This window comes from Pseudovibrio ascidiaceicola, from assembly GCF_900114245.1.
In the GTDB taxonomy this organism is placed as follows: domain Bacteria; phylum Pseudomonadota; class Alphaproteobacteria; order Rhizobiales; family Stappiaceae; genus Pseudovibrio; species Pseudovibrio ascidiaceicola.
Genome location: NZ_FOSK01000007.1, coordinates 288,778 through 346,448 on the forward strand (window position 1 = coordinate 288,778; position 57,671 = coordinate 346,448).

General features: G+C 49.2%; 55 protein-coding genes and 1 pseudogene. 29 read left to right on the forward strand and 27 right to left on the reverse strand.

What is annotated here, in order from left to right; translation table 11 throughout:
* Nucleotides 1–357: 357 nt before the first annotated feature.
* The 18 genes and pseudogenes from BM231_RS15125 to motA all read right to left on the reverse strand — a co-directional run bounded on the left by BM231_RS15125 (nucleotide 358) and on the right by motA (nucleotide 13,672).
* Nucleotides 358–1,527, reverse strand: coding sequence for a flagellin N-terminal helical domain-containing protein (locus tag BM231_RS15125; protein ID WP_093520643.1), 1,170 nt, complete (start codon nucleotides 1,525–1,527; stop codon nucleotides 358–360).
* A gap of 190 nt (nucleotides 1,528–1,717) precedes the next feature.
* Entirely contained in the window at nucleotides 1,718–2,476 is a 759-nt protein-coding gene (gene fliP, locus BM231_RS15130; RefSeq protein ID WP_425287817.1) for a flagellar type III secretion system pore protein FliP, read from the reverse strand.
* Nucleotides 2,473–2,982 carry a flagellar basal body-associated FliL family protein gene (locus BM231_RS15135; RefSeq protein WP_063296415.1) on the reverse strand — a complete coding sequence of 170 codons (510 nt, stop codon included), beginning with the start codon at nucleotides 2,980–2,982 and terminating at the stop codon, nucleotides 2,473–2,475. The genes fliP and BM231_RS15135 overlap by 4 nt, the downstream gene beginning before the upstream one ends.
* 11 nt (nucleotides 2,983–2,993) lie before the next feature.
* Nucleotides 2,994–3,704, reverse strand: a complete 711-nt coding sequence (gene flgH, locus BM231_RS15140; RefSeq protein WP_093520647.1) for a flagellar basal body L-ring protein FlgH — start codon at nucleotides 3,702–3,704, stop codon at nucleotides 2,994–2,996.
* Nucleotides 3,701–4,180 carry a MotE family protein gene (locus BM231_RS15145; protein WP_208860389.1) on the reverse strand — a complete coding sequence of 160 codons (480 nt, stop codon included), beginning with the start codon at nucleotides 4,178–4,180 and terminating at the stop codon, nucleotides 3,701–3,703. Before BM231_RS15145 ends, flgH begins: the two co-directional genes overlap by 4 nt.
* Before the next feature lie 150 nt (nucleotides 4,181–4,330).
* Nucleotides 4,331–5,455 carry a flagellar basal body P-ring protein FlgI gene (gene flgI / locus BM231_RS15150; protein WP_093520651.1) on the reverse strand — a complete coding sequence of 375 codons (1,125 nt, stop codon included), beginning with the start codon at nucleotides 5,453–5,455 and terminating at the stop codon, nucleotides 4,331–4,333.
* Between the two features lie 4 nt (nucleotides 5,456–5,459).
* Nucleotides 5,460–5,942 (reverse strand): flagellar basal body P-ring formation chaperone FlgA, encoded by a 483-nt coding sequence (gene flgA / locus BM231_RS15155; RefSeq protein WP_208860390.1) that lies wholly within the window; start codon nucleotides 5,940–5,942, stop codon nucleotides 5,460–5,462.
* 9 nt (nucleotides 5,943–5,951) lie between these two features.
* Nucleotides 5,952–6,740, reverse strand: coding sequence for a flagellar basal-body rod protein FlgG (flgG, locus tag BM231_RS15160; protein WP_093520653.1), 789 nt, complete (start codon nucleotides 6,738–6,740; stop codon nucleotides 5,952–5,954).
* Nucleotides 6,741–6,763: 23 nt separating this feature from the next.
* Complete coding sequence (gene fliE / locus BM231_RS15165) at nucleotides 6,764–7,120, reverse strand: flagellar hook-basal body complex protein FliE (RefSeq protein ID WP_093520655.1); 357 nt, start codon at nucleotides 7,118–7,120, stop codon at nucleotides 6,764–6,766.
* Entirely contained in the window at nucleotides 7,120–7,536 is a 417-nt protein-coding gene (flgC, locus tag BM231_RS15170; RefSeq protein ID WP_181952095.1) for a flagellar basal body rod protein FlgC, read from the reverse strand. Before flgC ends, fliE begins: the two co-directional genes overlap by 1 nt.
* Nucleotides 7,537–7,544: 8 nt before the next feature.
* The gene (flgB, locus tag BM231_RS15175; RefSeq protein ID WP_275507200.1) at nucleotides 7,545–7,934 is read right to left on the reverse strand and encodes a flagellar basal body rod protein FlgB; all 390 of its coding nucleotides are present in this window, start codon (nucleotides 7,932–7,934) and stop codon (nucleotides 7,545–7,547) included.
* A gap of 155 nt (nucleotides 7,935–8,089) precedes the next feature.
* Entirely contained in the window at nucleotides 8,090–8,539 is a 450-nt protein-coding gene (locus tag BM231_RS15180; protein WP_208860391.1) for a hypothetical protein, read from the reverse strand.
* A gap of 39 nt (nucleotides 8,540–8,578) precedes the next feature.
* Nucleotides 8,579–9,640 carry a flagellar biosynthesis protein FlhB gene (flhB, locus tag BM231_RS15185; protein WP_063310779.1) on the reverse strand — a complete coding sequence of 354 codons (1,062 nt, stop codon included), beginning with the start codon at nucleotides 9,638–9,640 and terminating at the stop codon, nucleotides 8,579–8,581.
* A 55-nt stretch (nucleotides 9,641–9,695) separates the two neighbouring features.
* The gene (locus BM231_RS15190) at nucleotides 9,696–10,727 is read right to left on the reverse strand and encodes a flagellar motor switch protein FliG (RefSeq protein WP_063310778.1); all 1,032 of its coding nucleotides are present in this window, start codon (nucleotides 10,725–10,727) and stop codon (nucleotides 9,696–9,698) included.
* A gap of 51 nt (nucleotides 10,728–10,778) precedes the next feature.
* Nucleotides 10,779–11,033: pseudogene (fliN, locus tag BM231_RS15195) on the reverse strand (flagellar motor switch protein FliN); the annotation flags it as partial.
* 158 nt (nucleotides 11,034–11,191) lie between these two features.
* The gene (locus BM231_RS15200; RefSeq protein ID WP_093520659.1) at nucleotides 11,192–11,842 is read right to left on the reverse strand and encodes a hypothetical protein; all 651 of its coding nucleotides are present in this window, start codon (nucleotides 11,840–11,842) and stop codon (nucleotides 11,192–11,194) included.
* Nucleotides 11,823–12,788, reverse strand: a complete 966-nt coding sequence (locus BM231_RS15205) for a flagellar motor switch protein FliM (RefSeq protein ID WP_063310775.1) — start codon at nucleotides 12,786–12,788, stop codon at nucleotides 11,823–11,825. The genes BM231_RS15200 and BM231_RS15205 overlap by 20 nt, the downstream gene beginning before the upstream one ends.
* Entirely contained in the window at nucleotides 12,788–13,672 is an 885-nt protein-coding gene (gene motA / locus BM231_RS15210) for a flagellar motor stator protein MotA (RefSeq protein WP_093520748.1), read from the reverse strand. Before motA ends, BM231_RS15205 begins: the two co-directional genes overlap by 1 nt.
* A gap of 323 nt (nucleotides 13,673–13,995) precedes the next feature.
* On the opposite strand from motA, the gene flgF reads away from it, so the two are divergent.
* Genes flgF through fliI form a run of 3 tightly spaced genes read left to right on the forward strand, consistent with a single transcriptional unit; the run spans nucleotide 13,996 to nucleotide 16,745 of the window.
* Nucleotides 13,996–14,721: a flagellar basal-body rod protein FlgF gene (gene flgF / locus BM231_RS15215; protein WP_093520661.1), complete on the forward strand. Its 726-nt coding sequence runs from the start codon at nucleotides 13,996–13,998 to the stop codon at nucleotides 14,719–14,721.
* Nucleotides 14,721–15,410, forward strand: coding sequence for a hypothetical protein (locus BM231_RS15220; protein WP_093520663.1), 690 nt, complete (start codon nucleotides 14,721–14,723; stop codon nucleotides 15,408–15,410). The genes flgF and BM231_RS15220 overlap by 1 nt, the downstream gene beginning before the upstream one ends.
* A gap of 18 nt (nucleotides 15,411–15,428) precedes the next feature.
* The gene (gene fliI, locus BM231_RS15225) at nucleotides 15,429–16,745 is read left to right on the forward strand and encodes a flagellar protein export ATPase FliI (protein ID WP_093520665.1); all 1,317 of its coding nucleotides are present in this window, start codon (nucleotides 15,429–15,431) and stop codon (nucleotides 16,743–16,745) included.
* Between the two features lie 63 nt (nucleotides 16,746–16,808).
* Here the strand turns inward: fliI and BM231_RS15230 are convergent, their stop codons facing one another.
* Nucleotides 16,809–17,483, reverse strand: coding sequence for a response regulator transcription factor (locus BM231_RS15230; RefSeq protein WP_057466177.1), 675 nt, complete (start codon nucleotides 17,481–17,483; stop codon nucleotides 16,809–16,811).
* Nucleotides 17,484–18,238: 755 nt separating this feature from the next.
* Between BM231_RS15230 and BM231_RS15235 the strand changes: the two genes are divergently transcribed.
* From BM231_RS15235 to BM231_RS15245, 3 genes are all read left to right on the forward strand, one after another.
* The gene (locus tag BM231_RS15235) at nucleotides 18,239–19,555 is read left to right on the forward strand and encodes a UDP-glucose dehydrogenase family protein (protein WP_093520667.1); all 1,317 of its coding nucleotides are present in this window, start codon (nucleotides 18,239–18,241) and stop codon (nucleotides 19,553–19,555) included.
* 232 nt (nucleotides 19,556–19,787) lie between these two features.
* Complete coding sequence (locus BM231_RS15240) at nucleotides 19,788–21,770, forward strand: autotransporter assembly complex protein TamA (RefSeq protein WP_208860392.1); 1,983 nt, start codon at nucleotides 19,788–19,790, stop codon at nucleotides 21,768–21,770.
* A gap of 51 nt (nucleotides 21,771–21,821) precedes the next feature.
* Complete coding sequence (locus BM231_RS15245) at nucleotides 21,822–26,228, forward strand: translocation/assembly module TamB domain-containing protein (protein ID WP_093520750.1); 4,407 nt, start codon at nucleotides 21,822–21,824, stop codon at nucleotides 26,226–26,228.
* On the opposite strand, the gene BM231_RS15250 is transcribed toward BM231_RS15245, so the two are convergent.
* The gene (locus BM231_RS15250; protein ID WP_093520671.1) at nucleotides 26,225–27,241 is read right to left on the reverse strand and encodes an Ldh family oxidoreductase; all 1,017 of its coding nucleotides are present in this window, start codon (nucleotides 27,239–27,241) and stop codon (nucleotides 26,225–26,227) included. The two genes, BM231_RS15245 and BM231_RS15250, sit on opposite strands and share 4 nt — an antisense overlap.
* A 456-nt stretch (nucleotides 27,242–27,697) precedes the next feature.
* Between BM231_RS15250 and BM231_RS15255 the strand changes: the two genes are divergently transcribed.
* From BM231_RS15255 to BM231_RS15295, 8 genes are all read left to right on the forward strand, one after another.
* Nucleotides 27,698–29,173 carry an NAD-dependent succinate-semialdehyde dehydrogenase gene (locus tag BM231_RS15255; RefSeq protein WP_093520673.1) on the forward strand — a complete coding sequence of 492 codons (1,476 nt, stop codon included), beginning with the start codon at nucleotides 27,698–27,700 and terminating at the stop codon, nucleotides 29,171–29,173.
* A gap of 29 nt (nucleotides 29,174–29,202) precedes the next feature.
* Nucleotides 29,203–29,790: a GNAT family N-acetyltransferase gene (locus tag BM231_RS15260; RefSeq protein ID WP_208860393.1), complete on the forward strand. Its 588-nt coding sequence runs from the start codon at nucleotides 29,203–29,205 to the stop codon at nucleotides 29,788–29,790.
* Between the two features lie 93 nt (nucleotides 29,791–29,883).
* Nucleotides 29,884–30,387: a class I SAM-dependent methyltransferase gene (locus BM231_RS15265; RefSeq protein WP_093520675.1), complete on the forward strand. Its 504-nt coding sequence runs from the start codon at nucleotides 29,884–29,886 to the stop codon at nucleotides 30,385–30,387.
* 317 nt (nucleotides 30,388–30,704) lie between these two features.
* The gene (locus tag BM231_RS15270) at nucleotides 30,705–31,283 is read left to right on the forward strand and encodes a YceI family protein (protein WP_063310766.1); all 579 of its coding nucleotides are present in this window, start codon (nucleotides 30,705–30,707) and stop codon (nucleotides 31,281–31,283) included.
* A gap of 99 nt (nucleotides 31,284–31,382) precedes the next feature.
* Nucleotides 31,383–31,952, forward strand: coding sequence for a cytochrome b (locus tag BM231_RS15275; RefSeq protein ID WP_063310765.1), 570 nt, complete (start codon nucleotides 31,383–31,385; stop codon nucleotides 31,950–31,952).
* A 21-nt stretch (nucleotides 31,953–31,973) separates the two neighbouring features.
* Nucleotides 31,974–32,543 carry a YceI family protein gene (locus tag BM231_RS15280; protein ID WP_093520677.1) on the forward strand — a complete coding sequence of 190 codons (570 nt, stop codon included), beginning with the start codon at nucleotides 31,974–31,976 and terminating at the stop codon, nucleotides 32,541–32,543.
* 183 nt (nucleotides 32,544–32,726) lie between these two features.
* Entirely contained in the window at nucleotides 32,727–34,361 is a 1,635-nt protein-coding gene (locus BM231_RS15285) for a fumarate hydratase (protein ID WP_093520679.1), read from the forward strand.
* A gap of 359 nt (nucleotides 34,362–34,720) precedes the next feature.
* Nucleotides 34,721–35,317, forward strand: coding sequence for a L,D-transpeptidase (locus BM231_RS15295; protein ID WP_057465994.1), 597 nt, complete (start codon nucleotides 34,721–34,723; stop codon nucleotides 35,315–35,317).
* 28 nt (nucleotides 35,318–35,345) lie between these two features.
* Here BM231_RS15295 and BM231_RS15300 read toward each other — a convergent pair whose 3' ends face one another.
* Nucleotides 35,346–35,714 carry a gamma-butyrobetaine hydroxylase family protein gene (locus tag BM231_RS15300; RefSeq protein ID WP_093520683.1) on the reverse strand — a complete coding sequence of 123 codons (369 nt, stop codon included), beginning with the start codon at nucleotides 35,712–35,714 and terminating at the stop codon, nucleotides 35,346–35,348.
* Nucleotides 35,715–35,903: 189 nt separating this feature from the next.
* On the opposite strand from BM231_RS15300, the gene moaA reads away from it, so the two are divergent.
* A complete protein-coding gene (gene moaA / locus BM231_RS15305) occupies nucleotides 35,904–36,938 on the forward strand; it encodes a GTP 3',8-cyclase MoaA (protein ID WP_093520685.1) in 1,035 nt (344 codons plus the stop codon).
* A 258-nt stretch (nucleotides 36,939–37,196) separates the two neighbouring features.
* Here moaA and BM231_RS15310 read toward each other — a convergent pair whose 3' ends face one another.
* Nucleotides 37,197–37,379, reverse strand: a complete 183-nt coding sequence (locus tag BM231_RS15310) for a Flp family type IVb pilin (RefSeq protein ID WP_063310906.1) — start codon at nucleotides 37,377–37,379, stop codon at nucleotides 37,197–37,199.
* A 575-nt stretch (nucleotides 37,380–37,954) separates the two neighbouring features.
* On the opposite strand from BM231_RS15310, the gene gcvA reads away from it, so the two are divergent.
* A complete protein-coding gene (gene gcvA, locus BM231_RS15320) occupies nucleotides 37,955–38,863 on the forward strand; it encodes a transcriptional regulator GcvA (protein WP_093520689.1) in 909 nt (302 codons plus the stop codon).
* Nucleotides 38,864–38,969: 106 nt separating this feature from the next.
* Here gcvA and apbC read toward each other — a convergent pair whose 3' ends face one another.
* The gene (gene apbC / locus BM231_RS15325; protein ID WP_093520752.1) at nucleotides 38,970–40,103 is read right to left on the reverse strand and encodes an iron-sulfur cluster carrier protein ApbC; all 1,134 of its coding nucleotides are present in this window, start codon (nucleotides 40,101–40,103) and stop codon (nucleotides 38,970–38,972) included.
* Between the two features lie 625 nt (nucleotides 40,104–40,728).
* Here apbC and BM231_RS15330 point away from each other — a divergent pair.
* The 10 genes from BM231_RS15330 to BM231_RS15375 all read left to right on the forward strand — a co-directional run bounded on the left by BM231_RS15330 (nucleotide 40,729) and on the right by BM231_RS15375 (nucleotide 51,533).
* Complete coding sequence (locus BM231_RS15330) at nucleotides 40,729–42,690, forward strand: bifunctional 2',3'-cyclic-nucleotide 2'-phosphodiesterase/3'-nucleotidase (RefSeq protein ID WP_483150651.1); 1,962 nt, start codon at nucleotides 40,729–40,731, stop codon at nucleotides 42,688–42,690.
* A gap of 215 nt (nucleotides 42,691–42,905) precedes the next feature.
* Nucleotides 42,906–43,364 (forward strand): BLUF domain-containing protein, encoded by a 459-nt coding sequence (locus tag BM231_RS15335; protein WP_063288313.1) that lies wholly within the window; start codon nucleotides 42,906–42,908, stop codon nucleotides 43,362–43,364.
* Between the two features lie 188 nt (nucleotides 43,365–43,552).
* Nucleotides 43,553–44,194 carry a molybdenum cofactor guanylyltransferase MobA gene (mobA, locus tag BM231_RS15340; RefSeq protein ID WP_093520693.1) on the forward strand — a complete coding sequence of 214 codons (642 nt, stop codon included), beginning with the start codon at nucleotides 43,553–43,555 and terminating at the stop codon, nucleotides 44,192–44,194.
* A gap of 105 nt (nucleotides 44,195–44,299) precedes the next feature.
* Complete coding sequence (locus BM231_RS15345; RefSeq protein WP_093520695.1) at nucleotides 44,300–45,538, forward strand: molybdopterin molybdotransferase MoeA; 1,239 nt, start codon at nucleotides 44,300–44,302, stop codon at nucleotides 45,536–45,538.
* Nucleotides 45,539–45,800: 262 nt separating this feature from the next.
* Nucleotides 45,801–46,577 (forward strand): transporter substrate-binding domain-containing protein, encoded by a 777-nt coding sequence (locus BM231_RS15350; RefSeq protein WP_057465987.1) that lies wholly within the window; start codon nucleotides 45,801–45,803, stop codon nucleotides 46,575–46,577.
* A 418-nt stretch (nucleotides 46,578–46,995) separates the two neighbouring features.
* A complete protein-coding gene (locus BM231_RS15355; RefSeq protein ID WP_093520754.1) occupies nucleotides 46,996–47,772 on the forward strand; it encodes a transporter substrate-binding domain-containing protein in 777 nt (258 codons plus the stop codon).
* Between the two features lie 255 nt (nucleotides 47,773–48,027).
* On the forward strand, nucleotides 48,028–48,804 hold the full coding sequence (locus BM231_RS15360) for a transporter substrate-binding domain-containing protein (RefSeq protein ID WP_093520697.1): 777 nt from the start codon (nucleotides 48,028–48,030) through the stop codon (nucleotides 48,802–48,804).
* 77 nt (nucleotides 48,805–48,881) lie between these two features.
* A complete protein-coding gene (locus BM231_RS15365) occupies nucleotides 48,882–49,592 on the forward strand; it encodes an ABC transporter permease (RefSeq protein WP_063310755.1) in 711 nt (236 codons plus the stop codon).
* Nucleotides 49,589–50,506 (forward strand): ABC transporter permease, encoded by a 918-nt coding sequence (locus BM231_RS15370; RefSeq protein ID WP_208860395.1) that lies wholly within the window; start codon nucleotides 49,589–49,591, stop codon nucleotides 50,504–50,506. Before BM231_RS15365 ends, BM231_RS15370 begins: the two co-directional genes overlap by 4 nt.
* A 145-nt stretch (nucleotides 50,507–50,651) precedes the next feature.
* Complete coding sequence (locus BM231_RS15375) at nucleotides 50,652–51,533, forward strand: NAD(P)-dependent oxidoreductase (RefSeq protein ID WP_093520699.1); 882 nt, start codon at nucleotides 50,652–50,654, stop codon at nucleotides 51,531–51,533.
* A 64-nt stretch (nucleotides 51,534–51,597) separates the two neighbouring features.
* On the opposite strand, the gene BM231_RS15380 is transcribed toward BM231_RS15375, so the two are convergent.
* The 3 genes from BM231_RS15380 to BM231_RS15390 all read right to left on the reverse strand — a co-directional run bounded on the left by BM231_RS15380 (nucleotide 51,598) and on the right by BM231_RS15390 (nucleotide 53,582).
* A complete protein-coding gene (locus tag BM231_RS15380) occupies nucleotides 51,598–52,086 on the reverse strand; it encodes an Lrp/AsnC family transcriptional regulator (protein WP_208860416.1) in 489 nt (162 codons plus the stop codon).
* A 237-nt stretch (nucleotides 52,087–52,323) separates the two neighbouring features.
* Nucleotides 52,324–52,857: a uracil-DNA glycosylase family protein gene (locus BM231_RS15385; protein WP_084403674.1), complete on the reverse strand. Its 534-nt coding sequence runs from the start codon at nucleotides 52,855–52,857 to the stop codon at nucleotides 52,324–52,326.
* Nucleotides 52,858–52,937: 80 nt separating this feature from the next.
* On the reverse strand, nucleotides 52,938–53,582 hold the full coding sequence (locus tag BM231_RS15390; protein ID WP_093520701.1) for a glutathione S-transferase family protein: 645 nt from the start codon (nucleotides 53,580–53,582) through the stop codon (nucleotides 52,938–52,940).
* A 204-nt stretch (nucleotides 53,583–53,786) separates the two neighbouring features.
* Between BM231_RS15390 and BM231_RS15395 the strand changes: the two genes are divergently transcribed.
* The 3 genes from BM231_RS15395 (at nucleotide 53,787) to BM231_RS27195 (ending at nucleotide 56,185) form a co-directional block, all read left to right on the forward strand.
* A complete protein-coding gene (locus tag BM231_RS15395) occupies nucleotides 53,787–55,337 on the forward strand; it encodes a sensor histidine kinase (RefSeq protein ID WP_280142342.1) in 1,551 nt (516 codons plus the stop codon).
* Between the two features lie 48 nt (nucleotides 55,338–55,385).
* A complete protein-coding gene (locus BM231_RS27190) occupies nucleotides 55,386–55,742 on the forward strand; it encodes a GFA family protein (protein ID WP_208860397.1) in 357 nt (118 codons plus the stop codon).
* Nucleotides 55,743–55,828: 86 nt separating this feature from the next.
* Nucleotides 55,829–56,185: a GFA family protein gene (locus BM231_RS27195; RefSeq protein ID WP_208860398.1), complete on the forward strand. Its 357-nt coding sequence runs from the start codon at nucleotides 55,829–55,831 to the stop codon at nucleotides 56,183–56,185.
* Between the two features lie 164 nt (nucleotides 56,186–56,349).
* Here BM231_RS27195 and cobT read toward each other — a convergent pair whose 3' ends face one another.
* Nucleotides 56,350–57,378, reverse strand: coding sequence for a nicotinate-nucleotide--dimethylbenzimidazole phosphoribosyltransferase (cobT, locus tag BM231_RS15410; RefSeq protein WP_093520703.1), 1,029 nt, complete (start codon nucleotides 57,376–57,378; stop codon nucleotides 56,350–56,352).
* Between the last annotated feature and the right edge of the window lie 293 nt (nucleotides 57,379–57,671).

Below are 57,671 nucleotides of genomic sequence, written 5' to 3' on the forward strand. Positions count from 1 at the left end.
AAAAGAGAAGACATAATAGTTGTCCCTTAATAAGAAGAGTTGGGACATTCCGGATTAAATTCCCGGAGTTACAGAATTGCATCATGCACTTTGAATAGTCAAAGCCTGTAACGGTTAGTAAGACTTACACGCGAAACTTACGTCAAGCTGATTAAATATAAGATTTTACGAAATACAGGCATTATTTCATCCTTGACGAGATCAACATAAATATCAGCGCAACGTGGACACAGATTGAAGGCAGCAATTCTCACAAAAGACTTCAACGCAGCAAAGACGACGTCAATAAAAACAAGAAAAAGGCCCCGGCGATTAACCGGGGCCTTAATGCTTCTAAGGTTCTCAGAGCTTTCCGACTTAACGGAACAGGCTGAGGATGTTCTGGGAACCAGAGTTAGCGATAGACAGAGCCTGAATACCAAGCTGCTGCTGAGTCTGAAGAGCCTGCAGACGAGTGGATTCAGCATTCATGTCTGCATCAACAAGCTGACCGATACCACGATCAATTGCATCAGACAGGTTGCTTGCAAACTCTTTCTGCATGTCAACGCGAGACTTAGCAGAACCAAGCTCAGTTGCTGCATCGGTGATTGCAGAAAGCTGACCATCAACAACGTCGATGTACGCAGCAAGAATACCGTTATCTACTGCATTGTTACCGAGCGTAGAGATATCCAAGTCCAAGAAGGAAATTGGGTCAACGCCGGCACCAGCTGTTGCACCAGAAAGAGTTTCAAGCTTAGCCGTTACTTGCTCAGCGAGAGTAGTGGTACCACCAGGAATCGCAGCAGTCGCATCGAAAGTCGCTTTGTCTGCATCAGAAAGCCCTTCATAGTACTTCAAGATAGCAGCTTCAGTCGCCTTACTGATGATACCATCATCACCACCTGCGGCAGTAACTTGCAGTGTATCAATATCCGTACCGGTACCATAAGCGACAGTTGCAACGCCACCTGCCAAGTTTTCCGTCAGGATACCTGTGTTATCACCTGTTGTACGCGTATCAACCAAAACAGTTGTACGTGTGTCAACAACAATGTTCTCAATCTGCGTGTTACCAGCTGCATCACGCGTGAAAGAACCAGCGATCTCTTTGTTGAGAGCATCTGTAGCCATGTCCTGCTGCAGCCAGTTCTCACCGGAGAAAGTTGCAGAAGAGGCAATGGTTTCAAGCTGCTTTTGAAGCTGTTCAACATCCGCCTGGATCTTTTCGCGATCAACAGTACCGTTGGTTGCTGCTGTCAGTTTGTCTTTAATCTGGCTAACGATGTCAACTGTCTGATCCATAGCAGTGAACGCTACATCAACAGTCGCAGCACCAAGACCCAAGGAATCTTTTACAGCAGAAAGAGCTGAGTTATCAGACTTCATGGTTGTCGCGATGGACCAGTAAGCCGCATTGTCAGAGGCATCAGCAACACGCATACCTGTAGAAATGCGGTTCTGAGTGGTTGCCATGCTGTCGTTGATACCACGAAGAGTGGTCAACGCTACCATTGCGGAGGAATTGGTCAAAAGAGAAGACATAATAGTTGTCCCTTAATAAGAAGAATTGGGACATTCCGGATTAAATTCCCGGAGTTACAGAATTGCATCATGCACTTTGAAGCTCAAAGCCTGTAACAGAACTTAACGATGACTCACAAAGCTTACGCCGAACTGACTCACTAACTTAGGTAAGAAAAAAGCCCCGAAACGGGGCTTCTCGTGGTTAAATTTAGGTAAACGATCTTATTAAACCGCCCGTCAACAGATACCACCCATCAATCAAGACGAAGAACAGCACCTTGAAGGGGAGTGAGATGACTGTTGGGGGGAGCATCATCATGCCCATGGACATTGTAATTGTTGCAACAATCATGTCGATGACGACAAAAGGCAATGCGATGAGGAAACCGATTTCGAAGCCGCGTCGTAGTTCTGAGATCATGAAGGCTGGAATGAGGACGCGGAGGTCGAGTTCTTCGATGGGCGCGTCTTTTTCATAGTTGAACGCGCTAACTGCGAGATCATCGAATAGAACTAAGTCTTTTTCGCGGACGTTATCCAACATAAACCGCCGGAATGGCTTCGTCATTTCCTCGTAGGCAACTTCTTCGGTGATTTGCTCTTTGATCAGTGGTTGCAGACCATTTTTCCACGCGGTGTCGAATGTTGGTGCCATGACGTAGAAGGTCATGAACAAAGCGAGGGAAATTAGGATAATGTTTGCTGGGGTCGTTTGCAGGCCGATGCCGGAACGCAAGAACGACAAAGCAACAACGAAACGCGTGAAGCTTGTTACCATGATCAAGATCCCAGGCGCTAACGAGAGCACCGTCAGGATCATGACGTATTGGATAATCCGGCCACTTGCAGACGCCTGCCCTGCTGGAAGCAGATCACTCAGGTTAATATCCTGAGCCGAGGCCGGAGCGACCCAAAACAACGCAAATAAACTCAAAAAACCCGTAATAAACGCAGAATAACGCATTATTGAATCACCACAGATTCAAGGACGAGTTCCTTGACGAACTTTCCACCGCGCATCTTTGCGCGCTCGTTGAGATCATCACGCAGGCGCAGCAAACCACGAGTGCCTTCGAGCTGGCGCGGTCCCAATGTACGAGCGTAAAGCAGCAGATCCTGTTCTACTTGCTTAACCAGCAAGGAGTGATCCTGTTCTTCTATTCCGCGCTGCATCAAAACGACTGAGGCTTCGATGCGAATCCAGTTCTTTGAAGACGATAGCAGATTGGTCACGATTGGCTTCAACGAGACAATCTGACTGCTTTCTGTGTACTCCGGATTGATCAAAGCGCCGCTGTTGGCCTTTTGCTCTTCCAGATATTTGCCGTGCACCTGGTCAACCAGCGTAGAGCCGATTCCCATACCGCCAGCACTTGCGACGGCAGTCACCACAATAGCAGCGACTGCAACGCCCATCCAAGAGTTCTCGGAGGCAGGCAACTGTGGCTTTGGCAACTGTGGTTTAAGAGCCATAGAAGCCTCCTTTAGAGCGGGCTAATGATATCAATGACTTGCTGACCAATACTTGGTTGCTGCATTTCCGTCACGCGGCCACGGCCACCGTAGGAAACACGTGCTTCAGCGATCTTGTCATACTCAATGGTATTTCGACCTGTGATGTCTTCAGGACGTACGATGCCAGCAACGGACAGAACGCGAACCTCATAGTTCACACGAACTTCCTGTTGCCCGGAAATGATCAAGTTACCGTTAGCAAGTACCTTGGTCACGACAGCTGCAATGGAGAGTTTGATCTCTTCACTACGGTCTATTGCACCCTCGCCTTTACTGCTTGTCTCGCCAGTACCAGAGACACTCACATCAGCTTCTCCAGAATCAACACCAGCCCACGAAAACGCCCCTTTCAACCCAGTAGATCGGGAAGAGTCACGCGATCTCTCGCTTGAGTTATCCAGCTTGGCTTTATCATTGATTTTGATCGCGACGGTAAGTACATCACCAATTTGCTTTGCGCGAGGATCGCGGAAGAAATCCTGTTCACCATCGGCCCAAAGCCCGTGATAAGCACGATTTGAACGACCACTGCTCTTCGCTGGAGTTGCTGGCAAGTTTGCAACATTTGGCTGAAGCCCCTGCCCCAACGGGGTCAGATGCGGCTCCTGGCCAACGTTTTTCATAGCATTACAGCCAGTGAGCGTAATTGCGGCGAGAATGCATACCAAAGTGCGCTTCACTGTGAAACTCCCATACTTTGCTTCGCGGCCTTTCGAGCTGTAAGTTCTGCCATCAGATCAGTAAGATACGCTGCGCGTTCCGAAGCCAACTCAGCAAGCACCGAACTGGCTTTTCGCGCCTTCATCTGGAGAAGAATTGAAACGGCCGTTTCATCGTCCAAAGACGTCAACTGCAGAGCGGCTGCATCCGGGCGCATATTGGCATAGATATTAACGACATGCCCTTCGGCTCTCTGCAGAATTTCATCACGACGTTTCACCCACATGCGCAACTCAGCGATTTTAGCGTCGAGTTCCGTAATCTTGGCTTTCATCTGATGTTCAACATCGAACAAAGCACGCATCTGCCAAGCAATCCGAGCATCTTTTGCCTGATCGGCAATCGCTTCGCAGTAGTTCTTGGCCTGCTCAATTGCGATAGTCAGCTCTTCCGTCTCGGTTTCGCTTGTCTGCGCACTTGCGCTTACAAGCGTCATGCACAAACCGAGAGATACCGCGGCACACTTAAGGGGAAAGAACTTCTTCTTAGAGAGCTTTAGGAGAGGCATTACAACTCAGTTCCAATAGGTTTAGCGGTACATTGAAGCCACAAGCTTGCCCGTGGCTTATCCAATTGCCGTGCGGTCTTATTTGACCACCAGAGTTGCCTGGAGAGCCCCTGCCTGCTTAATCGCCTGAAGGATCGCGATGATGCCACTTGGCTTCAGACCAATTCGGTTCAACCCTCTGACCAGAGTTTGCAAATCAGTTCCACCAATCAACTGCAACTGACCATCTTCCTGAACCACATCAATATCTGTACGCGGTACAACAGTCGTTTCGCCTTGCTGTGCAAATGGTGATGGCTGCGAGACTTCAGGCCGCTCAGAAACGCGTACCGTCAGATTGCCATGCGTCACAGCAACTGTTGAAATTCTCACATTCTGACCGATAACGACGGTACCAGTACGCTCATCCACAACCACTCGTGCTGGTGTATCTGGCTGAACCATCAAACCTTCAATCTGCGAAATAAAACGGACGGAACTGATACCTGCAGGGCGTTGAACCTGAACTGATCTGTAATCAAGCTCACTCGCGAGCTTAAGACCATAGCGATTCAGTGAGAACGCGTTGATCGCATCCGTTACTCGTACAGCGGTTTTAAAGTCTGGATTTTTAAGCTCTAACACCAGCTGTGGCAGTGAAGAGAAGTAATCAGGCAGCGTTTTTTCAATTAAAGCACCATTTGACACACTTCCGGCGGTTGGAACACCTTGCGTCAAACTACCAGCATCACCTGCTGCTGCGAAACCAGATACAGAAACAGAACCTTGAGCCACAGCATAGACGTTGCCATCAGCCCCCATCAATGGCGTCACAAGAAGCGTTCCGCCCTGTAACGATGCGGCATCGCCGAGTGACCCGACAGAAACATCAATACGGGCGCCATTCCCAATGAAGGGAGGCAACTCGGCAGTCACAACAACCGCCGCTACGTTTCTTGATCTTAAGTTAGACTCTCGAACGTTCACTCCCATGCGCTCAAGCATGGATTGCAAGGACTGCTCAGTGAACGGAGAATTCCTCATGGTATCGCCTGATCCATTCAGACCAATCACAATACCATAACCGACAAGCTGGTTAGAGCGCATTCCGCGCAGATCAGCTATATCCTTGATGCGGACAAGTGCGGAGGCACTGTCAAACGATAAAAACAAAGCAAGAAAAGCAAGATATATTGCCCCCAGAGAACGGCTTACAGAACGCACGGTATTATTCCCCTTCAGCCAGCAAAGATCCGTTTTCTTGCACTTTGCCTAAAACACTTAAACCTGTATCAGGGTTCTTAGCCCTGATATTTGCACCAATTGCCCCGGACTCCAGCGCCTCAACAATGGCGCGGATTTCCAAGCCTTCTTCTTTAAAAACCAACAGAACAGATGAGCCACGTTGCACAACAACTGGATCTTGAACCGCGTTTTTTGGAATTGGCTTTCCTGGAAAAAGGGTACGGCGCGCTTCCAGCCCAACCACATCTTGCATTCGACCTACAATCGAAAGCTGCGCAACCGACTTCTTGAAGAACCCGTGCTCACGAAGCATACCTTCTTCGATCTTATCACCCGGATAAATCATCATGGCCGGCACTGGAAGCTTTACAACTTCGCGCCGACCCGCCGCTGATGCCGCTGTCAAAAACAACGGCACGCAGCACACTAGCAATGCCAGTCTATGCAGGCGCTTGGAAGCACTCATCACCGCGCCCTAGCGAATGCCTTTGGAGACAGTTCCAGCCATGTCATCGGCTGCCTGAATCACTTTGGAGTTCATCTCGTATCCGCGCTGCGCGCTGATCAAGCTTGTGATCTCTTTAACAGGATCCACGTTAGCGCCTTCGAGATACCCTTGACGAATAACACCAAGCGCACCTTCACCAGCAATACCAGCATTAGGTGCACCAGAAGCTATTGTTTCGCGGAACAGGTTGCCACCAATCGCCTTTAGGCCAGCATCGTTCACAAAGTTAGTCAGGTTCAGCTGACCTATGCTCGTAGCCGGGTTTCCGTCAGCATAAGTAGCAAACACTTCACCACTTTCATTGACAGTAACTTTAACAGCCTCAAGCGGAACAGTAATACCAGGCTGAACCTCATAACCATCAAGAGTTACAAGAGCCCCCTCACCGTTCACGTTGAATGCACCGGATCGCGTAAAGAGCGCTTCACCTTCAGGGCCGATAATTTCAAACCAACCCTGTCCATCGATCGCCAGATCAAATGCGTTATTGGTTTGCTGTAGCGCGCCTTGAGAATGCAACTTACGAACCGCAGCAGTTTTCACTCCAAGGCCCTGCTGAATCCCCTCAGGAACAGGCGCAGCACCACCACGATTAGATACACCGGCTGCACGATCCGTTTGATAAAGCAGATCGGAGAACTCAGCGCGAGACGCCTTAAAGGCAGTCGTATTCATGTTCGCGATGTTATTGGAAATAACTTCAAGATTTTTCTGCTGAGCAGACATACCTGTCGCAGCAATAGCAAGAGCCTTCATAAGGAAAACCTTTTCTCAAAAACTTAAATACTCATACGAGAGAATTCTTGATAGGCTTCAACAACCTTATCACGCACAGCTACTGCGCTCTTCAAGGAAAGCTCTGCCTTCATTACGGCCTCGACCACTTTTTGAGCCGAGACTTCGCCGCGCACTGCCGCAACAGATGTTGCTTCAGCCGTTTTCAAATCGCCTGCAGTTTCACGAACCACATCAGCCATAGTGTCAGCAAAGCTGCCCTGAACCTCTTGGGCCGCCTGCGCATTCTGCGCTCCGCCCACCAAGTACTGACGAGTACGAGCAACAGACGAAACATCATTTACCCCACTGGTAAAAGTTGAAACACGCGACACTGAACTCAACGCCGAAAGATCCGCCATTACCTACTCCTCAGCAAATCGATTGTACGGGTAATCATTTCTCTGGATTTGACCATCATCTGCAGACCAGCTTCATAAGAACGCGAAGCTTCTCGCATGTCCGCCAACTCAATCAGAGTGTTTACATTTGGATATTTTACGTTGCCATTCTCATCTGCCGCTGGATGCGACGGGTCAAACTCAATACGGTAATCACCTTTATCCGTACCGATATTTTTAACCTCGACGAGATTAGCACCAAGCGCGCGATCCACCTCACTTTTGAAGGTAATCGTCTTGCGCTGATAAGGATTCGCTCCTGGAGTATCGCCAGTCGACTGAACGTTGGCCAGGTTTTCCGAAACAACGCGCATACGCTGTGACTGAACCCTCAAACCTGAGGAGGAAATTTTTAATGAAGCGACAAGTGGATCAATCATAATATTTATCTTCCTAAGCTGCTCTTCATCAAGCCATAGAAGGACCCAACGAGCTGAGTGTTAAGCGAGTGCTGACGAGCAACCTCACCTGACTTGATCAACTCTTGCTCTAGGGAAACGGAGTTATCTGAGACGGTAACTTGCCACGCCTCACCACCCTTCACCCGCACACGACGGGCATTGGTTCCATCTTCACTGATATGACCCGACTGAGTAGCAGCCATCTGAATGCTGGTTTTATCCAGGATGTCCTTAAAAGGCTCGACATCCTTACTTGCAAAACCAGGAGTATCAACGTTCGCGATATTTTCGGAAATTGTCGACTGTCGCACTGACAACCAAGAATTTTGCCGCGAAACCAAACTAAAAAGATATACGGGCTCCAAAAAATCCACTCCGCTACAAAAACTGCTAAAAGTGGATAGCAGTGCAATCTTGTCCGTAGCTGGCGGAATCAATATTTCCGGAAAAAGCAAAAAAGATATACTTGGTTAGTCAAGTATATCTTTTTATCTTAAAATTTTAGGTAAATAGAAAATTAATATATTGCTTAATAAACAACAGATGCATCCGCAAGCGCTGTTTCCAGCCTTTTTGTATTTTCCTGCGGGTCTTCAGAAGGCTGTTCAAATGCAATAAACTTGACATCAACTGCCGAATTTAATGCAAGCAAAAACAAATGAAACATGACACTCACACCGTTATTTACAAACTTCATATGCAAGCAAACTGTCACATCACCGTTCCAGTTCAAATCGATTGACGATGTCCCAGCATAGGTGAGTGTCTCGGGCTTAAAATAGAGTTCAGACGAAGATTCCAGCAAGTCAGTGAGATTAGCAGCTTCGTTTGAGAGAATATGGCGAGCTAGGGAAGACAGATCGCATAGCCGTAACTCGGCTGCGATTGGCTTCATAGCGTTTGCAATCAATGCCTCGCGCAAAACATCTTCAGATTTTGCAGGCAGGTTGTTTTTCTTCAATTCGGTCTTTGTAGACAAAATACCCTCTTAAGGCAGAAACGCGCTTCGACAAAGTCTTTAGCGCTTTAAATAAACATATGAAATAATTTCTGCTACCGCTCGATAATATTCCTCTGGAATACTCTGATCTATCTCTACGGCGGCATAAAGTGAACGCGCGAGTTGTCGATCTTCTACAACTGGAACATCATGAATATAGGCCAGTTCTTTGATTTTCAGTGCAATCAGGTCCTGCCCTTTTGCAACAACACGCGGCGCTTGTTCGCCCTCACGCTCATAATACAGCGCAACAGCAAAGTGGGTGGGGTTCGCAACAACAACAGTCGCATCCTGAACAGATGACATCATGCGCTTGCGAGCCCGGTCACGAGCGAGAGAGCGCAAACGCGCCTTGATAAGCGGATCACCCTCTGCCTGCTTAAATTCGTCCTTCAGCTCCTGGTGAGACATGCGCAAATTCTTACGCCACTGAAACCGTGCCAGAACCAAATCGAAACCAACAAGGAAGATGGTTGCGACGCAGATACCGGAAAGCAAAGTCATCGCAACAGACAAAATAAGCTGAGGCACCTGACTTGGGTCGCTGTACATCGCTGTCAATGCAACCGCTTGCTGCGATTTCAACACAAGCGTAGCAACCACAATCACTGTCACCAGTTTGAAGAGAGACTTCACAAACTCCATAGCGCCATTGACGCTGAAAAGTCTGCCCAGTCCCTTTTTCAAGGAAATCTTGCTGAGCTTCGGCTCAATTCGGTCCAACACCAAACGCGGCGTATTCTGCATAAAAGAGGAAGCCAAGCCAAAGAAAATCAATATAGAAACGATCGGACCAAGGAACCAGACAAGCTGGAAAGCCACAGCAGACATCAACTGCAGAGGCTCCGCCGCACTCACAAACTGGATTTCGCCCGGATTATCCAAAAACCACTTAAGGAAATACACCAGGCCCTGCGCCTTATCGACAGCGATAAAGGAAAGCACAAGAAGAAGCGCAAGCATCGAGGCAAGCACAGATGCTTCCTTGGAGACTGGGATATTCCCTTTCTCCAAGGCATCACGAACCTTCTTCTCCGTGGGTTCCTGAGTTTTACTGTCGGGATCCTGGTCTTCAGACATGAAACCTGCCGCTTCTCAAGATGGTTTGACAAACTTAAAAAGTCATAGGGAAGCGTTAGACGTAGACTTCTTCACCACGCCCAATCTCAAGGTCGATCTCACCCGAATTTGCCTTTTCAAGGGCAAGGTCAGTAATCGCCCGACGCGCATCCATCACTTCACGCTGTGTCATAGGCTCACCGGAAGCCAGATCGTTCTCAACGATCCTGCGGGCACGAGACGCCATACTTGCAAGAATTGCCTGGCGGAACTCTGGGTTCGTTCCCTTAAGAGCTGCAGTGATAACTTCACTGGTAACATCATCAAAGATTGCAGTTCTGGTACGCAGATCCAGGTTCTGGATATCATCGAAGGTGAAGAGCAAGGCATCGAGCTGTTCTGCAGATTTTGGCAGAGCTTCACGCAGATTACCCAGCGTATCTTCAAGATCATCACGTTCCATTTTGTTGAGAATATCTGCCATACGAACGTGGGAATCTGTACCCACTGTTCTTGCAAAGTTCACCATGAAGTCTTCGTGCAGAGTCTTCTGCACTTCCTCCATAACGTCCTCAACAATAGGCTTGAGTGTCAACATACGACGGACGATCTGATTACGTTTTCTACGCGGGATCTGGGAAATCACTCGCGCAGCACCACTTGCGGAGATCTTTGACAAGATCACTGCTGCAGTTTGCGGATGTTCTTTCTGCAAATACGTAGAAAGAACGTGCTCCGAGATTTGCGAAACCTTGTCCCAGATGGAGCGTTTGGAGTAGCCCATCACGTCAGACATAATTTCGGCGACCTGATCTTCTGGAAGAATACCTTTCAGAAGACTCTCGGCCCCTTCGGCTGTACCGAACAGGTTTACACCACCTGAGAAGAGCTCGATGAACTCTTCAATCAGTTCATCGAGTTCACTAGCAGGAACTGTGCCCAGATCTGCGGCGGCCCGAATGATCATCCGCATTTCGTCATTGTCGAAATGCTTTAGAACACGGGTTGCCTTGTCACTCCCCATAGCCAACAGCAGAGCTGCTGCTTTCTGATGGCCATTTTTTCTGGAAATGACGCTTCCCATTTCAGCTGGAACAACACTGTTCATTCTCTACGCGCCTCGGATACACATATAAAATCAAGCACAGCTCTTGTGCGGCTAGTTGTAGCTGCCTTTTGCGCCTACAATCTCAGTCAGAGACACACCAAACCGCGAGTTATCATCTTCAACAACCACGATCTCGCCACGCGCTACAGTACGGCCATTTACGACAATGTCGACAGGCTCACCAACTCGGTGATCCAGAGGTATAACCGCGCCGCGACCAAGCTTAAGCAAGCTGGCTACAGGCATAGTCGCAGACCCAAGAACAACCTGCATATCAACCGGAATACCAAGAACAGCGTCAAGATTACGGTCGACGTTCTCGTCGCTCATACCCTTTTCAGGCGCTGAAGTCGCTGGCTGGGCTGCAGCAGAAGGCGCAGCCATATCCATATCCATCTCGGCTTCAGAAGCAGCAGCTTCCCATTGCAACGCGAGGGCTTCATCACTCATTTCATTTGAGCTGCTCATTGCGGATCATTCTCCTTCTCAGGACTTTCGTCGTCCTTTACATTTACAGATCTGAATGTGGCGCTCTGGCCGAAAGAAACTTTTCTGACTCTGACATTCTGGTTATCTATTGCAGATACTGCAGTATTTTCTTGATTACCTGCCGGTGCAGGTTTACCCATTCCGCCAGCTAGCAACAACGCGGCGGTATTGGACGCGGCACTCGTAACAGGCTTTTGCTTTGCCTTAGTTGTAGCAGGCTTTGCAGTACGACCCGAACGTCGCCCACGCTCCCCACCTGGCCTTGGCGGCGCATCATTCATACTGATGCCGACTTCATCGCTTTTCTTGCTCAACCACTCAATATGCTCCTGGAGCGCTTTCATTTCTGTTTGCGCCTGAAGGATCACACCAGAGATATCGACAGTAGCTTCACGAGCCTCATCAATCCGCTGCCCAAGATTACTCAGGATCTCCTCACCGCGAACCCGGATTTCCTGCAAGGACAAACCAATGTTGTCCATTGCCTCCGAGGTCTGGTCAAAAATCCTTTGATACTCTTCATGATAGCCGGAGAGCCGCTTTAGCTGTCGGTACATGACAACGACGCGCCATGTCGTAACCAAAAGAGCAAAAAGTAAAAATCCGTCAATTAGATAAGATATCATCGAGAAGTTCCCCTTCCTGCTCGATCAACTCTTCAACGCGTACTGTGTAAGACCCTGCAACCTGACCCAGGCGACAGTTAAACAACGGCTGACTGTTACATTCGAGCTGAACGGCAGTTTTTGGAGTAGCATTCAACTCAAGAACAAGACCAACCTCGAACTGCGCAACCTCTTCGAGAGTCATGCGCTGCTCTTCAAGAATCGCAGTAAGTTTGACTTCGGTACGTTGAACTTCCTGCTGGAACTGCTTGGTCCAACGCGTATCGCGACCAGCAACTTCGCCTGACAGCACTTGCGTCAAGTTTTCACGCAGCGGATTGAGAACCGATTGAGGGATAATGATAAAAATCTCACCTTCCCGCCCGATGATCTCCGCAGTCATTTTAGCGAGCACGCACGGATTACTCTTCCGACCCGTTTGTGCAAACTCCATACGGTTCTCAAGGCGCTCCACCTTCAACGAGGTATCAGCAATCGCCTCAAACGCGGTTTCGAGCGCAGTAGCTGCTTCCTGGAACATCCTGTAGGCAAGTCGCTGCTCAACATTGGTCAAAGCGCGATCTTCAAGAAACGCCTCTTCTTCACCATCTCCACCGAGCAGAACTTCAACCATGGAGAAGATGAAAGTTCGGTCGAACCCGAGCAAGATACGAGCATCCCACTCTTGCGCGTGAAGAACCGCAACAACTGCGCGATCTTCATATTGCTCAAGAGCATCACCAATACGCTCGTTAGAAACCGATTGAACCGCCAAGTAAGGCGCGGTTGCAGCCATCTGCCGAAGTGTATCGATGTACTGCCGCGCCATGCGATCAAAGACCACATGAAGCATCGGAAGACGATCAACACCAAGACCAGCTGCGTCCAACAAACGAGAAGGCAAATCTACCTTCGCATTCTGAGCACTGATCACCTCATCATTCATTTCCAGCTCTTGAGGCTCCATCAGGCTTCACCTCCAGCAGTTGACGTCACCGGACCAGCATTCATCGTTTCCGCCTCAACCTCATCAATTGTAGGACGATCATCTGCACCGATGGTTTTACGGCCATGCTCCAATGCAATCTGGGGCGCAGCACCATTCATGAATGCGAGCAATGTCTGCTTCACTTCGATATAAAGGCGATAACGCTGTTCACGGATGGACTTAATTTTCACCGCCACCGGACTAACAATACCGTAGGACAAAAAGATACCGAGGAACGTACCAACGAGCGCAGCACCGATCAGACTACCAAGAATTTCGGGCTCCTGATCAATCGCCCCCATCGCCTTCACGATACCAAGCACCGCAGCAACAATACCAAGAGCAGGTAATGTCTCTGCAACAATACTAAGAGCTTGGTACGGCTTCATTTCCTCACGACCGAGAGTATGCAGCTCTTCATCCATCAATGCTTCAATTTCATGAGGACGAACATTACCGATGATAATGAGACGAAAGTAATCGCAGATAAAACTTGTCAGAGACACGTTCGCGAGCACCCTCGGAAAGCGCTGAAACAATTCAGAATCATCAGGATTATCAATGATCTGCTCAACATCATTACGACCCTTCGCACGAAGGGTTCTCATAAGACCGTAGAGCACACTTAGCGTATCCAGATGGTCACGCTTTTTTGGCTTTGCATTCAACAAAGCTTCATGAATACCGCGCCCGGTATCCTTAATCGTCTTAAACGTATTCGCCACCACGAAGGTACCGAAGGCAGCTCCTCCAACAATCAGCAGCTCAAAAGGTTGCCACAGCACCTTCATATAGCCACCCATTGCAACATAACCACCAATTATGGATCCAATAACGATCACGAGGCCAACTAGAATATTCAATTTGCGCTCCACACACTTACCGGACAAGCACTTTTCTTATTTTGTGGTAGCGAGACTTACTTGTCCGAAGCTGGCGTAGAGAAGCCAAAATCTGAACAAACATCCGTACAGCTTCAGACAAGCCCTAAAGAGCATTCTCTTGAAGCATTTAAGTGTAGATAGGTTTGCTATGATCAGCACATTAACGCGATATGCCATTCCGACTTGGAGCATGGAGACGCTACCGGGATGCCCAACTATGGGCGCCATAGAGGAGCGCGAACCACAAAAACCTGCGGAAAATATCAGCGGCAATAGCTTGATCGGATTTGGAGTCTAAATTAATGGTTGTCCCTTCTCTTTATGTCTCCCTTTCCGGGCAGATGGCCCTTGAGCGTCGTCTTGAAACTGTTGCCCGAAATGTAGCTAACATGGAAACTGCTGGCTATCGATCTACAGAAGTAAAATTCGATAGTCTTGTTAAGAGCCCCGGCAAAGATCCAGTCTCTTTCGCATCCACTGGAGAAAACTACATCTCGACACAGGCCGGTGCGATCAAACAAACTGGCAATTCTCTTGATGTTGCAATTGATGGCAACGGCTGGATGGGCATTCAGACCGGAAATGGTGTTGCATATACTCGAGATGGTCGCTTCCAGATTGGCGTTGACGGCATCCTGAGGAGCATCGAAGGCAATCCAATTCTTGATAGTGGAAATGCACCAATTATCTTGGACCCACTCGGCGGAGCGCCAGAGATCGCTAAGGATGGCTCTATCTATCAAGAAGGCCGTCAGGTTGGCGTCCTTGGTCTTTTCTCCATCCCTCAAGATGCCAAGCTGAGCCGCGCAGGAAATTCTGCTGTCATACCTGATGCGCTCGCTGAACCAATCGCAGATTTTACAGAGAATGGATTTGCACAGGGCTTCGTGGAAGGCTCTAACATTAATCCAATCTCAGAGATCACCAAACTCATTACCATCACACGTGCTTTTGAAAGCACAAACTCGATGATGCAAAGTGTGGAAAGCATTCGACAGCAGACCATACGAAAACTTGGAGAGGGCTAATGGCTGTTAATCCGGTTCAAGCAATTTCTGGCACTTCGGAAGATACTCGCGCCGGAAGCACCTCCAACAACACGAAGGCCTCATCCCCCAAACCTTTTAGTTTTGGGGAGCTGCTTGATATCATCAATCCATTGCAGCACATACCCGGCGTAAATACTCTTTATCGAGAGATTACAGGTGATGAGGCTTCTGTTCGTTCTCGCATTGCAGGCAGTTCACTTTACGGAATGATTGGTGGCCCACTGGGGATGGCGGGTCTTGTCGCTGGGAATCTCGCCGAAATGAAAATTTCTGGAGTACTGGACGCCGAGAATTTAGCAACAGAGAAGGCTAGTGCTCTCAGCACTATTGAGAAAAAAATAAACACAAGCCCACCTGTGCCTTCGCCTGCATCAGATATGATTTCCTCACTGCAAAGAGGCACGCCAATTATACCTGTTCAATCCAAGGAAATTCCACCGCTTTTTGGCAACATTGCGTCTGCTGAAGCCATTTCCATGGGAAGCAAAGACAAGCTTATTGAAGCTCTGACGGGTAGCGTGGAGAAGGAAGAGAAGACTGCCTCTGCTTTAGACGCATCGACACTTCCAACAGTTGATAAACTATCCCAGGATGCTCGGAACTTGCTGCCAGAAGATTTACTCAAGCAGCTACAAGAGCGGCATCGCAATACCATTGCACAAAGCTAACACTTCAAAAGGCTGTTTATGACCGCCCTTGCGCGCATTCAGGAACTTACCGCTCAAATTCCATCAAGCTCATGGAATATTGAGATAAGCGGAACCCTCTGTGAGGTCACCCCTAATCATCTTAGAGTTAAGGGCCTTTCAGGTGGCGTTAATTTGGGAGACCAAGTCTCCTACATGAGCAACAACGGTGAAGAATTTGGAGAAGTTATCCGAATTGAACCTGACAGCGTGCTTGTGAAGCCCTATGCCTCCAGATCTGACCTTGGTCTTGGGATCAAAGTGAAGCGTTGCGGCGAACTTAGCTTTTATCCGGACAACAACTGGCGTGGGCGCATTATCAATGCGTTTGGGCAACCGATCGATGGCCTTGGTTCAATGACTGAAGGACCGTCACTGGCTTCATTTAATACCCTCCCTCCTCCGCCAGTTCACCGTGCGCGCGTTAAAGACGCTGCCTTGACTGGGGTACGAGTGCTCGACCTCTTTACACCAATCTGCCATGGTCAGCGCTTGGGCATTTTTGCCGGATCTGGCGTGGGTAAATCAACGCTGCTCTCTATGATCGCACGAAGTAACTCTTTCGACACTGTCGTTATCGGGCTTATCGGCGAGCGTGGCCGTGAAGTTCGTGAGTTCGTCGAAGAAACACTTGGTGATCAACTCTCCAAATCAGTGGTGGTGGTCGCTACAGGCGATGAAAGCCCTATGATGCGACGACTTGCTCCTAAAACAGCAATGACAGTTGCCGAGCATTTCAGAGATCAAGGCCAATCCGTGCTACTTATCGTTGACAGCGTTACCCGCTATGCGCACGCTCTACGCGACGTGGCACTGGCAGCTGGAGAGCCCGCTCTTTCTCGTGGCTATCCACCGAGCGTTTTCTCCGAACTTCCTCTCCTCCTGGAGCGTGCAGGCCCTGGCATCGAAGGAAGTGGTATGATGACCGCTATCTTTTCTGTGCTGGTTGATGGCGATGACCACAATGACCCTGTCGCAGACAACATCAGAGGCCTTCTGGATGGGCATGTCGTTCTGGATCGGCATATTGCTGAGGAGGGTCGATATCCGGCCGTAAACGTCCTCGGCTCCATCTCGCGACTTGCACAGAGCTGCTGGTCCCCTCAGGAACGTGAGCTCATTCTGAAACTGAAGGCAATGATTGCGAAATTTGAAGACACCAAAGATCTACGTATGATGGGCGGCTACAAAGAGGGTGTAGATCCCTTGCTTGACCAAGCAATCGAGGTAGCTCCAAAGGTCTACAATGCGCTTGTACAAGGCTTGGACGCCCCTTCAAGCCAAGATGCTTTTACTGAGCTGGCCCAGCTTCTGTAGTGCAAGATTGTGATTGTGAGATCCGAACAACAAAAAAGGCTGCTCAAGCAGCCTTTTTTGTTGTTATAGAGAATTAATTATATAGCCAAGGTAACGCTTTGAATCGATGGGATCATACCCCATCTGAGTGCGTAATTTCTTTCGCAGCTTACTGATGTGACTTTCGATTACATTCTCGTCTACTTCACTTTCAAAGATGCCATAGACAAAGTTGTAAATCTGAGTTTTCGTCAGGCGACGCCCGTTATTCTGCGCAAGATACTCTAGGATACGACGCTCGCGGCGTGGTAGTGCCAGTGTCTTGCCTTTGATCTCAGGATCTCGTCCATCAAAGTATACCGTAAGATCACCCAGTTCGACATTAATGCTTTGGTTCGTTGTCCTGCGCTTGATTGCGTTGACACGCGCAAGTATCTCTTGCGGATGCACCGGCTTACGGACAACATCATCTACACCAGCAGCAAATAACTTCAGCGTCTGTTCCAAAACCGGACTGCTATTCAGAACCAATACCGGTTTTTGAGAACATCTACGGCGGATAATCTGCGGGAACTTTTCACGCTCCCCTATCTCACCAATCAGAATAGCTTCGACAGCCTCAAACTCAGTATCAGGTGCAGTATTTAACCAATCCCGAAAGTCATCCGGACTAAAGCCACTTGTCGAAATACCTTCTCGCTCAAATCCAGATGCATACCCATCGGTTACAAGCTGTTGTTCATCAACAATTAAATACATAACCCCAACCCATTCATTCCCAAATGAATATATCGCTGGTAAATCAGTGAAACACATTCTGTCAATTTCTCTTGAAGAATTTTTACCTTCGACACCAAGTAAAACCTCACCAAAAACTATAGTAATTATAATAGAAAATAAGAATAAACTTTACTTACAATTTTAACTTAATGCAAAACATAGGTACCGATTTCTGCCATTTTTCGAAATCTTTCGAATTTCAATCTTTATTTCTCATACCCTTATTTTTTGTAGGACAAAAATTCAAAGGCATATTTTTGCCACATCCTCTCCATATTTGAGTTCGCGTCATACGGGAAAAATCCTTGGGATAAACTATTAGCAATTTTAAGTTAGCTACTCTTGGCGCAAGGAGTAGAATCAAAAAGAAGCATTACAGCTGCAGAAAAACGGGCGTACTTCTACTTATTCTTACAATTGTATATCTCATGTAATTTTATCTAAATTAGCACATTAACCATCCAATTCTTAGTAGGCAGCATTTTCCTACTTAGAAAAGAAATGTATTCTCCTAGAACTTTAGATAAATAACAGAGCTATACTCTCTAATACTCGTCACAATTCGACTACAATTTTACCACAATGCGTGTCTTTTTTCGGGCAAGGATACCACGTTATCAGGGGGATATACCTAACTGTGGGATGTGTTTCATCTCAGGTTATGTACTATTGCGTTTCAACTTAAACAAACCTATTTGCACATCCAGAAATGATCGGCTCGTGCAGGAGACACAATGATAATTACAGTAATAGGCAGCGGCTACGTCGGGTTGGTTTCGGGCACATGTTTCGCTGATTTTGGTCATGAAGTCATCTGCGTTGATAAAGCAGAAGACAAGATTGAAAAGCTGAAGAACGGACAGATCCCAATTTACGAGCCGGGTCTGGAAGAGTTGGTTGCCAGTAATGTGAAAGCTGGCCGTTTGAGCTTTACAACTGAGCTACCTGATGCAGTTCGTAAAGCTGACGTCATCTTTATCGCTGTCGGCACCCCTTCTCGCCGCGGAGATGGGCACGCCGACCTTAGCTATGTCTATGCAGCAGCCGAAGAGATCGCAACATCCCTTAATGGCTTTACAGTCGTTATTACAAAATCAACGGTTCCGGTTGGTACAGGGGATGAAGTAGAACGGATTATTCGCGAAGCAAATCCAAATGCTGACTTTGAGGTTGTTTCAAATCCAGAATTCCTGCGTGAAGGTGCTGCAATTAGTGACTTCAAACGTCCCGATCGTATCGTTGTAGGCCTTTCTCATGAGCGTGCGAAGTCGGTTATGACTGAAGTCTATCGTCCTTTGTACCTCAACCACTCTCCAATTCTGTTTACGAGCCGTCGCACATCTGAGCTTATCAAGTATGCTGGCAACGCCTTCCTTGCAATGAAGATCACCTTCATCAACGAACTTGCTGATCTAAGTGAAGCCGTTGGAGCAGACGTTCAGGATGTCGCCCGTGGCATCGGTCTTGATAACCGTATTGGCGCGAAGTTCCTGAATGCTGGCCCTGGTTATGGCGGTTCTTGCTTCCCGAAAGACACACTTGCGCTTGTTAAGACTGCTCAGGACCACTCCAGCCCTGTTCGACTGATTGAAACCACTTGCTCAATCAATGATCAGCGTAAGCGTTCAATGTCCAAGAAAGTGACTGCTGCGATTGGTGGGGATGTCCGAGGCAAGAAAATTGCTGTGCTAGGCCTGACCTTCAAGCCAAACACAGACGATATGCGCGACAGCCCTGCCCTTTCGATTATTCAAGCGCTTCAGGACAAAGGTGCTGACATTCACGCCTATGATCCTGAAGGCATGGAATCTGCTGTGGAACTTCTGGAGGATGTTACATTCGGAAGTAATGCCTATGAGATTGCAAAGGGTGCACATGCTCTGGTTATTGTGACCGAGTGGGATGCGTTCCGCGTTCTCGATTTCAGCCGCCTTAAGGAAGAGATGGCAACACCTGTGCTCGTGGATCTCAGAAATATCTACGGCAAAGACGAAGTTGCCAAACACGGCTTCTCTTACACCTGTATTGGGCGTCCTGACGAAGAAGTCTAATTAATAAAGTCCCGGCGAGTTATATGTTTTGCCGGGACTTTTCCTGCCTCACACAAGCCATGCCCAATTTTTAAGTGCTGTTACCACAGAGGTGACAATTGCGGTTTGCTTTCAACGCACCAATCATGCGAATTTTAATTATCGCGTGGGCAGATTCTCTCAGGGCTAATCCCAAGAGCTTTATGAGCTGAGAACAATCTGCATTTTGGAAGATTGCTGGAGCCGATCCTAGTTGCTTTACAAGCATAAAAACAGACGAGAGCGTATAGCCTCTGGTTGGCCGTGGAACGTCAAAATTCCTCGCGCTGTTACTTTGCTCGTTTGCTTGTGCCTTTCATTCAGCACTTTTTCGCAAGCTTATGCGTTTGAACTTTTCGGATACCATCTCTGGGGTGAGAAGGCAGAAAGTAACGAAGATAGCTTAGCTGGTGTGCCAGACCCGACACCTTACACCGTTGAGTTTCGTGTTGTCGGGGAACATGAAGACCAGCCGAGTGAACTTGAGGAAGAGTTGCAGTCTGTCAGCCTTCTGGTTCACGACGTCAAAAAGCTCCCGTCCGGTGCCAGTGGCGTCCTTGCCCGCGCAACCCAGGACTTTGAACGCCTGATCGGCAAGCTTTATGAAGATGGATATTATGGTGCTTTGGTTCAGATCACCGTAGCAGGGTCTCCACTTAATCAAGCAATCCTTCATCCAGAGAAGATTACAGAACGCCCTATTCCTGTTCTCGTGGAGGTTAACAGAGATGTTCAGTTTCGCTTTGGCAATGCAGATGTAAATTATAAGGGCTCGGCAACAGAAAATGGTCTGGATCTACCCAACGCTCAATCACTCGGCCTTGTAGAAGGAACGCCTGCGCTTTCAGAAAAGGTGCTGGAAGCTGAAAAGCAGGCCATTAAGTTCCTAAAGGATGAGGGCTATCCATTTGCAAAGGTAGGGAACCGACAGTTACTGGCCAATCACGCCAGTCAGACACTCAAAGTTAAGTTGGATATTAACAGTGGACCCTATGCGCGATTTGGTCCGGTTTCTGTAACCGGCACGGTCAAAATGGATCCGGAGTTTGTTCGCAGTTACGCGAACCTTCCTCGCGGTGCGCAGTGGGATGCAAAAGTCATCTCTCACGCACAGAGCAGACTGAGGGATCTGGAAGTCTTTTCCAGCATTCGCTTTGAACCTGATAAGCAACTTGACGAGAACGGTGAGCTCCCTCTGACGATTGTTGTGGCAGAACGCCCCCGGAAAGTCTTTGGAGTTGGGGCCAATTACTCCAGTAACGAAGGCGTTGGTTTTGATGGATATTGGCGCCACCGCAACCTGTTTGGAAAAGCAGAGAGACTTTCCGTTACCGCTGCAGTCGGCCAGCTTCTAGCCGTGGATAACGAACAGATTGAGTATGCTGCGCGGGTCACCTTTGAAAAACCCGGTGCGATTGGACCGCTGACCGCTTTTTCAACCAGCGTTGCTGCCGTCCAGGAAAACCCAGATAACTATCGCAGCACATCATTTGCATATGACGCTTATCTATCCCGCGATTTTACAGAGGCTTTGAGCGGTCGAATTGGTGCAGAAGTCTATTTTGCCAATGAACGAGATGTTTTCGGCCAGAATGATTACTTCCTACTGGGAATTCCTGCAGACCTGACTTACGACACACGCAATGACACTTTGAACCCGACCAGTGGTATTGAAGCAAAATTATTCTTTGAACCAGCCTTTGACGTGCTTGGCGATACCGAGAACCTGTATTCTCAGGGCTCGATTGCCAGCTATTTGCCGATTGTAGGTACGGACCGCGTTGTTTTAGCTGGCCGCGTATCAGCTGGTGCAATTATCGCCCCATCGGTTCAGGATGTTCCTGCTGCGCGGAGGTTCTTCCTTGGTGGTGGGGGAACAATCCGAGGGTATGCTTATAAAAACGTGGGGCCGCGCCTAGATGACGAAGTTACGGGTGGGCGCAGCTTCATGTTGTTTAATGGTGAAGTCAGAACAAGAATTACCGAAAACATTGGTCTTGTCGGATTTGTAGATGCAGGCGCTGCATATTTGACCCAGTTTCCCAACTTCGATGAGCCCTTCAGCGTAGGTGTTGGCGGTGGGGTGCGTTATTTCACACCTGTTGGCCCCTTGCGGCTTGATGTTGGTGTCCCTCTTGAACCTCAGCGCAATGATCCGCCGTTTGCAGTCTATATTGGTTTAAGTCAGTCCTTCTAATCAGCACCGCCTTAAGAAGGCATGCAAAAAAAGAGAAAGATCAAAGAGCGAATGCAACTGGTCCGACGTGTCACAATAATCCTTGGCAAAATACTAGCCCTTCTTCTCGTGCTGGTGCTTGTGGTTTATGCCGGACTTGTGGTGACAACTAGTTTTCAAACAGGTCGCCAATTCCTCGGATCAACTTTGAATTCTTTCTTGCCGGATGTGAGGATTGATCAACCTCGCCTGACCGCTTCCGGCAATCTGTTTGCGGATGGTGTCTATCTTTCCGATGCAAAGGGCGCATGGCTTGAGGTTCACAGCGCTTCAGTTCGTTGGTCGCCACTTTCGCTTCTTGTCGGAGCACTTGATATTCACGAGGTCGCCGCACAACGGATTACTTTGGCAAGATTGCCAGAAGCTGCGGAAAATCCGGTTACTGAACCTACCCCTACTGAAGAAACAGGGGTTACGCTGCCTTTCAGCACCGTTGATCTCCAAAATCTCAACATCAAAGAACTTGCGCTCCCCCCTTCTATTGCCGGTATGCCTGCTCAGTTCGAAATCACAGGCACTGCAACTTATGCGAGCTCTCCTGACAAAATTGCCGGCAAGCTCAACATTACGCGCATTGGCGACGTTCAGGGAACAGCAAGTGTTGACGTTGACTTTGATCCGGCAGATGGCGTAGTCAATTTCCGTGCCATGGTCTCTGAAGCAGCCAATGGGCTGGCTGCCACTCTTCTTGACCTTCCAGATGCGCCTAGTTTTGCGCTACGTATGGAAGGTGGCGGCCCGCTGACAAACTGGTCATCTTCATTACAAGTAGATCTGAATAGGGTTCGAGCCATTGATGGTGACATTACTCTTGCACAAAATGGAACGCAGAAATCACTAGCGACACATTTATCGGGGGAACTCGAGCAGTTTCTTCCCTCTTCTATCTCTAGCCTATTTGCCGGGCAGACCACGTGGTTTGCAAACGCAACACTCAATGAAGATTATCTACCGCTTTCAGCAACCGGAAAGCTCTCAACCGGTGCGGTCTTAGCGCATTTGGAGAACACTTACGCAACTGACAAGAACTCTTTGATAGCGAAAGTCCAAATCCAAACACTTCAGAGCAACAACAAACCGCTTCTCATCAATACTGGCGGGCAGGCCGTTCAACTGGACACTTTGTCCGTGACGGCATCGGCTTCAGGACCGCTTGAGAGCCTGAACTGGGACTTCTCTGTTCAAGCCGATAAGATTAAAACACAAGAAGCTGATCTGGGGACGCTTAGTCTTTCTGCAAAAGGTGATGGTGCGCACATTTCCACGCCGATAATGTCCATCCCTCTTGAAGCGCTTCTTCGAGTTAGTGACATTCATCTTGCTGCAGCAGCACAAGACCAAAACATCAAAAATGTAAGTGTTTCACTCAAAGGCACAGCGTTTCCAAATCAGGAAAAGCTGGAGCTTAGCGATTTACACTTGGAGAGTGATGGAGCGGCTGCACGGTTTAACTTGGTCGAACTCTCACCGAACAATGGACGGGCACAGGGGCATCTTTCTGTATCTGACCTTAGTCTTCTGTCAGGGTTTGTACAGCAAAACATCAGTGGCTCTGTTGAGGCTCAGTTGTCTTTGCTAGCGGATTTCCAAAAACAATCTGGAGAGATAAACCTCAAGGGAACAAGCAGCCGAGTGAGCCTGCAAAATGAGCGCATTGACCGTATCCTCACTTCGCCAAGTCGGTTTTCTGCCAAGGTTATAGCAACGCTTAATAGAACTGATCTTCTTGCTTCGTATGGCCAACTAGACACGCTTTCATTTGAGAACATGTTTGGGCAGGTTGAAGCTAATGGCAGTTTGCAGGATCGTCAGCTGGATGGTGCATTTTCCGCCCAGGTGCATCAACTCGACCTGCTGGAACCACGTGTAAGCGGAGCGCTCACTGCTAGCGGGAAGATTTCAGGTAACGCTTCAGCACCTGATGTGTCACTTGAAATACACTCTGAGCGGATTGAGATGGATGGCACTCCGTTAGAGAAGTTGCAGCTTGTAGCAGATGGGACACTTTCTGAGACGGCCCCCAATGCGGACATCAATCTCACTGGCAAGTTTAAAGGGGAAGAACTTGTTGGTAAGTTCAAGCTGCTCAGTGACGCTGGTAAACTGTCTGTTCCAACACTAGATTTTGATTTCGGCGGGAACAAACTCAGTGGCAACGCATATGCTGCTGATCTTGCTCTCCTACCACAAGGTTTGGTTGGACAGTTCACCATTGAAGCCAATGACCTGAGCACTTTGTCATCGCTGGCTTTGACCGAGATGGAAGGTCAGGCTCATGGACAAATCGATATTGAGCAAGACAACGGTGATGCCAAAATCTCATTTGATCTTAATAGCGAAAATCTTCGGTTTGCGCAAAGCTCCATCATGTCCTTTGTCGCAAAAGGCTGGATAGACAAGCCTTTCACGCGCCCAGCTGCAAATGCAAACATCGCGCTCGATGGTGTTGAAGTGGAAGGGGTAAATCTGAGATCATTGACGTTGAATGCGACGCCTGTTGAAGGCAACACAAGTGCAGAGATTGCAACTGGCTTTTCCATTAATGCCGAATTTGCTGAAAACAGCGACCAACTTCAGAGCGCGGGGCTGGTACAAGCTGTTCCCGATGGGATCATTCTTACGCTCAATTCTCTTAATGGCCGATACAAGGGTATCCAGACGAACCTCAAGCAACCTGCAGTGATTTCGCTCCTTGAAGACAAGCGTACAGTTTCCTCCTTTGAACTGGCTCTTGGCAATGGCTCTTTGAATGTTTACGGCAGCAACAGCAACCAGCTCGATATCAATGCCGAACTGAAGCAACTGCCACTTTCTATAGCGAATGCCTTTGTTCCAAGCCTTGCTTTGGATGGAGCGCTCAATGGGACGGTTCGCGCCTTTGGTGAGAACGATGCACCCCAAGTCAGTTGGCAACTCGCTCTGAACCAGTTTTCAGCCAAGCCGCTTCAGGATAACCGCATCCTCCCCCTTCAGATTGAGAGCACTGGATCATTTGCTGACAACAAAATTGACCAGAAAACCATTGTCACAAACGGTTCAGGCCTGAACGTTCAGGCAGCAGGGGCAATTGGGCTTGCAGGTGGTCAAGAGGTGTCTTTGACCACGTCAGGCAACATTCCCCTTGATGTGGTGGGAGCCAAGTTGATCGAACAGAATTTGGGTGGTAGTGGCGGCTTCCGTCTGAGCGGATCAGTTGCCGGTTCCCTCAAAGATCCTCAGGTCGCTATTGATATCCAGCCAGTGAACCTTGAGACCACGCAGCTCTCAACTGGGATGACACTGACAGACTACTCCGGTGACATTAAGGTTACGCGGCAAGAAATTGCGATCAATAAATTTGCCGCCAAGTTCAGCAATGGTGGCACGTTGCTACTTGATGGCAAACTGGGACTGGGTTCAGGCCTGCCGGCGCAAATAGAGCTCACAATTGATGGTGGTCGCTATGTTGACGGGACATTTGTTAGTGCATTGATTGATGCCAACCTTGCATTACAGGGCTCACTTGCCGATGCGGGTGCCCCTCCTGCTATTTCGGGCAAAGTCACCATTAACCAAGCAGATATTGAAATACCGAGCACTTTTAACTCCAGTATCAATCCTGTGATTGTCCGGCATTTGAATGCACCCAAGCCGATCCTCAATCAAGCGAAGATCCTTGCGCAAGATGAAGGACGGGAAAAAGCTAAGAAGAACGAACAACCGAGCCCAATCTCACAAGCCAGTTTGAATGTGGATGTGGAGGCGCCAGGCAAAATCTTCATACGTGGCCGCGGCGTCAACGCTGAGGCCGGCGGATCGCTTAACATCGGCGGTAAGCTCAATGATGTGAAGACAGTGGGCGCCTTCTCTCTGGTGCGTGGCCGTATCGATATTCTCTCAAAACGCCTGACACTCAGCCGCGGTAATGTGACGTTTAGCGGTTCACTTGTACCAACACTCGATTTTGCGGCAACGACAACATCCGGCTCAACGGAAGTGACTGTTTTGGTGAGTGGGCCTGCTGATTTGCCTGTGATTGATTTCACTTCAGTCCCAAGCCTGCCAAAGGATGAGGTCCTAGCGCAACTGCTGTTCGGCGAGTCTGTGAACGATCTTTCGCCAATTCAGTTGGCAAGCCTTGCAAGCGCGATCGCAACGCTAACCGGAGGCACTGGCGTCGAGGGGCCATTGGGCACACTCCGAAATCTATTGGGTGTCAGCGATATTGATATAAAATTTGATTCAGCAGGAAATCCAGAACTGGCCGTTGGTGGATATATAAATGAGCGTATTTATCTGGGCGTGACACAGGAACCGACAACAGGTGACAATGCAGCGACTGTTGATATTGATGTCACGAAGTTCCTGAAGCTTCGTGGTGAAGCCAGCTCTGACGGAGATGCAAAAGCTGGCTTCTATTATGAACGGGAGTACGACTAAGTCGACGGCCCAGCGAGGCGGACAGCCTCTTCGTAGATAGGCTTTGGTAGGTTGACGCCGTATTGCTCTGCTTTTTCGCGGGCAGCAAGACGAGATGTTCCTGGTAAACGTGCGCCCTCCTCTGCCTCAATCGCGGCAACAAGCGTTTCCATCCGTTCGGCAAACAAACCACCAGAGACAAGATCAGCGTTGATTGCCAAAATAACCTGACCAAGATCAGGGGCATCCCCCTCTCCTGAGAACAAACTGGACGCCTCAAAACCAAATGCAGCTCCGCATAAGCCTGCTGCCATGATCTCAATCATCATGGCCAAAGCCGCTCCTTTGGCCTCTCCGATAGGGATCATAGTTCCTGCAAGCGCCGCCTCCGGATCAGTGGTTGGCTGTCCGTCTTTGTCCAGCGACCAACCTTCCGGGATAGATTTGCCTGTTCGCTGCGCTGCCATGATCTTTCCGCGAGCGACACGTGAGAGCGCAAGATCAATGACAAGTGGCTCTCCATCTCCATTAGGAGCTGCAAATGCAATTGGATTGGTTCCGAACATAGGGTTCTTGCCGCCATAGGCAGCAATTGCCTTAGGCCCATTGCCAAAAATGAACGCAACCATTCCATCACGCGCCAAGCGCTCACAGTGGGCCCCCGCTTGCCCAAAGTGGTGAGAATGACGGATCGCACTCAAAGCCAGCCCATTTTGCGAGGAAGCGTCTTTCAGAAATGGCAGCGCAACTTCAATTGCTGGGTAAGCAAATCCGTATTTGGCATCAATCCGCTGCACAACCGGAGTGATCAGCTCTGCTTCTGGTTTGGCAAAGCCGTCTACCTTGCCGGTTCTGGTTTGGGCGGTGTAGGACGGAATTCTGGAAAGGCCGTGGCCTGCCTGACCATCTGCCTCTGCGTTCACCAAAGCATTTGCAACGATCTTCGCAATTGCAGGATCTGTTTTGTTGGCAGACAAGGCTTCAATGGTGAGTTTACGTGCTTCTTCTAGTGAGAGATTGACCGTGTCTGACATGGAGCGACCTTAGCTATTCGAGTTTCAAAGCAAGTCGCTCCTGACACATTTTGCGGATAAGCACAATTGCGCGTGTTTCTTGCGAAGACATAAATGCAGATTGACCTTGTTCATTTGAGCGGAGCAAATGACATTTCAACAGAACGGGTGCTCTCGCAGTCTTCCGGAATGACATCATTCCAGATTTTTCCGTTCAACCCATCTCAACCTCTTTCTCGTAACGGCTTATGAAAGCATGAGTTTTGGATCTACTCGTGTTGCATTGAGAAAGAGACAATCATTACACACCCTGATTTGCATTGCAGAATGGATCAATCTTTGTAAATCCTATGGGGACTAGGTGTTTTTCCTAGAACTACCACTTATATGTGTAGGTCAGATAAAACCGTCGTTAGGTCTTGTTCTTCTATCTCTCCTTAATTGCCTGGCGGGATATGACTTCATCAGGAGATACTCATGAGCACAACACTCTCAGCAACCAAAGAAATTCCGCTCCTACGTGAAGCTTGTCTCATAGGAGGAAAATGGGTCAGCGGAGATGAAAGCAACTCCATCTCTGTAAACAATCCAGCCACAGGCGAAATCATCGGGCGTGTTCCACGTTTTGGCCGTCCTGAGACTGCAGATGCAATCGATGTAGCCCATGCAGCTTTTGCTGTTTGGTCTAAGATGACAGCAGTTGAGCGCTGCAATTTGATGCTGCGGTGGGCAGACGTGATCACTGAAAACCAGAAGGACCTTGCTGAGCTACTCACTATTGAAATGGGTAAGCCACTGGCTGAATCTACTGGTGAAGTTGCTATCACAGCTAACTACATTCGTTTCTTCGCTGAAGAAGGCAAACGGGTTTATGGCGATGTGATCCCGTCCCCTTGGAAGGACCGCCGTATTATGGTGACCAAAGAGCCTATCGGTGTTGTTGGTGCCATTACACCCTGGAATTTCCCAAGCTCTATGCTGGGGCGCAAACTGGCGGCAGCTCTTGGTTCTGGTTGTACTGTTGTGGCCAAACCGGCAAGCCAAACGCCTTATTCTGCGTTGATCCTGGGTGAACTTGCGGAACAGGCTGGAATTCCAACCGGTGTGATCAACATCATCACCGGCTCAGCAGCCCAGATTGCTGACGAACTTTGTGAGAACGACAAGGTCAGCAAGATCACCTTTACCGGATCTACTCCAGTGGGTAAACAGCTTGCCTCGAAAGCATTGGCCAACATGAAAAAGGTCTCTATGGAGCTTGGCGGCAACGCACCGTTTATCGTGTTTGACTCAGCTGATCTTGATAAGGCAGTCGAAGGTGCAATTGCTTCCAAGTTCAGGAACTCTGGCCAGACTTGTGTGTGCGCAAACCGCATTTACGTTCAGGCAGGTATTTACGACGAGTTCTCAGCAAAGCTGAAGGCTGCTATCGAAGATCAGCTGTGCGTTGGTGATGGTTTGAAGCCGGGTACCAACCAGGGCCCTCTGATTGATGAGCATGCTGTCGCGAAAGTCGAAGAACTCATCACTGATGCCGTTTCGAAAGGCGGAACAGTGGTAACAGGCGGTAAGCCAGATGTTCAGGGAGGCACGTTCTTTGAGCCAACCCTCCTACTTAATGCGACCCCAGACATGAAGGTTGCCAAGGAAGAAACGTTTGGTCCGTTTGCACCTGTCTTCAAATTTGAAAGTGAAGATGATGTGGTCAAGATGGCGAATGACACTGAGTATGGCCTTGCCTGTTACTTCTACACCCAAGATTTGGGTCAGACCTTCCGTGTAATGGAAGCATTGGAATATGGTCTTGTTGGCGTAAATGAAGGTGTGATCACGACCGAATATGCTCCATTTGGTGGTTACAAAGAAAGCGGAATGGGGAACGAGGGTTCCAAATACGGCGTGGATGATTACATCAACATCAAGTACTCTTGCATTGGCGGGCTTGGCCTTTAACGATCAATACTAATTTTGTGGGAGCCGGAGTGTTCATCGCTCCGGCTTTTCTTTTGAGGACTGCTTTCGTGATTATCGAAGAAGAACGCTGTACAGCTGCTCCAACACTTAACGGCGAGCGCATTATCATGCGGGCTCACCAAACTTCAGATTTTGAAGCATGCTGCGCTTTGTGGGCACACCCTGATGTGGTTCGCTATATTTCAGGGAAGCCTTCCAGCCCAACGGATACGTGGGGACGCATCCTCAAGTATGCAGGGCACTGGAGCCTCTCCGGTTTTGGGTATTGGGCTGTGATTGAGAAAGACAGCGGAGAACTTATCGGCGATGTTGGTTTCTCTGACTTCAAGCGAGACATCACTCCAAGCCTTGATGGATTTGCAGAAGCTGGTTGGGTGATTTCGCCCAAGTTTCATGGCAAAGGTTATGCCCGGGAGGCTGTCGAGCTGAGCCTGTCCTGGTTACGGAGTTCCAGACTGTTTCCTGAAGTTCATTGCATTATTGCCCCTGAGAACAAAGCCAGTGTCAGCCTTGCTGAGCGTGTTGGTTTTGAGAAGTATACGGACGGGACTTATCTCGGACAACCGACCCTTTTCATGAAGCAAAGCTTTACTTAAGCTCAAGAGCCCAACCTGTATCCGCCGGGTTGGGCTTGTTCATTCTCAGCGATCCTGTATATCCTTCAGTTAAAGATCCACGCAGGCTGAGTTATGCAGAAATACGATAAGATTTACGCCAAGGACGAAAGTTACTTCGGCCATACTTCCAAGCAGTTTACAACGCTGTTCTCAAACCTCGACTTTGACAGCGGCACAATTCTCGATCTGGGTGCAGGACAAGGACGCGACGCGATTTTCCTTGCCAAGCGCGGTTACAATGTAATTGCTGTCGACAGCTCCAAAGTGGGACTGGACCAGTTGCAGGAACGAGTAGACACGGAGAACCTACCGATTGAGGTTGTTCACGTGGATGCACTTGGTTACACGCCCCCACAAGGTCTTGATGCAATTGTTGCTGACCGTTTTTTCCACGAGCTGCCGAACAATGCACGTGTCAAACTTTTACAGCGTATGCTCAGTCACCTTCGCGTTGGTGGTTATATGCTTATCGCTGATGAAAAGAGTGTTTTGCCGAACCTGCGCGACACTTTGAAGAAGGAAAAGTTTGAGTTTTTGCGTGACAAAAACGGCATTCTCTTCACTTACAAGCCGTAAATATCTGATTGGAGGCGCATGTGTGTGCCTCCCTTTCTCATTCTTTTCAGTAGTGCTGAAACTGAAAGACCACACACGAAAGTGTGATGTAAAACCCGTATATTTTTGCAGTTGTATCAACCGGTTTTACAATCTCCTTTATATTGCCACAGTGATAACTCATTTCCGCAACAATGTTTGCAAAAATTGGCGATATTGCTGACTTTCTTGTGATTGTGCACCTGGGATGAACAATGCGTTTAATTGCAATTCCCAAAACATATGCCAATTGTATGCCCAAGATTGAAATTCAAAGTTCAACATAATTGGAGATTACAATGAAATCAGTTCGCTTTGGAATGCTTGCAGTCGCAGCTTCTTTCCTCGCTACAGCAGCAGTTGCTGAACCAGTTGCTTACGACGTTGATATGTCCCACGCCAATCTCGCTTTTGACTACAATCACCTTGGTTATTCCACCACTGATGGCCGTTTTGCTACTTGGGCACCTACTCTGGTCATCGACGAAGCAAACCCAGCAAACTCTAAAGTGGACGTTGAGATTGATGTCAACTCACTCAACACATTCTGGGAAGCTCGCGACACACACCTGAAGAGCGCCGATTTGTTCGATGTTGCCAAGTTCCCATCCGCAACATTCAAATCCACCAAGGTTGAGCAGGTTGGAGAGAAAAAGCTGGAAGTGACTGGTGATCTGACCATCCGCGGCATTACCAAGCCAACTGTTCTTGAAGTTACCGTCAATCAGTTAGGTGAGCACCCAATGGCTAAGAAGCAAGCTGTTGGTCTTGATGCCACAACCACAATCAAGCGTTCTGATTTCGGCATGGCGATGGCTGTACCTTACGTGTCTGACGAAGTGAACATCAACATCAGCTTCGAAGCGACTGTTAAGTAATGTTTCCGGCCTGTCGGGTGCTGAGAATGCTCTGGCAGGTCTGGTCGAACTTTGAGAAGGGGCAGCGATGCCCCTTCCCTCGATCAAAGGGCCTTTTCAATGATCAGGAACACTCGATCAGCCTATGGCATCGTGGCGATTGCATTACACTGGACCATAGCAACGCTCATCATCGGTATGCTGGGCTTCGGCCTGTATATGGTCACACTGCCGATATTCGAGCCTGCAACTTACTCTCTTTATCAGCTTCACAAGTCCATTGGCTTTGTCGTATTGGCGTTGGTCTCCTTGCGCATTCTCTGGAAAATCACTGGCATCACACCTGATTTACCTGCAGAAATGCCACTTTGGGAAAAGCTTGCTGCACATTTAGGCCACATCAGCCTTTATGCTCTGATGTTGCTTATGCCGCTGACAGGATGGCTGCTGGTTTCGTCCAGCCCACTTGGTCTACCGACAGTTTTCTTTAACCTCTTTGAGATTCCGCACCTACCAACACCTGAGTTTTTAGGGCAAAAGGCAGATGTATCTGCGTTCTTCACCGCAGTGCATGGCTGGGCTGCGTATGCATTTATCGCAGTGATCCTTGCACATGTTGGAGCTGCTCTGAAGCACTACTTCATATCCAAGGATAAAGTCTTACAGCGTATGTTGTCCTCAAAAGCCTAATTTGAGGATCTGGAGAAAACCATGAAACGATTGACCGATATGTTCTTTAAAGCCGGCGTATTTCTGACCTTCATCTTAGTCGGAGCAGCTTCATCTGCCTTTGCAAATGAATGGTCAGTGGATCGCAACAAGAGCACGCTTGGCTTTGAGGTCATCAATAACGGAAATACCGTTACGGGCACTTTTGCGACCTGGAATGCTAAGATCATCTTCAACAAAGAAGAGCTCGACAAAGCCCAGATTCAGGCGACAATCATCACTGGAAGCGTAAAAACAGAAGATGCGCAAGCAGCAGGTGCGATTACGACACCGCAGTGGTTGGATATTTCCAGCTTCCCTGATGCAGTTTTTCGCGTAGATAACGTGGTTCCTGCTGGTGGAGACCTCTATGAGGCTGCCGGTACGCTGGAACTCAAAGGCGCAAAGATCGCTGTGTTCTTGCCCTTCACGTTGACCATTGAAGGCAAGACCGCACACGCGGTTGGTGAGGCAACGCTCTCTCGCAGTGACTTCAAGATTGGTGATGGTGTGCCAGACAGCACTGTCAGCAATAAGGTGACTGTGAAACTGGACCTATACGCCACTCGTTGATGGATTGCGCCAAAGAGAGCCTTGCATTTTCCACCAAGTCTCTCGTCAATTCGGCGTAATCTAGCAAATTTGACAAGTTTTGAAGGCTGAGGGGCTTTGCCCCTCGGCTTTTTCTCTATAAAACGGCGCTCAGCAAATTCAACAGTGTACAGCGGTACACCAAAATAGCCAGAGAGTGCCAAGATGTCCGAAACACTTGCTCCCGAGTACGTTCACACCTCTCTTTTTCCATTGGGTAAAGACAAAACTCCTTATCGCAAACTGACCTCCGAGTACGTGAGCGAAGTTGAGTTTGACGGTGAGAAAATCTTGAAGGTGGAGCAAGAGGGTCTTCGCTTACTTGCCGAAGAAGCGTTTAAAGACATCAACCATTTCCTGCGCCCTTCCCATCTGGAGCAGCTCCGTAAAATTCTCGACGATCCTGAAGCAACTGCAAACGACAAATTCGTTGCTTTTGACCTGATGAAGAACGCGAATATTTCAGCTGCTGGCGTATTGCCAATGTGTCAGGACACTGGCACTGCAATTGTGATGGGTAAGAAAGGCCGCAAAGTCTGGACTAACGGACATGACGAGGCAGCGCTCGGTGAAGGCGCACGTGACGCTTACTTCAAAAAGAACCTGCGCTACTCCCAGCTTGCACCAATTTCCATGTTCGAGGAAAAGAACACAAAGAACAATATGCCGGCTCAGATCGAGCTTTATGCTGAAGGCGATGACGCTTACAAGTTCTTGTTCATGGCGAAAGGCGGTGGATCCGCTAACAAGACCTTCCTGTTCCAAGGCACTCCAAGCCTACTGACCAAAGATCGCATGATTGAGTTCCTGAAGGAAAAAATTCTCACACTTGGTACTGCGGCATGCCCACCATATCACCTCGCAATCGTCATTGGCGGCACATCTGCTGAGTTGAATCTAAAATCTGTAAAAATGGCTTCTGCCCGTTACCTGGATGAGCTGCCAACGGAAGGTTCTGAAGGCGGCCACGCATTCCGTGATCTGGAAATGGAAGCTGAAATTCATAAGCTGACACAGTCCAGCGGTGTTGGCGCACAGTTTGGTGGCAAATACTTCTGCCACGACGTGCGCGTGATCCGATTACCGCGCCATGGTGCATCCTTGCCGATCGGCATTGGCGTATCTTGTTCAGCAGACCGTCAGGCGACTGGCAAGATAACCAAGGAAGGCATCTTCCTTGAGGATCTGGAGCGGAATCCTGAAGTCTATATGCCGGAAGTTACCGACAACGATCTTTCTGATGATGTTGTAAAGATTGACCTCACGCGCCCAATGAGCGAAATCCTTGGCGAACTGACCAAGCATCCAACTAAAACACGGCTTTCGTTGAGCGGTCCATTGATCGTGGCCCGCGATCTGGCACACTCCAAGCTCCGGGATCGTCTTGAGGCAGGCGAACCGCTCCCAGACTACATCAAGAACCACCCAGTTTACTATGCAGGCCCCGCTAAAACGCCAGAAGGCATGCCATCCGGTTCGTTTGGGCCAACCACTGCTGGCCGCATGGATGCTTATGTAGATCAGTTCCAAGCTGCTGGTGGCTCCATGGTGATGCTCGCCAAAGGTAACCGCTCAGCGGGTGTACGCCGCGCGTGTCAGGCTCACGGAGGCTTCTACCTCGGTTCCATCGGCGGACCTGCTGCCCGCCTTGCTCAAGACTGCATCAAAAGTGTTGAAGTGGTTGAATATGAAGAGCTGGGTATGGAAGCCGTTTGGAAGATCGAAGTTGAAGACTTCCCTGCTTTCATCGTGGTTGACGACAAAGGCAATGACTTCTTTGAAGAGCTGAACCTGAGCTAAATATTCCAGTGAGATAATATCGAGATTGAAGGGCGTTCTTTGGAGCGCCCTTTTTGTTTCTTGAATTCGTGACAATTTCATTCAATCACAATTCAAATTAGCCACATTCAAGCTTCGTTGATTATATTAATTAGTGTTTTAGCTAGATGCAAATTAAGCTCGAGACGAATGTAAATCAGCTTCGAATGGATCGTGAGTAAATTCCTTTTCCATAAGAAGTATATAGCAGCAGTTGTAGTCTGTATTACTTCAACAATTAATAGATTTGACATTCTAAGCTGCGAGCGTCTCCCTACTCGCTGCATAAATTCCCTCATGCAAACGAGATAAAACAAACAACAATATCCCAGGGGGTATCAATGCGCATACTTATCGCGAGTGTTGCTCTTTGCTTCGCAGCACTATTTACCGGAACTCAGGCAGATGCCGCAGCGTCTGGCAAGTTCTTTGATCATGCATCCAAAAAATGGGTTTCCTATGGTTCTGCTCACCATGGAAAATCCCCAATCAAACGTAAGCAGGTCAGGTATAACGGCTCATACGGCCCGAACACTATTGTGATCAGTACAAAAGATCGACGCCTCTATCATATTCGCGGCAATGGTACCGCGATGGTATACGGTGTTGGCGTCGGCCGTCAGGGTTTCCAATGGTCTGGAACTCATCGAATTACCCGCAAAGCTGAGTGGCCAAGCTGGACACCGCCAAAGGTCATGATTGAGCGTGAACGTCGTAAAGGACGTAACCTGCCTAGCTTCATGAAAGGTGGCCCTAACAATCCACTTGGCGCACGTGCCATGTATATTGGCAGCACCATCTACCGCATTCACGGTTCCAATGAACCATGGACGATTGGTTCGGCGGTCTCATCAGGCTGTATCAGAATGGCGAATGAAGACGTCATTCACCTCTATGACAATGTCAATGTTGGTACGAAGGTGATCGTGCTTCGCTAGACTGCATGGGGCTGGTTCTTTGCCAGCCCTACTTGCTGAGGTCTCTACTCAAACCACGCTCTTGCAGTTCACTCAAATATCGATTCCATAAAAACCCTTTTTGATCATTCATTTCCTGAAAATACGCCCAAGTGAAAATCCCGGTATCGTGCAGATCATCAAATGTCAGCTTAACTGCATAGTTTCCAACCGGATCTACACCAATAATCGTTGTGCCCTGCTTCCCCGCGATCACTTTTCGTTGATCTGGAGTATGCCCTTGCACTTCTGCTGATGGGGACATTACTCGCAGAAACTCCGAGGTAAATGAGACTTCAAGGCCATCATCAAAAGTAATTTCAAGATTTTTACCTTGGTTTTTTAGGTGGATTTGCGTAGGCCAGCGTGTATCCGACATATTTTTTTATCCTTGCCCAAGTTCATGGAACTCAGTATTGATGATTTAGGAATTATACCTGTGGTTCTAAGATATATTTCTAGTTAAATCCACTGGAACTCCTTACTGATGGATTGACGCTAACTCATTGCGTACTACATTAGAATTGTTAAATTCGTCACCTAAAGAGATACGTGAGTGGAGGTTTCCATGGGGCAGTATGCCGAGGACAAACAGCAGGGTGCCCACCCAGCATTGATTGACCCGTTCGGCCGCGCCGTGACGTATCTTCGCGTCTCTGTGACTGATCGTTGTGACTTGCGATGCGTCTATTGCATGTCCGAACACATGACTTTCCTTCCTAAGAAAGACGTTCTTTCTCTGGAAGAGCTGGACCGTCTCTGTACGGTATTCATCGAAAAAGGTGTTCGGAAAATCCGTCTGACCGGCGGAGAGCCGCTGGTTCGCAAGAACATCATGAGCTTCATCCGAGGCCTGAAGCGGCATCTGGATAGCGGTGCGCTTGATGAGCTCACCATTACCACCAACGGCACTCAGCTCGAGCGCTATGCCGAAGAGCTGTATGAAGCTGGAGTTCGTCGCATCAACGTTTCTCTCGACACCTTAAATGCAGAAAAGTTCAAGGATGTCACCCGATGGGGGGATATTCAAAAGGTTTTCGATGGCATCAAGGCCGCTCAGAAAGCCGGTCTTCAAATTAAGCTGAATGCTGTTGCGCTCAAGAACTTCAACGAGAATGAGCTTGTTCCGATGTTGGAATGGGCGCATGAACGTGGACATGACCTGACATTCATTGAGACAATGCCACTTGGTGAGATAGATGGCGACCGGAATGAGCAGTATCTGCCGCTAAGCGACGTGCGTAAGGCACTCTCCGCCAAGTACACACTGACAGATATTCCATATAAAACCGGTGGCCCTGCCCGCTATATGCAGATTGAAGAGACTGGTGGCCGTCTTGGGTTCATCACCCCGATGACGCACAACTTTTGTGAAAGCTGTAACCGTGTGCGTGTGACCTGCACCGGACAGTTATTCATGTGCCTTGGCCAAGAAGATCAAAAGGACTTACGTGCGGCGCTACGAGCATCTGAAGGAAATGAAGTGCTTTCGGAAGCGATTGAATCAGCGATTGCACGAAAGCCAAAGGGGCATGACTTTGTTATCGATCGGGATAACAAATCTGCGACTGGAACGCGTCATATGAGTATGACGGGTGGATGAATTTGTATTTTTAAGGCTGAACTAGAGCTGTACGTAGGTCGGACTGGCTTTCATCATAGTTTTATTTTGTGATGCTTTTCTCATTTCACCAATAGATATTCGCTATAACTGTAATCTCCCTGCTCTCGTTCATGATTAACACACAAAAGAGCCTCGCAGGGAGATTTCTTACTTAAGCTGTTAATCTCTATCTATCCGAGATAGAATATACTCACACTAAATGAAAAAACTAACAGCAAACAGCCAGACCTCATGAAGTTATGTGGTAGATGCTGCATCACCACGGCCAGTCAATCCAGTACTAATAGCCTGGAAAATTTCAGCTATTTCTGTCCCTATTGTTGCTACTGCACCAATAATTACGACAGAAATAAACCCTGCAATCAGACCATACTCAATTGCGGTTGCGCCTGACTCGTCTTTAAGAAACTTAGCAAACATTGTTTTAAACTCCGTATTGAACCCTAGAAGCCCCACTCCTCATCGGGACTAACCGCAACCTAAGCCTTCATTTCTTGCCAATTTATGAATCAAATTTGCAGGGCAATTTAAGTTTGATGGGCATAAGCACTATTATCAGTAGTGCATGGTGAGTTCCACAAATTCAGCATGCACATAATATCATTAACTTATTGATTTAAATATTTTTTTCATTAAGTAAAATTTGCAGCAATGCACTAACTATTTGTTTACTTTATCTATTAGTTGTCAGTTTTCGCAGTGCATAGTTTTATTTCTTTAGCTCAATTCGCTGCTCTCTGTTTCTCTGCGGCTTCGCGTCTTTCCAAAAACCTCTCCACAAGACATGAAATGCGTGGGATCGCGCGTAGCGGCCTTGCATTAAAAGTCTTTGCATTGGCAACTCCGTTGTTTCGGTTTGATTTTGGAAAATCTCTTTCGCCAGAAAGTTCATTATCGTATTCTCCTTGCCACATTTTCGTTGGACAATAGTCTTGTGGCGAAGCCCCTGACAAACGAGTAATTTCAAGTATTCGGATCAGTTTTTTTGAGGCGAAATGCGTTACTCCCTTCCTCCACTCAATTCGTTCAGGGCCTTTGAATGCGTTGCACGGCACATGAGCTTTGCGAAGGCAGCCAATGAGCTTGGGCTTACGCCGTCGGCATTGAGTTATCAGGTCAAGATGCTCGAAGATCAGCTACAGACTCAGTTGTTTACACGTTTGAATCGAGCGATTGAGCTAACTTCAGCTGGGCACCGATTGTTGCCGGGCGTTGAAGCTGGGTTAGAAAACTTCAGCGAGGCTGTTGCACGCATTAAAGGAGTAGATGAGGATAAAGTCCTCGTTATATCCACGGGACCGGGAACAGCTTCCAAGGTTATTGCGCCTCGAATTTATCGCTTCATGGAGGTTTATCCTGAAATCGAACTTCGCATTTCCGCCAATTTGAAGCTCGTAGATTTCTACAGGGACGATGTTGATCTCGGGCTCCGCTTCGGGCGTGGGCCATATCCGGGATTACATATTGATTTTCTAGCGCAAGATTTTCTTACACCCATGTGTGCGCCTCGACTGGCGAATGAAATGAATGAGCCCACCGACCTAAAGAATTTTACCTTGCTTCATGAAGACAGCATGGCGACGTTCTTGAACGCACCGGGATGGAAGGAATGGCTGAAGACTGCAGGAATTTCCAGGACCTCCTGGTCGGAGAAAGGAATGCACTTTTCTCAGATTGATCATGCTCAGGATGCAGCTATTGAGGGGGCTGGTGTTATTCTTGGTCGCAAAGTTTTGTGCGCGCATGACGCACGACTTGGTCTGCTGGCGAAACCATTCGACTTCGAAATTCCTGCAACTGCTCACTATATGCTGGTTGGGTTGGAAAATTCATTTCAGAAACATAAGTGCAAGGCATTCATAGACTGGATAAAGTCGGAACTTAATGAACTATGCCTTTCATAATTGCGTTTCGTAGCACTGAGCACTGCAAACAGAAACGGCAGATGTCAATGAGATGACTACCTGCCGTCTAAGTGAAGCCTTATCAGTCAAGTCAATTTATTGCTAATCAACCAACAACGATTTTAGGTGCTGACCTCGCAGCATCTCTAGTGGGTTGAAGGACGCCCTGCCAAAGGCCAGCAGCAATGATGCCGTAGGCCTTTGAGACTGGACTGTCTGGATTACTCACTGTGATTGGAGTGCCTGTATCAGATTGCTCTCTGATTTCCATTATCAGGGGCACTTCACCCAAGAATGGGACTTTCATCTTCTCAGCTTCTGCTTTTGCACCACCATGACCAAAGATCTCATGCGTGCCACCGCAGTCTGGGCAGACAAAGTGACTCATGTTTTCTACGATACCCAATACAGGGATCGCAACTTTCTCAAACATGGCAATACCGCGGCGAGCATCCAGAAGCGCAAGGTCCTGTGGTGTTGAAACGACCAAAGCGCCTGTCAGAGGTACTTTTTGAGCCATAGTCAACTGAACATCACCCGTTCCTGGCGGGAGGTCAACGATAAGCGCATCCAGCTCACCCCAGTCAACTTCGCGCAGCATCTGATTGAGGGCAGACACCACCATTGGGCCGCGCCAGATCATGGCCGTTTCTTCTTCTACCAGAAAACCAATAGACATCAGCTTGATGCCATGAGCTTCCAAAGGCTTCATAATACGGTTTTCAAGAACTTCAGGCTGTCCAGAGGCTCCCATAAGCTTTGGGATTGATGGGCCATAAATATCAGCGTCCAGCAAACCAACCTTCAAGCCCATTGCAGAAAGTGCAAGTGCGAGGTTGGCTGATGTTGTTGATTTACCAACCCCACCTTTACCTGATGCAACAGCTATAATGTGTTTCACGCCAGGCACTTCCTGCTTTGCTGGCATTGGAGTGCCTTTCGGCGGAGCTTTGCGTGCAGCAGGTGGTGGCGCAGATGGAGAGCCAGGTTGTTTTTCTGCTGTGAGTGCGACAAGGACCGTTTCAGCATCAGGAAGCACCGATACAACCTTCTCAGCAGCCTGACGAAGCCCTTCAAGTTCAGAAGCTCGCTCTGCGGGTACTCTGATTGAAAAGACGACACGGCCATCTGATACAAACAGGTCTGCAACCAGATCCTGATCAACAATGTTGCTCTTGCCATCAGGCGATTTAACCTGTTTGAGCACGTCGAGAACGCGCTCCTGCGTCAACCCAGCCATAGTCTCTTCAGTATCCTTATGGTTCTTGCCTGATGTGAACCCGCCTTTGAGGCGCCCCCACAATCCTTTAGGTCTGTCGTTGTCCATAGTGCACACCCTGTAAAGCTCTGTATTGCAGAGAGGGATAATATGATCTTGAAAACAAATATGCCTGCAATCTGAATGTGCAAGCTTTTGCCGATGGTTCTTTTATAACTTGGTATACTTCTCACGAAGAATAGAGCAATACAGAATTCACCAAAGACGTTCTTTGTCCTTTGCACATTCGCAACCTGTTTTGCCAACTCGGCATGCAATCAGTTGAGCAGAGTTCACGCAAAGTTGAGGTCACCAACACAAATTCACAGATATTTGCGCTTCACGCAAAATCTTTCAATGCAGATAAAACCCAGTGTCTTCTGAGGATTAGCGCACCACCTAGGGGATCCACCTTACGCATTGGGGAACTCGTTTCATGCTCTTGATACATTAGACCCACAAACTGAGCGGAATGCATGGTATTTAGGGACCTAAGAACCCTCTTGTTGCTGCACACAGAAGCAAGAGGATCGGGCGAAATTCATGCTGACAATTCTGTTCTGCATTTTCCACGGGCTAGGAGGCAATCGTGTCTAATCCTATTTTGATGAATCGTCGTAGCGTGCTGGGGGGCATGGCCGCTACCGGTGCCATTGCAATGGTGCATCCATATTCTGTTCTTGCAAAAGAGAACACAGCGCACTTGCGTTTGATGGAAACAACCGACCTCCACGTCCACGTCGCTCCATATGACTATTATGCTGACCGCCCAATGGACACAGCTGGCCTTGCTCGCACAGCAACTATCATCAGAAAGCTGCGCTCTGAAGCAACCAACTCCATGCTCGTTGATAATGGTGATTTCCTGCAGGGCAACCCGATGGGCGATTACATCGCCTATGAGCGCGGCATGCGTGAAGGTGATGTGCACCCGGTCATCAAAGGCATGAACGTACTAGGTTACGACGCTGGCACATTGGGAAACCATGAGTTCAACTACGGACTGGACTTCATGATGAAGGTTCTTTCCGGAGCAAACTTCCCTGTTGTTTCTTCCAATGTTTCCAAAGGTACCACCCTTGCCTCCAATGGCCGTAAGGATGATCTGTTCCTGAAGCCGTACACCATTGTTGAGAAGAAGATCAAAGACGGCGCTGGCATCGAGCACACGATTAAAGTGGGCTTTGTTGGCTTCGTTCCTCCAATGATCATGAACTGGGACTCCCGTCACCTGGTTGGTAAGGCAAACACTCGTGACATGGTTGATGCTGCACGTGCATGGGTTCCTGAAATGAAGGAACAAGGCTGCGATCTCATCATTGCGTTGTGTCACGGCGGTATCGCTGGTGGCGAACATGAAGACGGAGCTGCAAACACTGCGCTACACATCGCGGGTGTTGAAGGTATTGATGCTCTGTTTACGGGTCACCAGCACGATGTCTTCCCGGGGCCTAGCTATGAAGGCATTCCTTGCGTTGATGCTGTCAAAGGCACGCTGCAAGGCAAACCAGCTGCGATGGGCGGCTTCTGGGGTTCTCATCTCGGTGTCATCGATCTGATGATTGAGCGCGATGGCAACAACGGCTGGCGCATTGCAAACTTCACCACAGACGTGCCGTCAATCTATAAGAAAGAAGGTCGTAAGCGGATTCCTCTTGTTTCCAGTGATGAAGAAGTGCTGGCAGCGGTTGAGGATGATCACCAAAAGACGCTTTCTTATGTGCGCCGCGCCGTGGGCAAATCCTCTGCTCCGCTGCATTCCTACTTTGCTCTGGTGGCTGATGATCCGTCCGTTCAGATCGTTTCTAAAGCGCAGACCTGGTACACCAAGGAAATGCTTAAGGACACTGAGTGGGCTGGACTACCAGTGCTTTCCGCTGCTGCTCCGTTCAAAGCAGGTGGTCGCGGTGGTGCGGACTATTACACTGACGTTGCTGCTGGTGATATCGCAATTAAGAACGTTGCTGACCTTTATCTTTACCCGAACACAACACGTGCGGTGTTGATCACCGGTAAAGACGTGAAGGAGTGGCTTGAGCGTTCTTCTGGTATGTTCAACCAGATTGAAGCTGGTAAGAAAGACCAAGTCCTTCTGGATGCTGATTTCCGTTCTTACAACTTCGATGTGATTGACGGTGTTACCTACGAGATCGACCTGACACAGCCTTCCAAGTATGACGGTAAAGGCAATGTTGCGCATCCAGAGTCTAACCGCATCGTGAACCTTCAGTTTGAAGGTAAGCCAATCGATATGGATCAGAAGTTTGTTGTTGCAACCAACAACTATCGCGCTGGCGGTGGCGGTAACTTCCCAGGCATCAATGATGATGTGATCATCTTTGTTGGTCCGGACACAAACCGTGATGTAATTGTTCGGTACATTGTGGACCAAGGTACGATTAATCCATCCGCCGATGCGAACTGGAACTTTAAGCCTGTTGCTGACACCACTGTTCTGTTTGAGACCGGGCCTGCTGCTGAAAAGCACATGAAAGGCGTGAAGGGCGTTCAGATTGAAGCGGCTGGCGAAGGCAAAGACGGTTTTGCCATGTACCGCATCACTCTCTGATTTTCATTGGAGCGTCCTCCGTTCCTATAAACCGGGAGCACTTTGCGAGGATATGTTCTAAGTCAGAGTGACTTACATGACTTTGAGAAGGCGGGGCCATATGCTCCGCTTTTTCTTTTTTCGCAAAAAGCGAGAAGTATCAATGTTTTAAACACTGTATTTTACATTTTTAGAAGAATTTGCTGTCAGGCTTTCATGAACCGGAGGATCTGACAATGAGTGTTACGCAATTATGTTATCGCAGCCGCATTCATTGGCCTGCGCTTCGCTATAGCCTCGATGAAGAAGTCGAGCGGTCGTTGACACGTATTCGGCGCATCAATTCGATGGCAGGCGTTACCGGCGCACTGATCCTGACAGACAATCATGTCTTTCAGCTTTTGGAAGGCCCATGGCCTTTAGTGAAGCGAACGTTTGAGTGTGTGCTTGAAGATAAGCGGCATTCTGATCTGACCGTACTCTCCAATGAAGAGCAGGATTTCAGGCTCTTCCATAATTGCTGGATGCATTTCTGTGACCTTCGTGAGGAAGCAGATAGTCAATATCCCAAGTTTTTCGGCAACCTCCTTGCCCATCCTGACCGCACCTGCAGCGAGGAAGTGATGGAGTTGCTGCTTCTGCTCTCAATGAACATGAGCGAAAGCCAGCTGACCAGCCGCCTTGCACTCATGTAGTCCCAATACTTGTTCCCCAAGGTGGCATGACCACCGCTCCCAAACGCTCTTAAAGGCACCTCTCCTCCCACTGCCTTTAGGAGCGTTTTCTTGTGGTTTGCGACTGGATGCCACTTTGCACCCTGCCCTATCCTGCTTCACAAGTAGCGCTGATGATTTGCGCGTCAGGTCTAAGTGGGAAGTCAGGTATGTCTGTTGAAACAGAGAAGCGAAACAAAGTGATCGGTTGTATCCTCTGCGGTGGGAAGTCCCGACGCATGGGCGGCTCTGACAAAGCATTGCTGGACCTGAATGGCACGGCTTTGTTGGAACATGTTGCATCCCGCTTGCATGGGCAAGTTGTGCAGAGTGTTTTGAGCGTGAATGAGCCAAGCGGCCTTCATGAGAGCCTGGGATTACCGATGCTTACTGATGAGCTTGAAGGCCACCTAGGGCCATTGGCTGGTGTTCACAGTTCATTGAACTGGGTAAGACAAAACGTTCCTGACGCATCTGACGTTGTGACTGTGGCAGTTGATACGCCGTTTTTTCCAACGGATTTAGTGGAGACGCTTGCTGCCAGCAGAATAGCGAATGCAGGCGCCCCGATCATTTGCTCCAGCGGTGGGCGAGACCACTTTGCATTTGGCCTGTGGTCTGTGGCCTTAGCAGATCCTTTAAAAGAGTACCTTTTGAAGGGTGGTCGCAGCATCAAAGGCTTTTTTAAAGACTATCCGCCCGTCATCGTGGAATTCGAACTTCAGAACGCGGTTGATCCCTTCTTTAACATCAACACACCGGAAGATATTCCCGTTGCACTTGAGCATATTGCTCAATTACAGGTGCAATAGTCGTCAAAACGGTCAGATGCCTGTGAGATCTTTGATTTTTGCCAAATCCTAAGGCGTGACTCTGATAAATAAAGAACCACGCCCACTCAAGTTTCCGGAATAGACATGAACACGAAAACGCCCAGTCTGAGCTTTGACGAAGCCCTTTCTCATTTGCGAGGTTTAGGTCGCTGCAAAGTCACTGCAGAAGAAACATCGCTTTACGAGGCGTATGGCCGTGTTCTTGCGGAAGATATAATTGCAACCTGCGACCTTCCTCCGCTTGATAACTCTGCGATGGATGGCTACGCAATTGCGCAAGGTGGATCCGAGCAGACATCTTTTGCAGTGGTGATGGAGATATTTGCTGGTTCCATGCCGGAAACATCGCTTAAGGCTGGCGAAGCTGCGCGGATCTTTACAGGTGCGCCTGTTCCGGAAGGTGCTGATTTTGTGGTGCCGCAGGAAGATTGCTCTGAGAGCGAAAGTGGTGGTGGGCGGCACGTAAAGCTCTCTCGGAGCTATCCGATTGGCTGCAATATCCGTCGCAAGGGTGAAGACCAGACCAAAGGCGCGCCTATTGTTAAGGCGGGTACCGTGCTGCGCCCACAAGAGATTGCTGCAGCAGCCTCCATAGGCATTGGCCAACTCCAAACGTACCGGCGACTGAAGGTTGGTGTGTTCTCAACGGGAAATGAACTGATCCGCCCGGGGACAGCGCGGAAGGACGGGCAGATCTTTGATGCAAACCACTTCCTGCTGCGCGGGATGCTTGCCAATTTGCCGGTCGAACTGGTGGATCTCGGCATTTTGGCGGATCAGCGTGATGTTGTTGAAGCAGCGTTAGAAGCTGCCTCTAAAGACTGTGATGTGATCTTGACCTCTGGCGGTGCTGGTGGTGGTGACAAGGATTTCGTTTCAACCACACTTTCCAAACTTGGCAAGACTACTTTCTGGCACCTGGCCGTTAAGCCCGGGCGCCCATTCATGGTAGGCGAGTTGCCTGATTGCGTGTTTATCGGATTGCCCGGCAATCCAGTTGCTGCAACGGTCGCTTTTGCGTTTCTCGCACGCCCGTTGATTGAAGCGCTTGCCGGGGCTGACTTCATTGAAGCACCGCGCCAATACATTGCTGCAGATTTTGAGATTTCAGACCGCAAAGCCGGACGCCGTGAGTTTTTGCGCGGGCGCCGTGTGACTGAAAATGGCGCTCTTAAACTGACCAAGTACCACAGTGATGGATCAGCCTTGTTATCTTCTTTGACTTTCGCCGATGGCTTTATTGAGTTGACAGAAGATATGACATCTGTTCGCGAAGGTGATCTAGTTCCGTTCATCAGCTTTGATGAAATTGGCCTTAGGTAACTCTGCTGGCTCGCATTTTCAGAATCGCGTGCGAGCCATTTTTCCACGCCTAGATCACTGGTTGTAATTTTAACAAGTTTGCCCTCAAAGCTGCGAAATATTGCAAGATATTACCGCGAAGCATCGTCATTTTGCTATTAATTAGCCTAATATGCCCAGTATATAGGTTGATCTACGGATACTTTTAGTGAAACATAAGCTCCGGTTATGCAGGGGCCTACCTTAAGAAACCCTGCCAAGATAATTAATTCGGGGACATAATATGCGTATTATGCGTTTGGCAGCAGTAGCAGCAATTGCGTTGGCAGCAGTTTCTGGCGCGGAAGCAAAAGAATGGACAAAGGTTCGCATGGGCACCGAGGGCGCCTACCCTCCATTCAACTATACCACCGCTGACGGAACACTGACTGGCTTTGACATTGAGATTGGGAATGCTCTTTGTGACGAGCTGAAGCTTGAGTGTACATGGGTTACTCAGGACTGGGATGGCATCATCCCTGGTCTGGTTGCTGGCAAGTACGACACCATCCTTGCGTCTATGTCCATCACGCCAGAGCGTATGGAAAAGATCTCCTTCTCTGAGAAGTACTACAACACTCCTCCAGGCATCGCAGTACGCAAAGATTCCGAGCTGAGTGAAGCCTCACCAGAAGGCCTTAAAGGCGTTCGTCTTGGCGCACAGGGTAGCACCACGCACTCTCAGTTCGCTGAAGAGATCCTGAACGGTTCCGACGTTGCTCTTTACCCAACTTCTGAAGAGTACAAGCTGGATCTGGAAAATGGCCGTGTTGACGCTGTTGTTGACGACGTGATGGCTCTGGAACAGTGGATCAGCTCTGACAAAGGTTCTTGCTGTAAGATCCTTGGCACCATGCAGTCTGTTGAAGAGATCCACGGTAAAGGCGCAGGCATCGGCGTTCGTAAGGGCGACGAAGATCTTGCTGCTCTGTTCACCAAGGGCATCGCTGCACTGCGTGCTAACGGTAAATACAAAGAAATCAACGACAAGTACTTCAAGTTCGACGTTTACGGCGAATAAGAATAACTTGGCGCTCAGCTGATTTATCAGCTGACGGATTTGAGACCCTCGGGTGTTTAGACACCCGAGGGTTTTCTTTTGCCATTTTGACCATCCAAAGTCGCCAGTTTGGCAAATTGACCAGTTTCAGCTCTCAAAATGACAAATCACTATTGATTCCGAGAATACTCATTTCCGCACTTCAGAGCGTTAGGAGACATAGTTTTCTCACTCAGCTTAGAATACCGGAGAAATATTTCTTCCACACAACTCGTCAATTTAACGGATATCACTTCACAATAACGGCATATGGTGCATTTTTCTTCCGATATCTCCGTTATTTCAGTTGAAGTCCTGCGCATTTTTTATAGTGTCCTTGGCAACAAATGCAGAGCACAACCAAAACAACCACTCTGCCAAAAAGAACAAGGATGCACGGATGTCTTTTGCCCGTATCGCGCTTGCGACACTTATGAGCTTCACTGCTGCTTCAGCCCTTCAGGCAGATGAGATCACCAAACTGCGTATTGCGACAGAAGGCGCTTACCCTCCCTTCAACTTCACAGGTTCTGACGGTGTTCTGACTGGTTTTGACGTTGAAATCGGCAATGCTCTTTGCGCAGAGATGAAGATTGAGTGTGAGTGGGGCACGCAGGAATGGGATGGCATGATCCCGGGTCTGGTTGCTGGAAAGTACGATGCGATCATCGCCAGCATGTCCATCACGGAAGAGCGTCTTGAGCGTATTTCGTTCTCTCGCAGCTATTACAACACACCCTCAACCATTGCAGTGCCTAAGGATTCTACAGTTTCCGAGATCACTCCTGAAGCACTGGAAGGCCTACTGATTGGCGCACAGGGCGGCACCACGCACTCTGTTGTGGCGGAAGAGATCTACTCCGATGCTGACGTGTCATTGTACCCAACCTCTGAAGAATACAAGCTGGACATCGAAAACGGTCGTCTGGATGCTGTGATTGATGATCTCGGTGTTTTGCAAAGCTGGGTGGATTCAGAAGCAGGCTCTTGCTGTAAAATCATCGGCTCTCTGCCAATTCAGCCTGAGCTACACGGCCAGGGCATCGGTGTAGGCGTTCGTCAAGGGCAGGAAGAGCTGGCAGATCGCTTCTCACAAGCTATTCTCGCCATTCGTGAAAACGGCACCTACAAGACGATCAATGACAAGTATTTCTCTCAGGACGCTTTTGGCGAGTAACAGCTGAAACGAGGCAAGAAAGCATCGAGGCTGGGGAAAGTTTCTGTGATGCATCACCGTTTTGTAGAACAACGATGCTCAAAACTGATCAAAATGGAAACTTACCCCTCTCAAGATGGAATGAATTGGCTATTTTCTGCCGACACCCCTACTCAAATAGGTTGAAATTTTCTTTCTTCCATTTAAATATGCGCCCCGGCTGTGCAGGGAGCCATCTTGATGACCCCTGCCAAGAATTTACAAAGGGGAATACAAATGGGCTTCATGCGCTTTGCCACTGTTGCAACACTCGCACTTCTTGCTTCAACTCAGGTTCAGGCAAAGGAATGGACCAAAGTCCGAATTGGTACTGAAGCCTCGTACCCTCCATTTGCCTACACCACTGCCGATGGCAAGCTGATTGGCTTTGAGATTGAACTGGGCAACGCGCTTTGCGCTGAACTGAAGGTTGAATGTGAATGGATGCCGGTTGACTGGGATGGATTGATCCCGGGCCTCGTTGCAGGCAAGTACGACACGATCATGGCATCCATGTCCATCACACCAGAACGGAAGCAACGCATTCAGTTCTCTGAGAAGTACTACCAGACCCCTCCGGGAGTGGCAGTACCAAACGATAGCAAGATTACCGAAGCCTCCATTGAAGGAATGTCTGGTGCTCTTGTAGGCGCGCAGGTTGGCGCGACACACGCAGTGTTTGCTGAAGACATTTTGACTAAATCAGAAGTGTCTCTGTACCCTACTGCTGATGAATATAAACTCGATTTGGAAAGTGGTAGACTTGATGCTGCAGTTGATGACGTAGTTGTTCTTTCTGACTGGCTGAAGTCAGAGGAAGGCAATTGCTGTAAACTGCTCGGTACCATGTCACCTATTCCAGAGATACATGGTGAAGGCGTTGGTGTAGGCGTTCGTAAGAACGACCAAGACTTGGCAGACCTATTCTCCAAAGCGGTTATTGCTTTACGTGAGAATGGAAAGTACAAAGAGATCAACGATAAATATTTCGACTTTGACGCCTACGGAGAGTGATGGCGTCAAGCTGCAATACACTCTGACGGCGGGACCAGTTTCCCGCCGTTCTAAAAAGAATAGGGGCAATCCCCGTAATGAATGAAATTTTCACACTCTTGTCCTTTGGGGACATGGGCTGGGGAGACGAGATAGCACTTGGCGTTGTCATGACCGTCTCTCTTGCGTTAGCAAGCCTTCCCATTGGCTTGCTTTTAGGTTTTCTGCTGGCGCTTGCGAAGAAGTCCGAAGAGCCTTCTCTTCGCGCTGCAGCCAACATTTACACTACAATTTTTCGGGGACTTCCCGAGCTTCTTACCCTTTTCCTTGTCTATTACGGTGGTCAGATCCTCATCCAGCAAGTGCTTGCACTGTTCGGGGAATTCTATTTTGAAGTGAACGCGTTTCTGGCGGGTATGATTGCCTTGTCACTTGTGTTTTCTTCCTACGCCTCCGAAGCTTTCCTTTCTGCGTTCCGCGCGATCAACAAAGGCCAGTACGAAGGCGCTAATGCGCTCGGTCTGGGATACGTACAGACCATGCGTCTGGTTATCCTGCCGCAGCTCGTTCGCTTGTCTTTGCCTGCGTTGAGCAATCTATGGCTCATTCTGCTGAAGGAGACTTCTCTGGTCTCCATTATCGGTCTGGCGGACATTATTCGCTATTCCAATATGGCAGCGCGTACCACCAAAGAGCCATTCCTGTTCTTTGCAGTGGCTTGTGCGATCTATCTTGTTTTGGCGATCATTTCTTCCGGTGGTATTTCCCGTCTGGATGCATGGGCTAAACGCGGGGAGACCCCTAGATGAGTGATGTTTCTATCGGCGCTCCGGGAAGCTACGTTCAATCTCAGACAATTCAGGCGAAAGCCCCTCCTCCGTCTCCGACGTCCCGTCCGTGGACACCAACGCGCATTGTTGGCACCACCTGGCTGACACTTTGGATTGCGGGTGGTCTGGGTATCGTATGGTTCCTGTTGAATTCCAACAGCGTTGCATTGGTGTTTGGCGGTGATGGCCTTCTGCCTGTTTCCCTCACCCACAATGCGAAGTTCCTGACCAAGTACGGTGAGAAGTTCGTTTCAGGCTTCATCATCACCCTGAAGCTTGTTGGCCTTTCCATGCTGCTGGGCGTTTTGCTTTCCATTCCGATGACCTTCATGCGGATGAGCAAGAACCGTATTCTGGGCGGCATTGCATACGGTTACGTCTACTTCTTCCGCGGCACGCCGCTGCTGGCTCAGGTGTTTCTTATCTATTACGGCGCTGGTACCTTCCGTGTTCCGTTGCAGTCCGTTGATCTGTGGTGGTTCTTCCGGGATGCATGGAACTGTGCAGTGCTTGCGTTCACGCTGAATACAGCCGCTTATCAGGTAGAGATCCTGCGTGGTTCCATTGAGAACATCGCGAAAGGACAGTGGGAAGCAGCTGCTGCGCTTGGTCTGCCGAAGTGGGTGACCTTTTGGAAAATTATTCTTCCGCAGGCTCTGATCGTTTCTCTGCGTCCATACGGCAATGAGATCATCCTGATGATCAAAGGTTCCGCGATTGTGGCGATCATCACTATCTATGATCTGATGGGTGAAACGCGTCGTGCCTTTTCACGGACCTACGACTTCCAGGCCTATGTTTGGGCTGCGATTGCCTACCTTGTGATGGTGGAAGCATTGCGCCGGGCGTGGGACCGTATTGAGGCTCGCTTGACGCGCCATCTGAAAAGATAAACCAATAGGCCGAGACAAATACTTGAAAGCGCAGGTCCAAAAGCCTGCGCTTTTTTCATTGATAGACCTCGTGAATTTACGTGGTATCTGCTGGTGAAGCTGGTAGTGTTGCTGCGCTCTGATTCAAGATTATAAGGATAGTCCGATGGCAAAGGTCGCGTTTATTGGTTTGGGTGTTATGGGATACCCAATAGCGGGTTTTCTGGCCTCACGTGGTGGGCATGACGTTACCGTTTACAACCGGACAACAGCCAAAGCAGAGGCATGGGCCAAGGAATACGATGGCTCCTTCGCTCTGACCCCTCAGGAGGCCGTTGAGGGCTGTGACGTTGTTTTTGCTTGTGTTGGCAACGACAACGACCTGCGCTCTGTTACGACCGGCGAGAACGGCGCATTTCACGGCATGAAGGCTGGCGCTATCTTCGTAGACCATACAACGGCTTCTGCTCAGGTGGCCCGCGAGCTGGATGAAGCTGCACGTAAGGGGGGATTTTCTTTCCTTGACGCGCCTGTGTCTGGTGGGCAGGCAGGTGCTGAGAACGGTGTCCTGACTGTTATGATTGGCGGGGAGGAAGAGGTCTTCAATCGCGCAAAACCATTCATCGATTGCTTTGCAAAGTTTGCGGGATTGATGGGTCCGGTTGGTGCAGGTCAGCAGACCAAGATGGTCAATCAGATCTGTATTGCTGGTCTGGTACAGGGTCTATCTGAGGCAATTCATTTTGCACAGAAGTCAGGCCTTGACGTTGAGAAAGCCATTTCAGCGGTACGTGGCGGGGCTGCACAGTCCTGGCAGATGGAGAACCGTTGGGAGACCATGCGTGAGGGAGAGTTCGAGCATGGCTTTGCAGTGGACTGGATGCGCAAGGATCTGAAGATCTGTCTTGAAGCTGCTGACGAGGTTGGTGCACGCTTGCCGGTGACAGCGCTGGTGGATCAGTTCTACGCAGAGGTTCAAGGCATGGGCGGCAATCGCTGGGATACCTCCAGCCTGATTGCCCGGCTGAACAACGCCGACAAGAAATAAAAAAACACAAAGCCCCGATCAGATGACCGGGGCTTTTTTAGTTCTCAGCTTTGGCGAACAGGTCCTATGACATGTTTGCTTTTGGCTTTTCGGCGATGATGTAAGAGAGCGGCAGTTCAGTGGTGTACTTGATCTGCTCCATCGCAAAGGACGTGGACACGTCTGCGATATTTACCTTTGCAATCAGTCGCTTATAGAAATCATCATAAGCATCAATGTCTGGAACGGCAACGCGCAGCAGGTAGTCTACCTGTCCGGCCATACGGTAGAATTCCACCACTTCTGGGAACTCTCGGATGACATCTGCAAATTTGCGGAGCCAGTCGTCGGTGTGTTCGTTGGTGGTGATGGCGACGAAGGCGGTGACTTTGGCGTTGACCTTCTTTGGGTCAAGCACTGCGACGCGGCGGGTGATGACCCCGTCCTCTTCCATCTTCTGGATACGACGCCAGCATGGGGTGGTTGATAAGCCGACGCGGCGACCGATCTCAGCTACGGGAATGGTGCTGTCTTCTTGTAGAATGGACAGAATGCGACGGTCGATCCTATCGATCATATTATACCCCTATCTCCCACCGGAATTATTGTTTGGCGCAAAATCATTGCAGGAAGCATAAGGTCATGTGAAATGTTATTCCAGCTTCAAACAGCAAGATTTATGCAGGAATATAGGTTTTCGTTCTACACACTATTAATTTCATGAAATTTATTTTCATCAAGATAGATTTCAGCAGGAGCCAAAGAAAACCAATCCCATATTCATAGGCACATAAAAAAAGAATCTCTCAAATCAGCTCAAAAGACGGCTTACTTCTTCTTTCAGGAGCGGAAGCAGCTCATTCTCGAACCAAGGATGTTTTTTTATGTGGGCATTGTTGCGCCAGGATGGATGGGGGAGCGGGAGAACACGAGGGCCGAGGCCTTTGGCGTGACGCTCTACCGTCCTATCCCAGATTGATCGAAAATCAGCAATTGTTTCCCAAAGGCGTTTTTTGGTGAGCTCGGGCATGTGATAGGCCTGTGCGTAACCACCTATTGCCAGCAGTGTTTCAATCTGCGGCATATTGCTGAATATTTCTTGATGCCAGGTTTTCTTGCATTCCGGCCTTGGTGGCTTATCGCCCCCTTTTGAGTCCAAGCCCGGAAAACACAGGCCCATGGGGATAATTGCAAGTTTGGCGGGGTCGTAGAAGACCTCTTCACCTATGCCCATCCAGTCGCGCAGGCGATCTCCTGATGGGTCTGTAAACGGTTTTCCAGAGGCGTGGACGCGCGTTCCCGGAGCCTGACCGCATATGGCGATGCGAGCCGTTGAGGACAACACAACAACGGGCCTTGGCTCGTGAGGCAATGGTTGGCGGATAGGCTGCTCCACACAGACCCTGCAAGCGGCGATGCGCTCTCTTAAGCGCTGGAGGTCTCTTTCATCACCTGAAGCGCTGCCTGCACTCCCGGACGCTCTGTCATCATTGAATACCATCTACGCAGATTACCAAGTTCCTCAGGGACTTGCAGCTTAATTACGCGGGCAAAGTTGATTGCTGCGAATAATGTGATGTCAGCAATTGAATACCGATCACCAGCAACAAACCGATTGCTTGCCAGCTGCGCATCAAAAATGGCAAGCGTTGCAAGCGCTTTTGGCCTGTTCGCCTCGCCCCATTCTTTAACCTGTGGCTGCTCAAGCGGTGCCATGGCTGGATTGGTGTGGCGGAAGACCTGAGCGACTTCGTTCAATAAGCCCAGATCGGCACGCCTGTTCCACATCTCAATCAGCGCCCTGTCCTTGGCCGTCTGGCCCAGCAAAGGCTTGAGTGGGTTCATTTCTTCTATGTAACGACAAATGGCACAGCTTTCGGATATCGCTGTTCCATCCTCCAGCACGAGTACGGGCAATCGCTGAAACGGATTGATCGCTTTAAACTCATCTGCCTTCAATTCGCCATGCATGAAATCTACGTAGGCAGTGTTAACCTTAACGCCCTTCTCAGCAAGGAACAGAGTGACGCGAAAAGGGTTAGGCGCTTGCCTATGGCTATAAAGTTTCAACGGTGCCTCCCAACAACCACGAGCTGTTGCCCCTACAATCTAAAAGAGAAACTGTCCCAAAATGGGGCGAAAACCTAGCATTTTTTAGACCCTGTAAACCCAACATTAACCTTATGAATCAGAGCAATCTTAAGAGATCATGTTCATTCTGGTCAAAAGAGCAAGTATCCCGTCAATCTATTGGCACACAGAGGCCGAGAATACATGAACAACGGATCGTCGCAGAATAGTAAGGACAAAACAACTATTAATCGTGCCCGAGCAAATCGCCGGCGCGAGGTTGCACGTACCGTAACGGATGCTCGCGAACGTCTTGGCACCGTAGAGGGCGTGCGACCCAGTTTTGAAGCTGATCTTATTTTGATGTTCGTGAAGAACAGATTGTCGGTGGCCTACGCCATGCCGATGATCGCCATTGTGGCTGCGACCATCTCAAGTGTATGGCTTCCTGTGGAAGTGGCCGGAGGCTGGCTTGCGGCCATGCTGATCGCTCACTCCCTTATTCTTCTTTCTACAAAACGAATGGAAAAAAGCTTAGCTCAGGAAGGTGATCTGCGCTCAATTCGCAGAGAGCTTTTTGCCGGCGACATGCTCTATGGCATTGTTTGGGCTATCTTTTTTATCGGCAACCTGCAATTCAACACGGATTATGGGTTTGGCGTCTTCCAGTTCGCGACCATGCTGATCGTCATTGCCATGGCGACCATGTTGTCGTCCCCTCTCCCCGGCGCTTTGCTGGCTGCCACTGCCCCGATTACGGGGGCACTGATCTTCAGTTTCTGGCAGTATGACAGCATGCCTCATTACGCGATGGGGATGATGGCGATTGGGGCGCAGTTGTTCTTTTATATCCTCAGCAAGCAGTTGCATAACTCTGCTTTGACCTTGCTGGAATACCGCGCTGAGAAGGACCACCTGATCTCCGAGATGGAACAGGTGAATGCAATTTCTCAGGAAGCACGACGCCGTGCTGAGGAAGCGAACCTCGCCAAAACACGTTTTCTTGCGACAATGAGTCACGAATTACGCACACCTCTGAATGCGATTCTCGGGTTCTCCGAGGTGATGAAGGACGAAGTTCTTGGCCAGATGCACAACAAGACCTATCTGGATTATTCCAAGGATATCAATCAGTCCGGTGAGCATCTGCTCAATCTGATCAATGAGATTCTGGACCTGTCGCGCATTGAGGCAGGCCGTTATGAGTTACAGGAAGAGCCTATCTGTTTGCGGGATGTGGCAGCGGCCTGCAAGCACATGATGCATTTGCGGGCAGCGGCTAAAAACATCGAAATCCATGAGGTCTATGAGAAGGGCCTGAGCAAAGTCTGGGCAGATGAAAAAGCGCTGCGCCAGATGGTGCTGAACCTTTTGACCAACGCCGTGAAGTTTACGCCGCCTGAGGGGGAAATCTCCATACACGTGGGCATTGATGGTGCTGGTGGTCAGTACATCAGTGTGAGCGATACTGGTGCTGGCATCCCTGAGGAAGAGATCCCTGTGGTGTTACAGGCTTTTGGTCAGGGCACGCAGGCCATTCAGGATGCAGAGCAAGGCACTGGCCTTGGTCTTTCCATTGTGCAGGCACTGGCGCACATGCATGAAGGCGAGTTCAAGCTTGCCTCCAAACTGCGAGAAGGAACGCAGGCGACAATCTCCCTACCCGCCAAGCGCGTGTTGAGCCATATCGACCCGATCCCAACACCAGACCCGAGTACACGCAAGGATAGAGAACCCTTGCTTCGTGCAGGTTAAGGGTATATGTTCTTAATTTGTTCTAGATGCGTATATTGGGGGAAATGTATGCTTCGTGGTTCATGCCACTGCGGTGCGGTTAAGTTCGAATTTCGTGAAAATCCAGAATGGCTTACAGAGTGCAACTGCTCTGCCTGTCGTCGGTACGGCACCATTTGGGCACACGGATCGCCCAGGAACGTGACCATTGAGAAAGCTCCGGATGCGACATTCACCTACGTTTGGGGTGATAAGATGATTGCATTCCATACCTGCAAAACCTGCGGAAATACCACTCACTGGTCCGATCTGGATGAGGACTATGACCGCATGGCGGTCAATACCCGTCTTGTGCCGTTTGAGGATGTGAAAGACATCCCTATCCGCCATCTTGACGGTGCTGATACTGGGCAGTTTCTGGATTAAACCCCATTCATTTTCAGCGAGATCCCGCGACTTGTTTTGCCTTGTGTTTGCGGAATAACGCTTCAATCATTTACCGGGAGAAACATATGCTACGTGGCTCATGCCATTGCGGTGCAGTTAAGTTTGAATTTCGTGAAAAACCAGAGTGGCTGACAGAGTGCAATTGCTCTGCCTGTCGTCGCTACGGCACCATCTGGGCGCACGGTTCGCCCAAGAACGTGAGCATTGAGAAAGAGCCGGACGCGACCTTCACGTATTTGTGGGGTGACAAGGGCCTTGAGTTTCATACCTGCAAAACTTGCGGGAACACCACGCACTGGGCGCCGGTTGATCCTGACGGGGATAAAATGGCGGTGAACACACGGCTGGTGCCTGCCGAGGATGTGAAGGACATCCGTGTGCGCCACTTTGACGGCGCTGATACATGGCGCTTTGTCGATTAACGCGGCTCATCAAACCCACGTTTGCGTTGCTATGTGCATTGGTTTGAAAGGAACGCGTTTTTCCTGCGTTATTTACTGAAAACGACAAAGGCCGCCTTACTCCGTGGAGTTGAGGCGACCTTTTTCAATTTATCCCCCTCCTCAGAAGAGGGGCTATTCTCATATTAGTCCTGAGCTGCAACGCCTGCATCAGCGAAGGTCGCCATGCCTGCGTGGGTCGCTGCAGCTGCCTTGATGATGCCTGCTGCGATTGCTGCACCAGAACCTTCACCCAGACGCATGCCCAGATCCAGAAGAGGCTTGCCACCCATCTCGGTCAGGGCGCGGCGGTGTGCAGGCTCAGCGGAAGCATGAGAGAACACGCAGTGCTCCAATGCGGTCTTATCCATCTTATAAAGGATGGCAGCTGCGGCGGAGGTGACGAACCCATCAACAACAACAGGAACCTGCTGCATGCGTGCTGCCAGAATAACACCTGCCATTGCTGCGATTTCGCGGCCGCCGATCCGGCGCAGAACTTCCAGAGGCTCCACTTTGCCCGGACCGCCGATCCGCTGCACAGCTTGCTCAACAACAGCAATCTTGTTTTTCAGCGCATCGCCCTGAACACCAGTGCCCGGACCAACCCATTCTTCTGCAGTGCCACCGAACAGTGCGTAGAAGATAGCGGCAGCAACAGTGGTGTTTGCGATGCCCATTTCGCCAAGGCAGAGCAGATCAGTCCCGCCGGAGATCGCTTCCATGCCGAAGGCCATGGTTGCTGCGCACTCGGATTCTTCAAAGGCGTCTTCCTCGGAGATGTCCGGGGTTGGCATTTCGAGCGCCAGTTCAAACACTTTGAGGCCGAGATCATAAGCAATGCAAAGCTGGTTTACGGCTGCGCCGCCCGCTGCAAAGTTGGAGACCATCTGCGCGGTCACTTCTTTCGGGAACGCGGAAACGCCTTTGTCAGCAACGCCATGGTTTGCAGCGAACACAGCAACCAGCGGACGAGTGACCTTTGGCATTGGCATGCCCTGCCAAGCTGCCAGCCATTCCACGAGCTCTTCCAGACGGCCCAAAGACCCAAGAGGCTTCGTCAGCTGCGCATCGCGTTTCTTCACTGCCTCAATAGCTTCAAGGCTTGGACCGGGCATTGCGCCCACCAGGTTTCTGATATCATCGAATGGCAGTGCAGACGTTGCAAGAGACATACGCTTCTCCGAACTTAAAGCAGTTCTCATTCAGGTTGGATCGGTTGAACTGCTTTAGCTTTTGTTTCCGCGTATCTTTGATCCGAAAACCGGTTTCCACTTTTCGGAGATACGCATTAGTTGACCCGCAAAATGAATTTTTGCGCTTTGTTGATTGCGCAGATCTATAAGCCACCGGAAGCAGAATACAAATGAGACTTATCAACTATTTGTGGTTTCCACGGCTTTGCAAACTACAAATTGTTGATTTAGAGCTTGCGCATTCATGCGCCGTGCTCTGAAATCTCTGTGTT

Coding starts and splice junctions, on each gene's coding strand:
- cobT (WP_093520703.1), bottom strand. CDS start 57,378: ATGTCTCTTGCAACGTCTGCACTGCCATTCGATGATATCAGAAACCTG.
- flgA (WP_208860390.1), bottom strand. CDS start 5,942: ATGAGTGCTTCCAAGCGCCTGCATAGACTGGCATTGCTAGTGTGCTGC.
- BM231_RS15375 (WP_093520699.1), top strand. CDS start 50,652: ATGGCAAAGGTCGCGTTTATTGGTTTGGGTGTTATGGGATACCCAATA.
- BM231_RS15350 (WP_057465987.1), top strand. CDS start 45,801: ATGCGTATTATGCGTTTGGCAGCAGTAGCAGCAATTGCGTTGGCAGCA.
- moaA (WP_093520685.1), top strand. CDS start 35,904: ATGGGGCAGTATGCCGAGGACAAACAGCAGGGTGCCCACCCAGCATTG.
- BM231_RS15365 (WP_063310755.1), top strand. CDS start 48,882: ATGAATGAAATTTTCACACTCTTGTCCTTTGGGGACATGGGCTGGGGA.
- BM231_RS15125 (WP_093520643.1), bottom strand. CDS start 1,527: ATGTCTTCTCTTTTGACCAATTCCTCCGCAATGGTAGCGTTGACCACT.
- BM231_RS15250 (WP_093520671.1), bottom strand. CDS start 27,241: ATGTCAGACACGGTCAATCTCTCACTAGAAGAAGCACGTAAACTCACC.
- apbC (WP_093520752.1), bottom strand. CDS start 40,103: ATGGCTGGGTTGACGCAGGAGCGCGTTCTCGACGTGCTCAAACAGGTT.
- BM231_RS15230 (WP_057466177.1), bottom strand. CDS start 17,483: ATGTATTTAATTGTTGATGAACAACAGCTTGTAACCGATGGGTATGCA.
- flhB (WP_063310779.1), bottom strand. CDS start 9,640: ATGTCTGAAGACCAGGATCCCGACAGTAAAACTCAGGAACCCACGGAG.
- BM231_RS15190 (WP_063310778.1), bottom strand. CDS start 10,727: ATGAACAGTGTTGTTCCAGCTGAAATGGGAAGCGTCATTTCCAGAAAA.
- BM231_RS15335 (WP_063288313.1), top strand. CDS start 42,906: ATGAGTGTTACGCAATTATGTTATCGCAGCCGCATTCATTGGCCTGCG.
- BM231_RS15360 (WP_093520697.1), top strand. CDS start 48,028: ATGGGCTTCATGCGCTTTGCCACTGTTGCAACACTCGCACTTCTTGCT.
- BM231_RS15255 (WP_093520673.1), top strand. CDS start 27,698: ATGAGCACAACACTCTCAGCAACCAAAGAAATTCCGCTCCTACGTGAA.
- BM231_RS15370 (WP_208860395.1), top strand. CDS start 49,589: ATGAGTGATGTTTCTATCGGCGCTCCGGGAAGCTACGTTCAATCTCAG.
- BM231_RS15135 (WP_063296415.1), bottom strand. CDS start 2,982: ATGGCTCTTAAACCACAGTTGCCAAAGCCACAGTTGCCTGCCTCCGAG.
- BM231_RS15330 (WP_483150651.1), top strand. CDS start 40,729: ATGAATCGTCGTAGCGTGCTGGGGGGCATGGCCGCTACCGGTGCCATT.
- flgF (WP_093520661.1), top strand. CDS start 13,996: ATGGTTGTCCCTTCTCTTTATGTCTCCCTTTCCGGGCAGATGGCCCTT.
- mobA (WP_093520693.1), top strand. CDS start 43,553: ATGTCTGTTGAAACAGAGAAGCGAAACAAAGTGATCGGTTGTATCCTC.
- BM231_RS15285 (WP_093520679.1), top strand. CDS start 32,727: ATGTCCGAAACACTTGCTCCCGAGTACGTTCACACCTCTCTTTTTCCA.
- BM231_RS15355 (WP_093520754.1), top strand. CDS start 46,996: ATGTCTTTTGCCCGTATCGCGCTTGCGACACTTATGAGCTTCACTGCT.
- BM231_RS15220 (WP_093520663.1), top strand. CDS start 14,721: ATGGCTGTTAATCCGGTTCAAGCAATTTCTGGCACTTCGGAAGATACT.
- flgG (WP_093520653.1), bottom strand. CDS start 6,740: ATGAAGGCTCTTGCTATTGCTGCGACAGGTATGTCTGCTCAGCAGAAA.
- BM231_RS15295 (WP_057465994.1), top strand. CDS start 34,721: ATGCGCATACTTATCGCGAGTGTTGCTCTTTGCTTCGCAGCACTATTT.
- BM231_RS15235 (WP_093520667.1), top strand. CDS start 18,239: ATGATAATTACAGTAATAGGCAGCGGCTACGTCGGGTTGGTTTCGGGC.
- BM231_RS15275 (WP_063310765.1), top strand. CDS start 31,383: ATGATCAGGAACACTCGATCAGCCTATGGCATCGTGGCGATTGCATTA.
- BM231_RS27195 (WP_208860398.1), top strand. CDS start 55,829: ATGCTACGTGGCTCATGCCATTGCGGTGCAGTTAAGTTTGAATTTCGT.
- BM231_RS15280 (WP_093520677.1), top strand. CDS start 31,974: ATGAAACGATTGACCGATATGTTCTTTAAAGCCGGCGTATTTCTGACC.
- BM231_RS15200 (WP_093520659.1), bottom strand. CDS start 11,842: ATGATATCTTATCTAATTGACGGATTTTTACTTTTTGCTCTTTTGGTT.
- fliE (WP_093520655.1), bottom strand. CDS start 7,120: ATGGCGGATCTTTCGGCGTTGAGTTCAGTGTCGCGTGTTTCAACTTTT.
- BM231_RS15265 (WP_093520675.1), top strand. CDS start 29,884: ATGCAGAAATACGATAAGATTTACGCCAAGGACGAAAGTTACTTCGGC.
- BM231_RS15310 (WP_063310906.1), bottom strand. CDS start 37,379: ATGTTTGCTAAGTTTCTTAAAGACGAGTCAGGCGCAACCGCAATTGAG.
- BM231_RS27190 (WP_208860397.1), top strand. CDS start 55,386: ATGCTTCGTGGTTCATGCCACTGCGGTGCGGTTAAGTTCGAATTTCGT.
- fliI (WP_093520665.1), top strand. CDS start 15,429: ATGACCGCCCTTGCGCGCATTCAGGAACTTACCGCTCAAATTCCATCA.
- BM231_RS15245 (WP_093520750.1), top strand. CDS start 21,822: ATGCAACTGGTCCGACGTGTCACAATAATCCTTGGCAAAATACTAGCC.
- BM231_RS15395 (WP_280142342.1), top strand. CDS start 53,787: ATGAACAACGGATCGTCGCAGAATAGTAAGGACAAAACAACTATTAAT.
- BM231_RS15270 (WP_063310766.1), top strand. CDS start 30,705: ATGAAATCAGTTCGCTTTGGAATGCTTGCAGTCGCAGCTTCTTTCCTC.
- gcvA (WP_093520689.1), top strand. CDS start 37,955: ATGCGTTACTCCCTTCCTCCACTCAATTCGTTCAGGGCCTTTGAATGC.
- BM231_RS15300 (WP_093520683.1), bottom strand. CDS start 35,714: ATGTCGGATACACGCTGGCCTACGCAAATCCACCTAAAAAACCAAGGT.
- BM231_RS15345 (WP_093520695.1), top strand. CDS start 44,300: ATGAACACGAAAACGCCCAGTCTGAGCTTTGACGAAGCCCTTTCTCAT.
- BM231_RS15205 (WP_063310775.1), bottom strand. CDS start 12,788: ATGGAGCCTCAAGAGCTGGAAATGAATGATGAGGTGATCAGTGCTCAG.
- BM231_RS15145 (WP_208860389.1), bottom strand. CDS start 4,180: ATGACGCTTGTAAGCGCAAGTGCGCAGACAAGCGAAACCGAGACGGAA.